Source organism: Chryseobacterium sp. KMC2, assembly GCF_016756935.1.
Lineage (GTDB): Bacteria > Bacteroidota > Bacteroidia > Flavobacteriales > Weeksellaceae > Chryseobacterium > Chryseobacterium rhizosphaerae.
Genome location: NZ_JAESIT010000024.1, coordinates 1 through 57,671 on the forward strand (window position 1 = coordinate 1; position 57,671 = coordinate 57,671).

Genomic DNA, 57,671 nt, shown 5'->3' on the forward strand with positions numbered 1-57,671 from the left:
AAGTTGAATCAGATAATCTGGCCTATGTTATTTATACCAGTGGAACCACGGGACTGCCTAAAGGAGTTATGGTGGAACACAGGAATGTAGTCAACGTTGTTTCTCAGGTAAGAGAGGCTTATGGTTTTAGTGAAGGAGAGAAAATAACGGCTTATACGTCCTATGTTTTTGACGTATCCGTATCCGAGTTTTTCAACAGTTTACTGTATGGAAACGAACTTCATCTGTTGGATGAAGAAACGAAGAAGGATGCCGATGCCATCAGCAGATACTTAGTTTCTAATGAAATTGCTTATACCTATTTACCACCGGTGATGCTTTCTGTTCTTCCACGTGTAGCTTACCCATTCCTTAAAGGTTTGTTGTATGCAGGAGAGCCTTGTGATTATGAAACAGGAAAATACTGGTCAGAAGAGAAAGTGTTGTACAACCTTTATGGACCTACCGAAGCTACGATCTATGCCACTTACAAACAGGTAGAACATGGAGATGTTCATCTGATCGGCCGTCCGGTAGGGAACAGTTCAGCTTATGTGCTGGATGAATCCCATCGTTTAGTCCCTGTAGGTGCTGTAGGTGAGCTTTATCTTGGAGGAATGGGAATAGCAAGAGGCTATTTAAACCGTGCTGATCTGACAGGGGAACGCTTCATTGCTAACCCTTTCCAAACGAAAGAGCAGAAAGAGAATGGAGAAAATGGAAGACTGTACAGTACGGGAGACCTTGTGCGTTGGCTTCCTGATGGGAATATAGAATACATTGGGAGAAATGACTTCCAGGTAAAGATCCGGGGGTATAGAATAGAGCTTGGAGAGATCGAAAACCGATTGTCTCAGCATCCTGAAGTAAAACAGTCTGTGGTATTGGCCAAAGAGAACAATGCGGGGATGAAATACCTTGCCGGATATTATGTATCAGCAGGAGAGCTGGATCATGAACTCCTTACTGAGTATTTATCCTCCTCTTTACCGGAATATATGGTACCGAGTGTCTTTGTTCATCTCACCTCTTTACCATTGACCATCAATGGTAAGCTAGACAGAAAACAGCTTCCTGAACCTGATTTCAGTGGAGACAGAGAATATGTAGCCGTAGAAAATGAGTTACAGAGAACACTATCCCGAATTTACGGTGAAGTGCTGGGACTTACCCCTGAAAACATCAGTATCCATGATGACTTCTTCCGATTAGGAGGAAACAGTATCATGGCGATTAAGTTAGCCGGTAAGATCAAGCAGGAACTTGGTATACAGGTGAAAGTGGCTAAGGTACTTACTCATAAGACCATCGTTTCTCTGGCCAATGTATTAAGTGGAGAAGATCATAGTGATGAACAGGTAACCATAACCCCGATAGCAATATCATCGCCTGAAGAGCAGCGTTTGTCTTTTGCACAGGAAAGACTTTGGTTTATAGAAGCATATGAAGGAGGAAGCAGTGCGTACAATATTCCAATGACTGTTATTCTGAATAAGAAAACGGATGTTTCCGTTCTGTGTAGAGCTCTTGAAGCGGTAGTAATGCGTCATGAAGTGCTCCGCACATTGATCAAAACGAATGAAGATGGAGTAGGGTATCAGATAGTTACAGATTTTATTCCTGAATTTAAAATAACAGAAGTAGAGACGAGAGAAGAATTGGATCAGCACATAAACAAATGTGCCAATAAAGTCTTCCGTCTGGATTCAGAAATTCCTGTAGAGATCAATATCTTCAGCTTCAAAGGGCAACAGTATCTGTCTGTTGTGATTCATCATATTGCTTTTGACGGATGGTCTACAGAGGTCTTTTTAAAGGAACTGAGCAGTCTCTATCATACATTATCATTAGGAATGGCCTCTACACTTCCTGAATTGAAGATTCAATATAAAGATTTTGCGTTATGGCAGCGTAATTATCTTTCAGGTAAACGCCTGGATAGCCAGATTGAGTATTGGAAGGTTAAATTCGATGATTATCAAAGTCTGGATTTACCAACGGATTTCCATAGACCTGCAGACATCTCTTATGAAGGAGAAACAATTAATGTTGATATATCAGGAGAAATATCCGAAGGGATCAGAGGGATCTCCAGAAATCTTGGAGTAAGTGTATACAGTGTCATGCTGAGTGGATATTATCTGATGCTTTCAGCCTATTCCGGTCAGGAAGATATTGTAGTGGGAAGCCCTATTGCCAACCGTCATTATGCCGGTCTTGAAGATATCATCGGTTTCTTTGTAAACACCCTGGCTTTAAGAGAGAAAATTGACTCAGAGCAAAAGGTAAAAGACTTTATCCTTCAGGTGGCAGGTTCGGTGACAGAAGCACAATCCCATCAGGATCTTCCATTCGAGAAGCTTGTGGAAGAATTAGGAGTAGAACAGGACACATCCAGACACCCTGTCTTCCAGGTAATGTTTGGACTGCAGAATTTTGGTGGCGGAGGTTCAACTGCTAAGGAAGATGAAGCCTTGTTCTATTCTTTTGATGGTGAAGTTGACTATCAGGCTGCAAAGTTTGATCTGACGACAATGGTAAATGATGGTCCGGAAGCGATACAGATGACCTTCAACTATGCAACCTCTCTGTTTAGAAAAGAAACAATTGTCCGTATGGCAGATTCTTATCAATTCCTTCTGAACCAGATGGTAAAATCAGGAACAGGGAATACAAGAATTAATGAGCTTTCTCTGATCGCGGAGAAGGAAAGCAAACAGATCGTAGACGTTTGGAATAATACCCAGAAAGGATATCAGGATAAGTTTACGATTCATCAGCTTTTTGAAAATCAGGTTGAAATGACTCCTGACACTACGGCTTTAGTCTATCAGAATATAAGATTATCCTATCGTGAACTGAATGAAAGAGCCAATCGTTTGGCCAATCACCTTATCAATGAATATCATCTTCAGCCGGATGATCTGGTACCTCTATGTCTTGAGCGTTCTGAAGATACAATTATTGCAATCCTTGCTGTGATGAAAGCCGGAGCGGCATATGTTCCTATGGATCCATCATATCCGGCAGAGCGATTTAATCATATTGTAAAAGATACTGAGGCCAGAGTGGTTCTTACCCAGAAAAATGGAGTCAATACGTTAATAGAATCTTCTTTAGGAAAAGCAGAGTTAATTGTATTGGATAGCGAAAAGGTTATAGAAAAGCTTGATCAGTCAAACTCTGGCAATCCTGCTGCCAAGGTAAGCCCGGACAATCTGGCTTATGTGATTTACACCAGTGGAACGACGGGACTTCCTAAAGGGGTAATGATTGAACATTCTGGAGTGATCAACCTTATAGAATCAATGATAAAAGTTCACCGACTTGAAGAATACCAGGAAGTGGGATGTTTTTCAAATTATGTATTCGATGCCTTTGTCTATGAAGCATTTCCGGCATTATGTAACGGGAATACCTTGTGGATGTATAGCAATGACCTTAGAACATCAGTGAACGAACTTAATGACTATATCAAAGAAAATAATATAGAAGTTTCCTTTATACCGCCAGCTTTATTGAGGGAGGTTATAGATCATGGAACCCACTTGAAGCTGATTTTTGCCGGAGGAGAAAGTTTCCCTGCCCTGGATAAAAATATTGAGGATATCATCTTGGTGAATGAGTACGGGCCAACCGAAGGAACAGTTTGTACAACACTTCATTATTATAAAGAAGATCACAATCCATTAAATATCGGGGATCCTATCAACAATATGACGGCTTATGTATTGGATGCCCATTTCCGTCCTGTTCCTGTAGGGGCAGTAGGAGAGCTTTATATAGGGGGAGCAGGTGTTGCCAGAGGTTATTTAAACCAACCTGAGCTGACAGAAGAACGCTTCCTGAACAATCCATTCCAGACGTTAGAACAAAAAGAAAAAGGAAAGAATGGACGGCTATATAAGACCGGTGACTTAGTACGCTGGCTGGCTAATGGTGAATTGGAATATATGGGCAGAAATGACTTCCAGGTGAAGATCCGCGGATATAGAATTGAGCTTGGAGAAATTGAAAACAGGTTACTTCAGTACCCTGGAGTGAAGCAGGCTGTTGTTCTGGCCAAAGAAAACAGAGGAGGAATGAAATATCTTGCCGGATACTATGTTTCTGATCCGGTAATAGACCCCCATATGATTTCTGAATTCTTATCAGAAACACTTCCGGATTACATGATTCCGAATGTGTATATACATCTGGAACGTCTTCCTCTCACGATCAACGGAAAAACAGACAGAAAACGCCTTCCTGAGCCTGAGTTTATCGGAATATCAGAATATGCCGCTCCTGAAAATGATCTGCAACAAAAACTTGCCGGTATCTATGGAGAAGTATTGGATCTGGATCCGGAAGGAATTAGTATTCATGATGATTTCTTCAAATTAGGAGGAAATAGTATCATGGCTATTAAGCTGATCAACAGGATACAGCAGCAGCTGGATGTTCAGCTCAAAATTGTAGAGTTGTTTAAAGAGAAAACGATAAGTAAGCTTTCTAAAACGATAATGAGCTACGGGAAAGAGTATAAGCCTATCGTTGCCTTTAATCAGGAGAATAGCAATCCGAAAATGTTCCTGATACATCCTGGAAACGGAGGTTGTGAAGTCTATCAGTCATTGGCAGAACAGTTAAAAGCAGAATATAACTGTTATGGAGTAGATTCCTATAACTTATACAATGAAGAGAAGATTAGTAACCTGAAAGGGCTTGCTCATTATTATCTGGATCATATTGATGACATTCGGAAAGATAATCATCAGGAAGAATATATCCTGTTAGGATGGTCTCTGGGTGGAAATATTGCACTGGAGATTGCCTCAGAGCTTGAGAACAGAGGACATCAGAAAATTACAGTTTATCTGCTGGATACTATTTTCTACGCCTCTGATCAGAAACTGGTAGAATTCCTTTCGTTTCCTACAGATGAAGAGTTGAGTGAGAAACTCAATATTCATGTTGATGACCGTCAGTTTACAGCCACTAAAAACTTTATGTCAGCTGAGTATACGATTATTAAAGAAAATATTTCAAATAATCTTACTTCGACAAAAGTGGTTTTATTCAAGGCAATGCTTGAGGGAGAAACCTTCAATGAGTCATTTAACAGCCATGTACAGGGATCAGCCTATAATAATGTAGATTCCATCATGGAAAACCGTGATTTATTATCTGTTTATCCTATTAATGCATCCCATCAAACGATGCTGGAACAGAAAGAACAGATCATTGACCTAATCCTTAAAACAGCTGCCAGTAATTAAAAAACATGGGAGATGGTAAGAGATCTCCCATGTTCTAAACTATACACACTAAAGAAAACCTATGAACAGAACAACATCATATAAACCGCAGGTATTTTTATTGCATTACGCAGGCGGAGACAAAAATTCTTTCCGTCCGCTGATTGAAAATTTAGAACCCTTTTTTCAGGTAGTAACCCCTGAACTTCCGGGTAGAGGAGATCGTATGACAGCATCCTTTTTAAAAAATAAACAGGATGCTGTAGCAGATCTGTTGAGCCAGGTAAAAAAAGAGCGGAAAAAAGAAGTTCCATACCTCATATACGGCCATAGTATGGGAGCTATTTTAGGACATGAGATTTGTCTTGCAATGGAAGAATCTATGGATGCTCCCGCTTATTTTGTTCCCACAGGATATCCTGGCCCCAAAATAAAAAATAACCCACCTATTGCCGGATTGCCAAGAACAGAATTCTTTATGGAGGTAAGAAAATTGGGTGGGCTTTCGGATGAAATCATGGAGTTTGAAGAATTACTGGACTTTTTTGAACCCGTGCTCAGAGCAGACTTCGGATTGCTGGAGAACAAGGAAAATATTCCGTTTTATGAAAAAATACAGACTCCCGTTTTTGCTGTAATGGGAAAAAATGAACGATATGCCCTGAACATAAGAAACTGGGCTCATTATACGGAATCCGAATGTGAATGTCAGATCGTAAACGGGAACCATTTCTTTATCAATCAAAACTTCAATTACCTGGCGCAAGTCATTAAAAATCTAATGAATGCAGCGATAGCTTAATTGTAAAATATTCATACTTACTTTAAAAAAACAACCCCTACTTATGCAAAGAAAAAAAGATTACGCATTGGTTTTTATTTTTATCACCATCCTGATTGATATCATTGGAATAGGGATCGTTGCTCCCGTGCTGCCTACCCTTATTTTGAAGCTGTCAAATGGAGATTTAAGTACGACAACACAGTATATAGGGTGGTTTATATCGATATATGCCTTAATGCAGTTTATATTTGCCCCAATCCTGGGGAATCTTAGTGACCGCTTCGGACGAAGACCTGTACTTTTATGGTCTCTATTGGGACTCGGAATAGATTATCTGATTCTTGCATTTGCGCCAAACCTTATGTGGTTGTTTGTGGGGCGGATAATAACAGGAATTATGGGATCCAGCATGACTACTGCTACTGCATATGTTTCAGATATCAGTACACCTGAAAAGAAAAGTCAGAATTTCGGAATGATAAGTGCCGTTGCCGGGCTTGGATTAATCATAGGACCTGTGATTGGAGGATTGCTGGGGCAGTATGGTGAACGAATCCCTTTTTATGCCGCTGCCGGGCTGAGTCTTCTTAATTTTATGTACGGCGTTTTTGTATTACCCGAATCTCTTAAAGAAAGCAACAGAAGACCTTTTTCCTGGAAAACTGCCAATCCTATAGGAGCCATCAAAAGCATTAAAAAAGAGATATTGGCCCCTTCACTGATTGTTGCTTTTGTATTCATCGCTTTGGCGGGTCATGCTATGCAGAGCACCTGGAATGTATATGGGATGGAAAAGTTTAACTGGAAGGCGGATATGATAGGATATTCATTAGGGTTTTTTGGCGTTTTAATGGTGATATCCCAGGGGCTGTTTATTGGATTATTTATCAATAAGCTGGGTCAGAAGAAATCAATCATGATTTGCATGTTTATTTACTGCGTCAGTCTGCTGTTATTTGGGTTAATAAATAAGTCATGGATGGCTTTTGCCGTCATGGTTCCTTATGCATTAGGGGGGATGGCTACCCCAATACTCCAAAGCGTAATTTCTTCCAAAGTTCCTGATAACAAGCAAGGGCTCCTTCAGGGAGGATTGTCGAGTATTGGCAGCATTACTGCTGTTTTTGGACCTTTGCTAATGACCAATGTATTCGCTTATTTTACATCTAGCCATAGCCCCTTGATTTTCAGTGGAGCTCCTTTTGTCTTAGCTTCTGTTTTGGCCTCAATTGGGAGTTTCTGTGTGTACGCTGCAATAAAAAACGAAAAATCTTAAAAACAGCAATAAAAGACAACTCCAGATTGTACCACATCAATATCTTTGCAGATCAGTACTTTTGATTTGGAAGAATATAAAAAACGGATCATAAAAGTGATCCACTATATTGACAATCATCTTGACACGGACCTCTCTTTGGAAAAAATAGCAGAGGTCAGTGCCTATTCCCCTTTCCATTTTCACAGAATATTTAAACTTATTACAGGAGAAACACTTCAGAACTATATTATCAGAAAGAAAATAGAAAAGAGTGCTTTCTACCTGGCGGTGCATAAAGACGCTGAAATTAAAGAAATTTATTTCGATCTTGGATTCTCAAGCCATTCGGTTTTTAGTAAAACATTCAAAAAATATTATGGAGTTCCTCCATCTGAATTCCGTAAGTCAGCACCTGAAACATTTCACAAGATTTTACAAACACAAAGCAAGAACGGACAAGTTGATACGGTTTTCAGCCAATACATTTGCAGTATTGAAAACCTATTAAATTGGACTACAATGAACTTAAAAATCGAAGTAAAAGAAATGCCGGGAATGAATCTGGCAGCAGTGATGAGTCTTGGGTTGGCCCAGGTGGAGCCCTCTTACAATATTCTGATAGACTGGGCAAAAAAGAAAAACCTGTTTCCGGGAGAAAATGTTAAAATGATTTCTGTGTATCATGATAGCTTTAAAATTACCCCTGCGGATAAAGTCAGAATTCATGCCTGTATGTTATTGGATGAAAAACTGGATAAGGCTCAGGGAGAGATATTTTCTGAAAGTATCGATGCCGGAAAATTTGTTGTTGGAAGAGGAGAAGTAACGCTTCATGACTTTGAACAATGTTGGGTATCCTTGTTTTTATGGATGAATAAACATGGGTATTCCATGAGGAAAGCATTCCCTTTTGAAATCTATCATTCCAACTTTAAAGAACATCCCGAAGGAAAAATGATTGTAGATTTCTGTATCCCTATTCACTAATTTTCCATTCAGTAATCAAACTATGCCTTTCAGTAAATTTTTTTTACAAAAAGGCATTTCTTGTAATATTTTTGACCAAGAAATTAGAACCATGAAAATACAAGGACAAAAATTACTATTCCTATTTTTCTTTTTAGCTTTTATAATGGGATATGCCCAGGTAAAAGTTTCAGGAAGGGTAGCTTTTAAAAATAAGGGAATAAGTGAGGTAAACGTTACACTTAAAGATACTTATGATGGAGCTACAACGGATGGGCAGGGAAATTTTTCTTTTGAAACCTCCGAAAAAGGAAGCCATATCCTCACCTTTACACATCCAAAATACGAAACCGTTGAAAAATCAATTGTTATTGAAAATCAATCTGTTGCTGTAAATACAGATCTGAAGGAGCAGATCAGTGAGATTGATGCAGTAGTAGTTTCTGCAGGATCTATAGAAGCAAGTGATAAGAAAAGGGCTACCGCACTGCTTACTCCTATTGATATTTATACTACAGCAGGGGCAGATGGGCAGATATCTTCAGCATTAAACTATCTTCCGGGAGTTCAGAAAGTAGGTGAATCCGGAGGTCTTTTTATCAGGGGAGGAACAGGAACAGAATCCAGGATTTTTATGGATGGAAGCCTGATCAATAATTATTTCTCTAATTCTATCCCCGGAATTGCAGGAAGAGACCAGTTCAACACCTCTCTTTTTAAAGGGAATATATTTTCAAGTGGCGGATATTCTGCTCTTTATGGCCAGGCCCTTTCCGGTGTGCTGATGTTGGAAAGTGTTGACCTTCCGGATCAGAGCTCTTATGATATTGGGATTTCTCCCATTTTTTTGAGTGCCGGATTTCAAAAATTAGGCGCTAAAAAAGACTATTCCTTTGGCGCTTCTGTAGGGTATTCAATTTTAAGCCTGATGCAGAAAGCCCTTAATTTCAATACAGATTTTATTGATGCTCCACATGGACTTAACGGTGACCTGAATTTTAGAGTTAAAACAAAATCAGGAGGCTTTTTTAAGTATTACGGAATGTACAACTCCAATACAATGGGAGTGAGGTCAGAAAGTCTTGAGCCGGAATACGACTTTGGACTGGTAAGACTCAAAGGGAAAAATACCTACCATAACCTATCGTTCAGACAGAAATTTGGAAAATACCTGCTAAATATAGGAGGCTCGTACTCCTATAATGAATCAGATCTTAATTTTTCTACAGAAACTCAGGAAAGAGAATCAGATAGAACAAAACTGCTGACAGATGGAAATTATATCAATTTTAAAGCGGTACTCGAGAGAAAGATTAATAAGATCAGTGCGGTAAGAGGAGGTTTTGAACTGAATAACACCAATGAAAAACTCAATTTTGAAGAGGTGCAGAAGAATTATAAAGACTTAATTTCTTCAGCTTTTGTAGAAACAGACCTTGGATTCAGTAATGCATTATCTGCAAAAATAGGGGTGAGGGCTGAGCATTCTTCTTTTCTGGGAAAAAGTAATATTGCACCCCGTTTTGCATTAGCCTATCGTCTTGCAAGAGACTGGACAACCTCTTTGGCTTACGGACTTTTTTATCAGAATCCTGAAAGCAAATATATCAATGGCCCGGCAGAACTAGGTTTTCAGAACTCACAACATTTTGTTTTCCAGGTGCAAAGAAGTTCAGAAGGAAGAAGTTTACGCCTTGAAGCTTTCTATAAAAAATATGATCAGCTGATTAAAACATTTAATGTTATCCCGGGAAAAGAACAAAATCAACAGATTCAGACGGCTCTAAATAACGATGGTTACGGATATGCAAAAGGACTGGAACTGTTTTGGAGAGATAACAAAAAGACATTCAAGAATATTGATTACTGGGTTACCTATTCATTCCTGGATTCAAAAAGAGATTTCCTTAATTATCCGGTGAGTTTAAAACCAAATTTTGCAGCAGAACATACCCTTTCAGCCGTTGTTAAAAGATTTATTCCGGAGTGGAAAATGGGAGTGAACCTTTCTTATACCTATGCTAAAGGCCGTCCCTACTATGATATTGCCTCTACGTTTGATAACGGAAAAGCCATTAATTATACCAGAAATGAAGGAAGACTGAAAGATTATAATGCCCTTAATTTCAGCATCAATTACCTTCCGAATCTTGGAAAAAAAGACGCAAAAGCATTTACGGTGCTGGTATTAAGTGTTTCCAATGTTTTAGGATCAAAAAATGTATATGGGTACAATTTTTCTGTGGACGGCTCACGAAGCTCAGCAGTTGTTCCCCCTGTCAATACCTTTGTATTTGTAGGAGCATTTATCAGCTTTGGAGTCGATAAAACAGAAGATGCTATTAATAATAACCTATAAAAGTATACCTTAGACCAACCATTTAACTAACTTTTAAAAAATAATATAATGAAAAAATACCTTTTAAGCTTTGCTTTAGCTTGTATGAGTTTAACTGCTTTTGCACAGACAGATTATGAAAAAATCATGACTGAAAAAATAGCTAAAATAGAAACCTGTAAAACACCGGAGGATTTTCAGACCCTGGCCAACGATTTTGAGAGAATAGGAAGTAAAGAAAGCTCACAGTGGCTGCCTCCTTATTATGCCGCTTTTTCCCAGATTCAAAAAGGAAGGGTGATGATGAGAAACGGGAATATGCAGGAGCTTGATGGCGTGGCATCACAGGCAGAAAAATTTCTTGGGCTGGCTCAGAGTCTTGCAGGAGCTGATAATGCTGAAATTCATCTGTTGAAGAAAATGGCTTATTCACTAAGAATGATGGTCAACCCTGCGCAACGTTTTATGACCGATGGGGCAAGAGCTTCAGAAGAACTTAATATTGCCGAAAAACTGGATGCTGCTAATCCCAGAATTGCCCTGATTAAAGCCGAAGACATTTATTTTACGCCTGAACAGTATGGCGGAAGCAAAACAAAAGGGCTGGAATTGTTTAAAGAAGCATTGGTCAAGTATAATAACTACAAGCTTAAGACCGCACTGGATCCCAATTGGGGAAGATCCGAAGCAGAATACTTTATCAGTCTTCCTGTTGAGAAAACCAAATAAAAACACCAGCAGAAGAACCGGAAAAGGATGTCTCCTAAGGCTCAAAATCGATTAACTCAAAAAACCTTCATCCCATGAAGGTTTTTTTATACCATTCAGGATTAAAAACCAGCCTTTCGGTAAGAAATAATTTTTGATACCTTTAATAAAAACTAATTTTGAGCTAAGAAAACGATCATGAAGCGTAATAATTTTATAACCTTGTTTTGGGTCTCTCTGGCCGTATCCATGTTTTTCTTTTTTGCCTTTACATCAGAAAAGACCATCGAGAATTTCCTGTATACAATCCTTATTTCCATGCTGTATTCTTTCGTATTGGGAGGGGGAAATGGAATGCTTAACAGCTTTCTGAATAAAAGAATTCCCTGGGCAGAAGCAACAACGAAAAGAGCAATTTTAAGTATTGCCTCTATTCTTATCCTGAATTTTGTGCTGGTTTATTTTTGTAATTATGTCAATTTTGTACTGATCCAGAAAGCGGTGACTACAGAAACATTTTTTTCGGAAAAATATAATTTTATCAATTGGTTTACCATAAATGTAGCATTGCTTATCTCTGCCTTTCTTCATGCAAAAGGATTCATGGAGGAACTGAAGAAAACATCCCGGAAAGAAGTGGTGGAGCAGAAGCTTATTGCAAAGTCTGCCAATGCACAGTTTGAAAGTTTAAAGAACCAGCTTGACCCTCATTTTCTTTTTAATTCATTGAATGTTCTCAGCTCTCTGATTGATGAAAACCCACAGCAGGCCCAGAAGTTTACTGCCTCAATGTCAAAGATTTACCGCTATGTACTTGAGCAGAAAGACAAAGAACTGGTAACGGTAGAAGATGAAATTGAATTTGCAAAAACCTATTGTAACCTTTTAAAGACAAGATTTGAAGACAGTGTAGATTTTGTCTTCGATGTTGCCAAAGAAGACTATCAGAAATATGTGGTTCCACTCTCGCTCCAGCTATTATTGGAAAACTGTATCAAACATAATTTTGCTACTTCCTCAAAACCTTTGGTCATCAGAATATTTTCAGATGGAGAAACCCTCTGTATAGAAAATAACCTTCAGGTCAGGGAGCAGATCAAAGAAAGCTCAGGCATAGGACTTTCCAATATCGTACAGCGCTATGCTCTCCTTACCAAAAGGAATGTTTTTATTGAAAAATCAGAAGATTATTTTAAAGTAAAACTTCCGATGCTTTCGGCTAAACCCAATATTGTCAGTGTAAAACCTGATGATGAAATAAAAGCATACAAAAGAGCACAAAAAAGAGTAAAAGAAATCAAAGGATTTTATACCAACCTGATTTCTTATTGCATTATTATTCCCTTTTTAATTTTTATCAATCTCTTTACGGGAAGCCGCAGTCACTGGTTTTGGTTTCCGGCACTGGGATGGGGAATTGGCCTGGCTTCCCATGCGTTTCAGGTCTTTGGCATTGGGGAGTCCTGGCAGGAAAAGAAGATTAGAGAAATTATGAATCAACAAAAAAACAGAAATAATGGAAACATTTGACGAAAATGATATTCAATACCAGCTCGCTAAAAAACAGGTAGACAGATTGAGGGGCTTTTATGGGCATCTATTTGCTTATATTGCTGTGAATGTGATGATTGTTGTGTACAATTGTGCCAATCTGAAACCCGGAGAAAGTTACTTTCAGTTTAAAAACTTCTTTACAGCGACATTTTGGGGAATTGGTCTCTTGGCCCATGCGGTAACGGTTTTTATACCCAAGACCAATTTTATGAAAAAATGGGAAGATAAAAAGATCAGAGAACTGATGGAAAAACAAAACTCTAAAGAAGACTGATAAAGGAAATTGTATAAAAAATCTTCATCTTTAAAAACAAACAAATGGACGCATTACAAATCGTATTTACCGTTTCTATGGTGATTTGGTTTCTGAGTGAGTTTTTGTATAAGAACATACTGAAATCCAATAAAGAAGATAAAAAGAATAAGGATAAATCTACCTTGAACATTTTGTGGCTGGCCATTCCTTTCTCGATAGCTTCTTCCATCATGATTTCCCATAGTATCCACCTTTCGATAGCCAAAGGAAACTGGATTCTGTATGCAGGAGAACTGCTTATCCTTACCGGAATACTTTTCAGGTTCATCATCATCAGGTCCCTAGGGAAATACTTTACCGTAGATGTAACCATAAGACAGGATCATCAGATCAAAAAAGAAGGATTTTACCAATACCTGAGACATCCGTCTTATGCCTTTTCCCTGCTGACCTCTTTGGGATTAGGGTTGTATTTAAATAACTGGATTTCACTGATTTTTGCTTTTATTCCTCCTTTTTTAGCCTTTGCTTACAGAATTAAAATTGAAGAACAGGCTCTTGTAGAACAATTCGGAGAAGAATACATCGAATACAGAAAGAAAACAAAGAAACTCATCCCTTTTATCTATTAATAAAGATTCCTATCACTTCCCCACGGTTTTTATTTAATCCAAATTTCAATCCTGGATCTTTCTAAAGTATAGCCATTTACAAATCAGTTTTTACACATCAGGGCTTTAGCGGTATGTCATTTTATGGCAGATAAGATCTTTGTGTCTTTACAACAGCAGAATAGGCGAAAACTCTTTACTGGCTTGCGATTTCTGAAAACAATATCTCTGTTAATTCCCGGACTTTTACCATTCGGATAGCATATTCTACCATTCAGTAATATAAAGTTGATCCAGGGCTGTTTTCCTTCATACATTTGAATCAGCAAAAACAAATTACTAACCTTAAAAACAACGTATTATGGAAATTTTATCATCAAGTAAAGAAACACTAGCCTACCAAAAAGCTTCCAAAAGAGTAAAAGAATTAAAAGAATTCTACGGGAACCTTACCTCGTTCTGCCTGGTTATTCCTTTTTTAGCAGCACTGAATCTTTTGACGGCTCCCGGATATTTATGGTTTTTATGGCCAATGCTTGGCTGGGGGATTGGAATTGCCTTCCATGCGGTTAATGTCTTCGGAATCGGAAAAAATTGGGAAGAGAAAAAGATCAGAGAATTAATGGCTGAGGAGAAAGGAAAAACAAAAACACTATAATCATTTAAAAACAGGTAACAATCATGGATTACAATACAGCATACGAAAGAGTGAACAAGATCAAAAAGTTCTATAAAAGCCTTTTATGGTTTGGTATCATAGCAGGAATCATTCTTCTTAATGACTTTTTGAAAGATCATTTTGCAGGAATTAACATATTCAGCGGACATCTTTTTCTGATAATCTGGGCGATAATTCTTACGGTAAAAGCAGTAAAACTATTTGTTTTTGATGCTGAATGGGAGAAAGAGCTGATCGAGAAAGAGCTTGGAAAAAACAAAAAGCCAATAGATTTTTAAAACTGTCTGCTTTTATTTAACTTTATTTCCTAAAAACTGAAATTAAAACGAATAACCTGATGATCAGAACTGTCATTATCGAAGACGAAAAACCAGCTTCCAGAAAACTGGAAAGAATGTTAAGCAATTTTCCTGAAATTGAGGTCGTTGCCAAAATAGAATCTGTGGATGAAGGAGTAGAATGGTTCACGGAAAATGAACACCCCCAGCTGATATTTTCAGACATTGTTTTAGGTGACGGATTGTCTTTCGATATATTTGAAAAAATACCGACCAAAGGTTTTATCATTTATACCACAGCTTTTGATCAGTATACCCTGAAAGCATTTAAATTAAACAGTATAGACTATCTTTTAAAACCTATATTGGAAGAAGACCTTTCGGGAGCTGTGGAGAAATTTAAATCATTTATTCCGGCAGACAATACAACAGGCTCTCAGGATATCAAGCAGCTGATCAAAAAGGAAAAATCTACTCTTTCCAGGGTGCTGGTAAAGATTGGATATAACCTGAAGATTGTGCAGACAGAGGAAATCAGCTGTTTTTTCAGTGAAAACAAAATCGTCTACCTTCAGACACAGGAACGCACTTATCCTTCAGATTTTACATTGGATGAACTGGAAGATATTCTGGAAGAGAAAAAGTTTTTCAGAGTAAACAGGCAGTTTATTATCAATTCTGATTTTATTAAAAACATTCATACCTCACCTTATTACAAAGTGGACCTTGCATTTCAGCCGGACGAAGAAATTACAGTAAGCAGAGATCGCGTCAAAGACTTTAAAGATTGGCTGGTAAGTTAGGATTGGGAAGCCAATACTTTTAATGTGAGGAAAGCTTAGATTTTTAAAGTGTAATGGAAATAATTTCAAGTGCTTACGTGAGTTATTTTCATGTAAATATTTAACCCACTAAAACATAACCATGGACCTTATTATTTTATTTTTTAAGTTTTTTCTTGAGATCTTTTATCCTCAAAGCTGAACTCTTTTATAGGCTCCAAACTATGGATTAAGAGGAGCTTATTGCCCGTAAAAATCACTGGCAGATTTGATAAACTCATGAAAACCAGTGGTAACTTCTTTCTTATTTTTATGAGTGAGCGGGAAGGGCACCATATGAGAATACTCAAAAGGAAAATCCTTGATCTCAACCTCCACATCAATATCTCTATAACCTCCCTGCAACGTGTTCAAAGCTTCAATAGGAGGGGCAACATGATCCTGTTCCAGTACATATACCTTTATCTGTGACTGAAGCTCCCGGATTCTGTCTTCCCTTTCTTTTTGGAAATAATTATATCTGAGCATCTTTTTAAACCAGCTTTCCTGTGGATGTAACTCCTCATTTTGGTAATGCTTTAACCGTTTGTCTGTTTTAAAATCTGAAATTAATAACTCAGTAAAGGCAGACTGGACTTTAATAGAAGACTGAGCATCCATAATATATTTTGAGATCGGAAACATCCTGTCAATCGTCATTCCTCCACAAAAACAAAAAAGCCTGGACTGTGAAAAATAGCCTCCCGGATCAGCCATTTTGATAATCATGGAAAGGAAAGAACCAATAGAATACCCAAATAGGTCTAAGCTGGCATCTGCAGAAATACTATTTATTTTATTGTTTTTAATGTCTTTGATCACTTCGATCATGTCAGAATAAGTCTGTAATCCTGACCAGAAAATTCTTTGCGGATGGGCTTCCAGTCTGGAACTTATTGCCGCATTGACAAAAGAATAATTAGTGTTTTCAGGATATTTTTCTCTCCTGAAGTTGACAATATCTGTCATATGCTGACGGTCACTCCAGATGGGATCAGCACGATTCATGTGGAAGGCGATGGGAAACAGGATAATGGCCTTATGCGTTCGTTGAGCAAGCTCGTAGGCCCAGGGCAGATATTTATCCCACTTCTTTTCATTCAGCCCATGGAAAAAAATAATACTTCCTTTCGCTTTTTTCACATCAGCTCTTTTAAGAATATAATACTCAAAATTTTTGTTGCAGTCTATGTCAAAGTCCTTTGTATCTATCGAAGGCTGATCATACACCAAATATGCTTTCTCATTGATTTCCGGTTGGTGATGGTGTCTTATGCATTCAGAATTGGAAGATCCATACAATAATCCTGAGGCTTTTGATAAGAAAGGAATAGATTCTATGGTCACATTTAAATCCCTTATTTCTGTATACCTTTTTTGGGAATCAAAATGACTTTTCAAAACTTCATATAATTCATAATATTCCATAATAAGATAATTAAGGGTTTATAATTAGAACTATTAATGTATGTAATTATTACTGTAATGCACAGATTTTAAGCATTTAAATGTATTCTTGGCATAGGAGAGACACCTTGTATCAACTTGAATTTCCGAAGGTAGGAAGGTGGTAATTTTTAAACCTGCAATGTTTTATTCAATTATCTGTAATCTATTCTGTTAGCTTCAGTATCTTCAAGCTGTTTTAATATGGTCTCGGGGATCTCATCACTGTCTATCGGAAAACTGATGGAATCCGAAATAAAATTTTTCCGGTCTGCTTTCCTGAAGATTTCAAATAAGGCTATAGGCTCCTGATTAAAACTGATACAGGTGCTGATGAAATGAAGTTCGTGCAGCTTATAGTCCGGATTTTTAAGCTTTTCTTTGATATCTTTTATCCTGGAAACAAAATGCCTCTGACGGATAAAAGTATTGCTGTTCATGATAATAAAAACATAATCCGAATAAGCGGTCACTTTCCCGAAATATTTATGATGGTCACCTCCGCTTCTTTCAATAAAGTATTCTCCCGTGGTTTCGGATTTGTAGATCTCCATGGCGGAGCGCCAGATCCTGTCTTCTTTGGCCAGTAAGGGGTTTTCCGGAAGGTTTCTGTTATAAGAATACCAACAGCCCACCAATCGGTCTAAAAGAGCGGTATTCGGGGCTGCATTATTCATATCAATTTTAAGATCATTAAAATTAAAAGCTTCCGTATTGGAATTAATAAAATCTATATAATTTGAGTAGCCTAAAACCCTGACAATCAAACTTATCTTTGCCAGATTGGGGCGGCTTAGAACAGCGTTTTCGTTGTGGTAATATTTCTTTAATTTATTGATAATCAAGTGTTCATAAAGGTAATTCAACCCTAAGATATCCGGATCTTTTTTTATCTCTTTTTCAGAATAATCACTGATAATGAGGTCATTAATTTCTGCACTAATGTAAGACCATTCCGTTTTGGTAACGTCTTGCCAATGGTTTTTCTTTAAAAATTGCCGGCTTAAGAAGTTCATGAGCTTCTCAAGGTGTAAAATATCTTCTTTTTTCATCTGTTTATTTTCTTTTTAGGTTTCAGATGGAGTTTGGAATTCTGTAAGACTAATTTAAGATTTTTATCGATCCAAATGAGACTATTGGAAGACTTTTATATTTTAAAATCAATAGATATTTGAGTAGAAAAATTAAAATCAAAACAATGGAAACAAAAATGGTATTACAAGACGAGTCTCTTTGGAGCAGGATCCAGGGATTTTGCTTAGACGCCCCTGATGCCGATTTTCCTTTTTCCAAAAAACTGGCAAAAGAAGAAAACTGGACGGTAGATTTTGCCCGGAAAGCAATTGAAGAATATAAAAAATTTGTATATCTCTGCTGTATACTTCCGAATGGGGCTTCCCCAAGCAAAATAGTAGATAAAGTATGGCATATGCATTTGATTTACACTCAAAATTACTGGGAAGAATTTTGTCCTGATATTTTAAAAAGAAATCTTCATCATCACCCTTCAAAAGGAGGAACAAAGGAGATTACAAAACATCGGGATTGGTTTTCAGAAACCCTGAAAAGCTACAAAGAGATTTTCCAGCTGGACGCCCCCTCCGATATCTGGCTTCAGCAAGGAGAAAAGCAAAATTGGAGGAGTTGGTGGAAAAAGCTTCGCTTCATACCGTTACTGGTTATGCTTTCAACATTGTCATCCTGTCTCGGTGAGATTGTCATAACCCTGGGATCCGTGATACTTTCAATCGCTGTCATTTTTATCATCAGCCTCATTGCTACCACATTTCAGGAAAATAAAGCTAAAAACGGCAATGATTCCGGAACCGGTTGTGGAGGAAGCAGCTGTAGCGGGGGAAGCAGTTGTGGAGGAGGAGGTTGCGGAGGCGGTTGTGGTGGCTGCGGAGGATGTGGTGGGTAAGAAATACCAATTAAAACAAGAATTATGAAAAAATACATCATCCATTTAGCTCCGTTTATCATCAGTTTGATATGGCTTGTGGCAGAATGTCAGACTTTTAATCCCATTTTTCTAAAAGGTCCTGAATTTCTAACATTCTACTTAATTCTTTTACTGGGCTTTTATGCTTCCGTTTTTGGACTGAGAGTATTTCAGGAAACAGTTTCAAAAACCACTTTTTATGGCCTGGCTTTCATTTTTGGTTTAGGGATTTTAAAACTGATCAGGGGAATAATGCTGGATAAGCCGATTGGTTTTTTAGTGATGATCCTGGTTCTTGAATGCATTGCAGGAGCAGTATTTATTCCATCTTATTTCAAGAATACACGCAAGTAATTGGCTTTATCCAAAAATAAACCCGAAACAAAATAGCTTCGGGCTTATCTATATTTAGATATTATATATCTTTCTGTTTTTCCTTTGTAGGTTTGTTGCCGTATTTTCGGACCATAATAGAAGTAAGAACCACTAAAATGAGACTTAATGCAATATTTGAATGATCAGGATGTACAATAGCCTGGTATAGATTATAACCAAAAACGGCAGATACTAAAGCGATCAGAATATTGTTTGCATAAGCATACTGGTTTTTTGTAGTCGTTTTCATAGGAATATTTTTTATTGTTATGTACTCAGTAAGTACAACAACTTGATAAACGTTACAGAAAACTTTCAAAAAAAAATCTTTTTCAAAGAATATGACAATATAGTATACATACAGCCACTCATCTCCCTGAAATTTAGATTCCCGATCTCTGCTATGCAATTACGCCACTTCCGATAAGTTCGTCATCAATATACCAGGAGGCAAACTGTCCTTCAGCAATAGCAGACTGAGCTTCCTCAAATTCAATATAAAAAGCATCTTCAAACTGATATAAAGTAGCTTTCTGCAAAGACTGTCTGTATCTGAATCTCGACATAACTTCCATGGATTCCCCATTTTTCAGCTTCATATCTTCACGTACCCAATGCAGTTCAGCATTATCAACTTTTAAAGCCTTTTTGTATAGTCCCGGAAAATGACTTCCTTCGCCTACAAAAATGATATTGTTTTCCATATCTCTCGATACAATAAAACAGCTTTCTTTATGACCACCTATTCCTAGACCTTTACTTTGTCCGATGGTGAAAAACTGTGCTCCCTGATGCTTCCCGATTACTTTTCCGTCAGCTTTTTTATAATCAATCTTTCTCGATAAAAATATAAGCTCTTCCTCTTTGGAAAAAAATTCCGGTATTTCTTCAGAAAACAGAGGTGAATCTTTGAAGATCTCTACGATTTCCCCCTCTTTAGGTTTCAATTGTTGCTGTAAAAACTGAGGAAGACTTACTTTTCCAATAAAACATAATCCCTGAGAATCTTTTTTATCAGCTGTTACCAACCCTATTTCTTTTGCAATCTCTCTTACCTGAGGCTTTGTAAGCTCTCCAATAGGGAACAATGCTTTTGACAGCTGATCCTGGCTCAGCTGACAAAGAAAATAAGACTGATCCTTATTATTGTCTTTTCCTGCTAAAAGATGGAAAATTTCTTTACCGTTTTCGTCAAAAGTGGAATTTACTCTTGCATAATGTCCTGTAGCTACTTTATCAGCACCTAAAGACATCGCTGTTTTCATAAAAACATCGAACTTTACTTCTCTGTTACACAAAACATCAGGATTCGGAGTTCTTCCTTTCTCATATTCCGCAAACATATAATCCACAATACGTTCCTTATACAGCTCGCTCATATCAATCACCTGGAAAGGAATCCCAAGCTTCTGAGCGACCATTAAGGCATCGTTGCTGTCCTCAATCCAGGGACATTCATCTTCTAACGTTACGGAAGCATCATTCCAGTTTCTCATAAATAAAGCCACTACCTCGTGACCTTGTTGTTGTAGCAAATATGCTGTAACACTAGAATCTACACCTCCGGAGAGGCCTACTACTATTTTCATTTTATTTCAATTTTACGAAACTCTTAACGGGAGTTCTTAGTTTGATGCGGCAAAAATACAACTAAAAAAATTCGTAAAAAAACCATAATTTTAAACATTGATAAAAACGATGTTAATATAGAAAACAGTATTAACGAAGTTTCGAACAGCTATATGAAGATGAAAGTGATGAAGTTGTTATATATGACCTTAGACAAAATAAATAGATACATATGAAAAAGTTTATTATTCCATTGATGCTGATATGCTCAGGATCAGTTTTTTCCCAGATTTCAGTCGGGACACCCACTCAGGAAACCAACAGATGGACTTTCGGAGGAGGAATTGGGGTGGGTTTTGGAAGCAACAGTTCTTTTTACCTACAGGCATCGCCAAGAGTAGGGTACAGGCTTACTGAAGATCTTGAAGGGGGAGTTGTAGGGAGTGTTTCATGGCAGACTTCAGATTATTATAAGTCTACGATGTTTGGAGTAGGCCCGTTTGTCAATTACTACTTTGCAAGATCATTTTATCTGGGAGCCAATTTTCAGCATTATTTTATTAATTATAAAGACAAGTACTATGATTATAAATACAATGAAGAAGAAAATGCGCTCTATCTTGGAGGAGGATATATGCAGAGAATAGGCAATAATTCTTTTATGCAGATCGGGCTGATGTATAACGTGCTTTATAAAGAAAACTCGAGTGTATTTTCAAGCGGACTGATTCCTAATATAGGATTTGTGGTGGGGTTATAATACGGTTTGTCCGTCCATATAAGATCCATGGGATATTGGTTATTAAAATAATTTATCAATCGTACCGAAAATAATCACATCAAAAAAGGGGTAATGGACCCTCATAAAAAAATAAAAGCATCGGGAAATTCCCGATGCTTTTTATTGGTATTAAATTATTTATTTAAGATTGAGGAGAAGACTTTTCAGCCGCTGATTTCTTAGGCTTTGGAGTTTTTCCTACTAATCCGTCTTTCGCTTCGTTAAGTTCAAGAACCACGGTTTCTCCTTCGTTCAATTGCTTATTCACAAGCATTTCTGCCAGTAAATCTTCAATATACTTCTGAATAGCACGCTTCAATGGTCTTGCACCGAAATCTTTATCCCATCCTTTTTCAGAAATAAAGTCTTTAGCCTCTTCAGTTAATTCTACTTTATAACCTAATTTTTCAAGTCTGCCATAAAGCTTGTTAAGCTCAATATCAATAATTTTCTTGATATCGTCCTGTACAAGAGAGTTGAAGATAACAATATCATCAATTCTGTTTAAGAATTCCGGAGCAAATGCTTTTTTAAGGGCATTTTCAATGGTACTTCTTGCTCTTGAGTCTGTATTGGTCTTTTTCGCTGAAGTTCCGAATCCCACACCGTCTCCGAAATCTTTAAGATCTCTGGTTCCGATATTGGAAGTAAGGATGATGATCGTATTTCTAAAGTCGATTTTTCGGCCCAAACTATCGGTCACGTGACCCTCATCAAGGATCTGTAACAGAATATTGAATACATCAGGGTGAGCTTTTTCAATCTCATCCAGAAGAACCACAGCATAAGGTTTTCTTCTTACCGCTTCCGTTAATTGACCACCTTCTTCGTATCCCACGTATCCCGGAGGAGCTCCAACCAATCTTGAAACGGCAAATTTTTCCATGTATTCACTCATGTCGATTCGGATCAGAGATTCATCAGATTCGAAAAGCTCTCTTGCCATTACCTTCGCAAGCTCTGTCTTACCAACCCCGGTGGTTCCAAGGAAGATAAAGGTACCGATTGGACGGTTAGGGTCTTTAAGCCCAGCTCTGTTTCTTTGAATAGCCTTCACTACTTTCTTCACAGCATCTTCCTGACCGATCACTTTTCCGTTCAGTTTCTCATCCATCTGAGCTAATTTATCCAGCTCATTTTTGCCCACTTTCGTTACAGGAACACCACTCATCATAGAAACTACTTCCGCTACATTTTCTTCTGTTACGGTTTCCTTCTTCTCTTTTACATCTTTGTCCCATTTTTCCTGTGCTGCATTCAGTTCCATCTGAAGACGTTCCTCCTCATCCTTAAGCTTTCTTGCCTCAAGATAATCCTGAGCTTTTACAGCTTTCTGTTTCATTTCTTTGATATCCTCAATTTTCTTTTCAAAATCAATGATCTCAGTAGGAACTTTCATGTTCTTAATATAAACACGGGAACCGGCTTCGTCCATAGCATCAATTGCTTTGTCCGGTAAAAAACGGTCTGTAATATATCTTGATGTCAAATTGACACACGCCAAAATCGCCTCAGGAGTATAAATGACATTGTGGTGCTCTTCATACTTATCTTTGATTTGGTTTAGAATCTGAATAGTTTCATCAATAGAAGTAGGTTCCACCATTACTTTCTGGAATCTTCTCTCTAATGCTCCGTCTTTTTCAATATACTGACGGTATTCATCCAGAGTAGTCGCTCCTATGCATTGAATCTCTCCTCGTGCCAAAGCCGGTTTAAACATATTGGAGGCATCTAAACTTCCTGTAGAACTCCCTGCACCTACAATGGTGTGAAGCTCATCAATGAATAAGATGACATCTCTGTTTTTCTCCAGCTCAGTCATAATTGCCTTCATTCTTTCTTCAAACTGACCACGGTATTTTGTTCCGGCCACTAAACTTGCCAGATCCAAAGTGATCACACGTTTTCCGTAAAGAACCCTAGACACTTTTTTCTGCTGAATTCTTAAAGCCAGTCCTTCCGCAATAGCAGATTTACCAACTCCCGGCTCCCCAATAAGAAGCGGGTTGTTCTTCTTTCTTCGTGATAAGATTTGAGAAACCCTCTCAATTTCTTTTTCACGACCTATTACAGGATCTAATTTTCCATCTCTAGCCAAAGAAGTTAAGTCTCTACCAAAGTTATCCAATGTAGGCGTTTTACTTTTTGCAGAACCTAAGTTTCCTGTAGGCTTTCTCATCTGCTCAAATTCCTCTCTTTCATCATCGTCATCATAAGCACTCATCTGTGGTGACTGCCCGGAATTTTTAAGCATAGTCTGGTACTCTCTTGAAACACCCTCATAGTCGATGTCATAAGCCCCTAGAATATTTGAAGTAGGATCCTCATATTTATAAAGAATGCCTAAAAGCAGGTGAACGGTATTAATTTCATTGCTTTTATACTGTCTGCATTCTAACTCTGCACGTTTAATGGCATGATCTGCCATCTTGGTGAAAGAAATATTGGTAACCTCCTCAGAAATAGGATTTAGACTTGCTGTATTTAGAGTTTCAATTTTTCTTCTGATTTGTGTTAAATCCGCATTAAGGTTTTGAAGGATTTCTTTTGCAGAGTTTTCCGTTTTTATAATACCTAAAAGTAGATGTTCTGTATTGAGAAATTCACTTTTCAGCCTTTTAGCTTCGCTTTTGCTTTGTTTGAACACTTGGCTCAAACCTTGTGAAAACTTATAATCCATAATATATCTCATTAGAATAAAAGCAACGTTGCTTTTTATTCATTATCTAAATTACAAATATTTTACCAAAAATCAATTAATGACTTTATGGCAGAAAAAATTTTATTATCTTATTGAAAATGATTAAGTTTGTTATTCGTAAAAAATCCCCATGAATCCTGAGATTACTACTTATATTGGCTATTCTGCTTCCGTTTTTATCGTATTGAGTTTCATACTGAAAGATGTAAGAAAAATCAGAGTCGTTAATATGATTGGCTGTATTTGCTTTGTCATTTATGGTATCTACAACGGAATGCTTTGGCCGGTAATCATTCCAAACGGACTTATTTGCTTTATTCAGGTCTATCATTTATTGCTAGGGAAGAAAAGCTGATGAGAAAAAATATCATTATATCTGCTTTCAGTAATTTATATACAGATCAGCGCATTGAAAAAGTATGCAGAACCTTGTATGAAAATGAATATCAGATAGACTTGATAGGGAATGACTGGAATGGAGCAGGGAAAATGGAACGTCCATATCCTTTCTCCAGAATTCATCTGGCTTCAAAAAGCTTAAAAACGGCTTACTTTGAATTCAACTGGAAATTGTACCATCAGCTAAAGAAAAAAGCAGATCAGAATACAATTCTTTATGCTAATGATGTTGACGCTTTACTCCCCAACTACCTTGTTTCTCAGAAATTAAATATTCCATTGATTTTTGACAGTCATGAAATTTTTTCGGAAATGCCTGCCGTTCAAGGTAAAATGTCACAAAAACTATGGCGGTATTTGGAAAATACAATTATTCCAAAGCTGGAATTCATGATGACGGCAAGCGGAAGCTACGCCCAATGGTTCCAAAAGAAATATGGGATACATCCTGTAGTGCTCCAAAATGCCCCCAGGAGAATAATGTTTGATGTTGAAATTCCTGAAAATAATCCCAAAATGCTTTTGTATCAGGGAGCACTCAATCCTTTTCGGGGAATAGATAAAGTGATTCTTGCCATGCACCATCTTGACGATGTGGTATTGAGCATTGCAGGAGACGGACCAAAGAAGATGGAATATGAAAACCTTGTCGCTACAGAAAACCTTCAGCATAAAGTACAGTTTCTTGGAAAATTAATCCCTGAGGAGCTGAGAAATATTACGGTAAAGGCAGACTGCGGAATGAGTATCGAAGAAAATGGGGGAGACAGCTACCTCTATTCACTGCCCAATAAAATTCTGGATTGCATTCAGTCTCGGGTTCCTTTAATTATGTCAGATTTTCCGGAAATGCAAAATATTAAAAATCAATTTGATATAGGGGAGATGATAAAAAGCCATCATCCTGAACATATTGCCGATGCCATAAAAAAGGTTTTAAATAAAGGCAGAATCAATTACCAGCAGGAACTTGAAAGGGCTTCAGAAGCATTGTGTTGGGAAAATGAAGAAATAAAACTACTTAACGTCATCCAAAAAGCTGCTCAATAATTTTTTTAAATCATTGAATTTATCCTATTTAATTTTATATTTTTATCATATACAGCAATGATTTATTGATCAGATGCAATGAAAATTGAATTAGAAAATTAAAAGTCTAAAATTAATTATCTTTGCACAAAGAAATTGGATTAAAAATGACCATTAAAGAAAAACAGCAGGAAATTATCGACGAATTTGCGTTTCTTGAAGATTGGGAGCAGAAATATGAGTATATCATCGACCTTGGTAAAGAATTAAAAGGGCTTTCAGAAGATAAGAAAACAGATGACAACCTTATTAAAGGCTGTCAGAGTAAAGTGTGGATTGATGCTGAGTTTAAAGAAGGAAAACTTTTCTTTAATGCAGACTCTGACGGGATATTACCCAAAGGAATTGTTTCTCTCTTAGTCAGTATTTACAGTGGCCATTCTACCCAGGAAATTTTAGATTCAGATTTTGAATTTATTTCAGAAATAGGATTACAGGAATTCCTTTCCCCGTCAAGAGCCAACGGATTGATGGCAATGACCAAACAAATCAAATTTTACGCTGTTGCTTATCAATTGAAATCATAACCGTGACCAGAATTTTAGCATATCGTTTTTCTGCATTTGGAGATGTTGCCATGACGGCACCTGTTTTCAGAGAGTTTCTGGAGCAAAATCCTGATGTGGAAATTATTATGGTTTCCAGGAAGAATTTTGAAGCTTTATTTGCGGGGATTCCGAATGTGATATTTAAAGGAATTGATCTGGATGATTATAAAGGTTTTTTTGGATTAAGAAGATTAAGCAATGAGCTGATCAAGGAATTTCATCCGGATTTTATTGCCAATCTTCATGATGTGATCAGGACTAAAGTCTTAGATAAATTTTATGCAAGGAGAGGACTGAAAGTCTTTAAAATAGATAAAGGAAAAGAGGAAAAAGAACACCTTACTGATGTTTGGAATCTCAATAAAGTACAGCTGAAAAAAACAGTGGAGCGGTATGCTGATGTATTCCGGGCAATGGGCTTTCAGGTGACACTTTCTCAAAAACTGAGACCTCTTTCCGAAAATAAATCGGGGATAGGCTTTGCTCCTTTCGCTCAGCATAAAGGGAAAATGCTTCCTTTGGAGAAATCATTTGAACTGGCTAGAATACTCGCAAAGAAAAATACTGTCTATTTTTTCGGGGGAGGGAAGAAGGAAACAGAGACCCTTGAAAACTGGGAAAGCCAGATCCCCAATACAAAAAGCCTTTCCGGGAAGCTGAGCCTTACGGAAGAACTTCATAAAATAGCAGAGCTGGAAGTGATGATTTCCATGGATTCCGCCAATATGCACCTGGCAAGTCTTGTGGGGACAAGGTGTGTTTCCATATGGGGGGCAACGCATCCTTACGCCGGATTTTTAGGATTTGGACAGCGTGAAGAAGATGTGGTTCAGGTAAAAGATCTTACCTGCAGACCTTGTTCTGTTTTTGGCGACAAAGAATGCTACAGGGGAGACTGGGCATGTCTTGAAGAATTCAATATTCAAAAAGTGATAGAGAAAATCTGATGCCATGGAGCTTTCAATCTGTATTCCTATATTTAATTTTGATGTCCGTGAACTGATCGCTGGTTTAAAAAAAGAAATTGAGATCAATGGTATTGATGCGGAGATCATCTTGATTGATGATGCTTCAGATCTTTCATTTAACCAGATGAATGCTTCTCTTCAGGATAATGTTCAACATTTGATTTTTCTGGAAGAAAATATTGGGAGATCCAAAATCCGAAATCTTTTTCTGCAATATGCCCGTGGAAAGTACCTGTTGTTTTTAGACTGTGATGTAAAGATCGATAGCGAAAAATTTCTTCAGAACTATTTGTCCAATATAAAACAGCGGCCAGATATAGAATTAATATATGGCAATTTTAAAATTGCAACTCAGTATGCTGCTACTCTCAGAAACAGATACTCTGTAGAAAGAGAGATCTTTTCGGGAGCTCAGTCCACTGATTTTTCATTGTTTAAAACCGTAAACTTTATCATCAAAAAAAATGTTTTCGAGAAATTTCCTTTTAATGAAGAGCTGACGGATTATGGCTATGAAGATTTTATTTTTGCCAAACTTCTTGAGCTGAATAAAGTAAAGTTTCTGGCAATTAACAACCCTGTCATTCATTTTGATGATACCACTAATGGAGTTTTTCTGAGAAAAGCAGAAATAGGCATGAATTCTTTATTCAAGCTTTCAGAAAGTGGCCAAAATAATGTTTTTATAAAAGATATCAAGGTATATAAGGTCGCAATGAAATTAAGGCAATTAAAGCTGTCTTCTCTGTTTCTCTTTGCCTATGGAATTTTTGAAGATAGTATAAAAAAGAATCTTCTTTCGGAACACCCACATATGAAGTGTTTTGATTTTTATAAGCTGGGTGTTCTGATCAGGAAAATGAAATAATTTTTTTACGCTATAAAACAAAAAAAAACTCTCAATTTCTTGAGAGTTTTTGTGGGCCCTGAGGGATTCGAACCCCCGACCCTCTGGGTGTAAACCAGATGCTCTGAACCAACTGAGCTAAGAGCCCTGAAATTTTTTGAAAGGCTTCAGTATCCTTTTTGTGGGCCCTGAGGGATTCGAACCCCCGACCCTCTGGGTGTAAACCAGATGCTCTGAACCAACTGAGCTAAGAGCCCCTATAACTTGTTTCCTCGTTTAGAGTGGTGCAAATATACGACTTATTTAGAAATCTCCAAATTTTTTTCTAAAAATTCTCCCACAACAAAGTTACTTCCGCCGATAAAAATCATATCTTCATTTGTATATCGCTCTTTTGCAGAAAGATAGGCTTCCTGTACAGAATTAAAAATTTTATAAAAAATTTTTGCCTCACGAAGTAGATTTTCATAATCTTCGGGATGTCTTCCCCTACTGATAGATGGTTTTGCAAAATAAAACTCAGAATTTTCAGGAAGTAAATCCATCACTTCATCTATTTTTTTATCGTTCACAAACCCCAAAATAACATGCTTATGCCTGTCTATAGAATTCAATTGTGAAAAAACATACTCCAAACCTGCCTGATTATGTCCCGTATCACAAATAGTAAGCGGATTTTTTGAAAATTCAAACCAACGGCCAATGAACCCCGTATTTTGATGGACATTCAGTAGCCCTTTTTCAATGGCTTTGTCAGAAATCTCAATACTTAATTTTCTTAATTCTTCAATCATCGCTAATACCACCCGGATATTCTTCTGTTGGTAGTTTCCTTTTAAGTCTGAGGTAAGGGTAGTGTGAAATAATGTTGAATCTATAAAAGGAGCGTTTTCTTGGGCTGCTTTTTTGCTGATGATATTTTTTACCACTTCATTTTCGTCACCGGAAATAATGGGGGTATTAGGCTTAATAATCCCTGCTTTTTCTCCTGCTATATCTTCAATAGTATCTCCCAATATATTTTGATGGTCCAGTTGAACATTCGTTATAGCTGAAATCAATGGACGGATAATATTGGTTGAATCCAGTCTTCCTCCTAATCCTACTTCAATAATGGCAAAATCCACCTGTTGCTGGGCAAAATATTCAAATGCCATAATGGTCGTAAACTCAAAAAATGAGGGGCGGATATCTTCAGGTAAATTTTTAAGCTTTTGTATAAAATCAAAAACAAATTCCTTATCGCAGTTTTTACCATTGATCTTGATACGTTCTGTGAAGTCGATAAGGTGAGGAGAATTGTATAATCCGATGGTATATCCTGCCTCCTGCAGTACAGAAGCCAGCATATTGCTTGAAGAGCCCTTGCCGTTTGTCCCTCCGATATGGATGCATTTTATCTTCTCCTGAGGGTTTTCAAAAAAAGCACAAAGTTTAATAATATTATCCAGTCCCGGTTTATAAGCTTTCTGCCCATCTGTCTGATAGTTGGGCATCTGTACGAAAAGCCAGTCTATAGCTTCCTGGTATTGTTCATGTGTCATGGTACAAAATTCTCAAAAGTTTTATTAAAATGAAACAATAATTTTTTCAATCTGTAACTTTTTTATATTTAGTTCGTCTAATAGGGAAAAATCTTAATATGAAATCGTTGTGATTTACAAATTACAGTTCTGATGAAGATGACACGATTCCATATGACCATTAAGAACAAATAAACATATACATATGAAAAAAGTTTGGATTATCGTTTTTGGATTAGGCTGTTTGGGATTGAACGCTCAAAAGAAATGGTCCTTAAAAGAATGTGTAAGCTATGCAGTGGAGCATAATCTTCAGGTTATCCAAAATCAATATAACAAACAATCACAGGATGCCAATCTTAAAATTGCCAAAAATGGATATCTACCATCCGTTTCAGGAAGTTTTGGAAATACCGTCAGTTTTGGACAGACATCTTTTGGTACCGGGAGTTTAAGGAATGACAGATTCAGTAATAATGCTAGTATTGGAGCTGATATTTTGGTATACAATAATGGGAGACTGGAAAAGACTGTCAGAAAAAGCCAGTTTGATGTAGAGGCAAGTCTTTATGATGTAGAGGCTATAAAAAATGATATTTCTTTACAGATAGCACAGCAATATTTAACGACATTGCTGAATAAGGAAATTGTAAAAATTTCTGAAAGTGCTGTAATTAATGCTCAAAAACAATTCGACAGAGCAAAAATAACGACGACTGTAGGAACAACAGCACAAACCGTTCTGGCAGAAGCTGAAGCTGCGTTGGCCAGAGAAAAACAAAATTTAAAAACAGCACAGGTAAATGTAGGGCGAAGCTTATTCGCTTTAGTTCAGCTTTTACAGCTGTCTGAGTATAAAGACTTTGATGTTGAAGATGTCACTGTTCCGGATCAGTTGGCCCCTGAGCTGAAATCTGTAGATGAAGTTTTATCTATAGCTTATGAGTCTCAGCCTCTTATAAAAGCAGCGGAAAGCAGGGTAAATTCTGCAGAGGCTCAAACAGAGGTTTCCAAGACTGCTTTTTGGCCTACTGTAACAGCAAACGTTGGAATAGGAACTTTCTATAATAATCTTTTGAATACGGATAATGTAGGAAACGAATTTGTTTACATTAAGGAAAAAGGATTTTTTGAACAGTATAAAGATAACTTTGGACAACAGGGAGGAGTTTCTGTAAATATTCCTATTTTTAATAAAGGAATAACAAAACTACAGGTACAGCAATCTAAAATAAATGAAAGTATTGCTAAAAATACACTGGAGCAACAAAAACAAACGATAAGACAGAATATACAGAAAGCACAGTTTGATGCCGATGCCAATTACGAAAACTATCTGGCAGCGGTAGAGGCAGAGAAAAGTTCAAAGCTGGCTCTGGATTTTGCCGATAAGAGCTATGCTGCAGGTAGATCAACCATTTATGACGTAAATGTTGCAAGAAATAATTATGCAAATGCACAGGGATCAGTAGCGCAGGCGAAATATAATTATCTTTTCAGCCTTAAACTGTTGAATTTCTATGCAGGAATTCCATTAAGTTTGTAAAATGCCAATTAAATCATTAGAAAAATATTTACCACCAAACACACTTCAGTATTTAAAAATCTGGTTTTCAGATTATTTTATTCATATAAAAGTTACTAGGAACAGGAATTCCAAACTGGGAGATTATAGAAAGCTTCCGGACGATTCCCATGAAATTACAGTAAATTCTACTCTTACTCCGCAGCTTTTTTTCTTTGTTCTGACCCATGAGCTGGCTCACTTAATTGCCTTCGAGAAATATGGAAGAAGAATTTCCCCTCACGGCAACGAATGGAAGGAAACATTTAGAAAAATGCTTATTGAAAGTCTTGAAATTTACGATGAAGATCTAAAGCCCATCATCGTTAAGTTTTCCAAGGCACCTAAAGCAAATTTTATGGCCAGTCCTGATCTTGTAAGATATTTTCATACTGAAAAACAGGATGATAGCCTACAATTTATTGAGGAGCTCCAAAAGGGAGAATTTTTTATATATCGCAACGAAAAGTATTTATTAGAAGGTCTGGTTAAAAAAAACTATCTTTGTAAGAACCTGGCTACTGGAAGGAAGTATTCTTTCAAACCTTTAGCAAGGGTAGAAAAATGTAGCTAAGAATGTTAAAATCAGATAGATACTGTGTGATAATGGCAGGTGGAATCGGTAGCCGGTTCTGGCCGATGAGTACACAGAAATTTCCAAAACAGTTTCAGGATATTTTAGGAGTTGGGCGTACTATGATTCAACAGACTTATGACAGAATCAGTAAGCTTATTCCTAAAGAACACATATTCGTGATTACGAATAAAGAATATGTTGCGCTTTCTCAGCAGCAGCTACCTGAGATTCCTGAAGAGAACATTGTAGGTGAGCCTCTGATGAAGAATACAGCGGCTTGTAACCTGTATATGGCTAATAAGATCGCTGAAATTAACCCTGATGCTACTATGATTGTCCTTCCGGCGGATCATTTGATTCTTAAAGAGGATGTATTTTTGGAAAAAGTGGAGCTTGCTTTTGACCTTGCTTCAAAACATGATTACCTGGTAACCCTGGGTATTACTCCTACAAGACCCGATACAGGGTATGGATATATTCAGTTTGTAGAGAAAAAAGGCTCAGAATACTTCAAAGTAAAAACATTTACGGAAAAACCTATTCTTGAAATTGCCCAAAATTTTCTGGAAAGCGGGGACTTCCTTTGGAATGCGGGAATATTCATCTGGAATATAAAAAGTATCCATCATGCTTTTGAAATGTACCTTCCTGAGATGATGCAGCACTTTATGGCTTGTGAGTATAATTCAGAAAATGAAAACAGCTGTATTGAAACCATTTACCCTAAAGTACAGAAAATTTCTATAGACAACGGTATTCTGGAAAAAGCAAAAAACGTATATGTAATTCCTGCTATTTTAGGCTGGAGTGATCTGGGTACATGGACATCAGTATACGAAAATACGGATAAGGATGAAAACGGTAATGCTGTAAAACTAAAGCATTTGCTAACCTACAACTCCAGTGGGAATATTATCCGTCTTAAAAACAATAATAAAGCGGTCATCATTGATGGCCTTGAAAATTATATTGTTGTGGATACCGATAAGGCTCTTCTTATCTGCCCACGCGATAATGATCAGCTGATCAAGGATTATGTTCTCGATTTAAAAAGCTTCAAGAAAGGAGATAAGTTTATGTAAAAAATTGGTATATTTCTGCTGATTTTTAAATTATGATAAAAATTACCACCCAATTCACAATTCTTGTATTTGTACTTTTAGGATTCCTGGGATATGCTCAGGAAAAGAAGAAGTTTTCAAACATTCCAAATATTCTCCAACGTATAGAACCCGATGATAAAATAGATTCATGGGTGCTGGTATACAATAGCTATGGCAAAGGTCAGGAGCTAAAAACGTCCGGAGGAAAGATAAGCTATACCCCTCAGTTTTCAGGTTTTAACCTGTTCCCAAGTGAAGACAGCTTTTATTATATAGCTTATTCTTCAGGAGGTAAGATCAGCTATATTATGGACGTGGAAGGGCTGAAAAAATTTGTAGGTAAGATAGATAATGCTGAAGAGGCAGCTATTGTTTTAGCTGCTGACGGATATCTGGTTGACGAAGAATTTAAAGATCTTGCAGGCAATTATCATGAAGACCGGACTCATTATTATTTGGATCTTGGTAAACTGACTTCAAAAGAATGTCCGTATCAAAAAACTCATTATACATTGACTGTAAGTAAATCTACAGGTGAAATAATCCAGGTGAAAGATAATGGAACCTATATTGAGCTTTATAATAAAAAATGTGCTAATAACCCCCGTCTTTTAAAGATCGAGAAAAAACAAGAACCAAAAGATGAGCCTAAAAAAACAACCCAGCGAAAATAAATTTTACGAAACGGAACGATTGATTCTCCGTCCAATGTCTTTGGAAGATAAGGAACTTATTTTTGAACTTTACAACAGACCCAAGTTTATCCAGTATATTGGTGACCGTAATATTAAAACACTTGAGGATGCTGAAGACTATATCAGAAACAGATTTATTCCGCAGATTGAAAGATTAGGGTATGGAAATTATCTTGTCATGACCAAAGAAGGCAATAACAAAATTGGTGGAGTAGGGATCTTTGAGAGAGAAGGCCTTGATGTAGTAGATATAGGATATTCTCTCTTGGAAGAGTTTGAAGGTAAGGGATATGCTTATGAAGCAGCTCAAAAGGTTAAATCCATTGGGATGGAAGAATTTGGACTGTCAAAAATATCTGCTATCATTTCAAAAGATAACGTGTCTTCTCAAAAACTGATAGAGAAACTGGGACTGAAATTTCAAAAACATGTTACCCTACCCGGTGAGGATGAAGAATTAAACTATTACGAAACAGAGTAATAATTATAAATAAAAATACAAATAGATTCACAAACATCTGTTGCGAATCTATTTGTATTACAAGACTATCCCTCCAAAATTTGCTCGGCAGCTGTTTTTGAAGTTACTTTTTCAATCACTCTTGTACAGATTCCGTTTTCATCAAAAATAAAGGTCGTTCTTACTATTCCCATATAGGTTTTTCCAAACGTTTTTTTCTCTTGCCAAACTCCGAATTTATCAATGATATTACGGGTTTCATCCGCAATAAGGTCATAAGGGAATGCAAATTTGCTGTGAAAATTTTTCTGTTTCTTTACAGAATCTCCACTTACTCCCAATAATTGGAACCCGTCTTTTTCAAGTTTGGAATAATTGTCACTCAGATTACAGGCTTCTACAGTACATGTTGGGGTACTGGCTTGCGGATAAAAGAAAACAACCAGTTTTTTTCCAATCAACTTTGAAGAGGATACTGTTTCTCCATCCTGATTTATTCCTTCAAATTCAGGTAATTTGTCTCCAACTTTCAGCATAATGATTTAATTTTGTTCAAATTTAAGGGTTACATGACAAAAAAGCAAAGAGCCGAGCTCGTTCAGATAGAACTGGATAAATTATATCCCACTACACCTATTCCATTGGATCATACCGATCCGTATACGCTAATGGTTGCTGTTGCACTTTCTGCGCAAACTACTGATAAAAAAGTAAATCAGGTTACTCCTGATCTTTTTGCCGTAGCAGGAACGCCACAAAGAATGGCGAAACTGGAAGAATATCAGATCAAAGAATTGATTAAAGAAATAGGACTGTCCAATACCAAGGCCAAAAATCTAAAAAGAATGGCAGAGCTTTTATTAGAAAGACATCAAGGAATAGTTCCTCAAACATATGAAGAACTGGAAGCACTTCCCGGAGTGGGGCATAAAACGGCTTCCGTAGTAATGAGCCAGGGATTCGGGTTCGCGGCATTTCCGGTAGATACTCATATTCATCGTTTAATGACACAGTGGAAGCTGACATCAGGAAAAAATGTGGTGGAAACTGAACGCGATGCAAAGAATTTATTTCCGGAAGAGGTGTGGAATAAGCTTCATCTTCAGATTATTTTCTATGGCAGAGAATATTCACCGGCCCGAGGAAAAGGGGAGAAAGATTTTATCACCAAAATGTTGTTTGAAAAGTAATGATTGCATTTTTAACGCAATGCTCACAAAGATTTTATAACAAATCGCATTGAAATGGCTCGCAAGGGCACTTCGTTGAGCAGTACAACCGTCTCTTTGCTGAATCAAATGCCTTTGAAAACCTAAAAATACGGATACAGAGACCCTGTGATGCTATATGGAAGCCTAAATGTCTAATAGTCTTCTATGGTAATTAATCTGCCCCAAATGATAATCCAGATGAGCGACCAGGTGGATCAGGAAATAATCTGTGGTCATTTTATCTTCAAAAACCACAAGAGGGTATTCTTTACCGAGATCCTCTTCAGATAGCTGGCTGAGAACAGTGTCTACCATAGATAGGGTTGCCTGAACTTTTTCAATTAGCTCAGCTTTGGGAATGTCTTTCAAGGAAAACTCAAGGTCACGATGTCTTACATACCCGGTTTTTCCCAGTTCTGTTCCGATAAAAAGGTTAAGGTTTCCTACCAGATGGAGACAGAGATTGCCTCCGGAATTGGCGATGTTTTTATCGGTCTTCCATAGATTTTCCTCATTTTGATAGGCTTCAATTTCTGTTTTTAATTTATTTAAATCTCTACTGTAAAGAGATCTCAGACTCTCTATGATCATATCTTAATTTTAATTTTAAAATTATTGAAATTTCTTGAACGAAAAAAGGTGCTGTTTAATTCAGCACCTTTTAATTTATCTAGATCAAGAACCTATTTTTGTTTTTTAGCCCAAAGCTCCATTTTTCTGTTCAGAACCTCCAGAGGAAGGCATCCTTGGCTTAATACTTCATCGTGGAAGCTGGCCAGATTAAACTTGTTTCCAAGTTCTTTTTGATACTTCTCTCTTAATTCCCGGATTCTTAGTGATCCTATTTTATAGCCTAGAGCCTGGCCAGGCATAGCCATATATCTTTCCACTTCTGCGGTAGCAGACCCTTCATCATAAGAAATATTACTTAAGAAATATTTAATGGCTTCTTCTCTGGTCATTTTTCCGGTGTGTATACCTGTGTCCACGACCAGTCTTACTGCTCTCAGCATCTGGTCACTCAGGTATCCCATTTTCTGATATGGATCTGTATATAATCCGAATTCAGGGCCGAGGGTTTCGCAATAATGTGCCCATCCTTCTCCGTAGGCTCCAAACCATCCGAATCTCATGAATTTTGGAAGGTTTGTATTCTCCTGTTGAAGAGAAACCTGATAGTGATGTCCAGGGATGGCTTCATGAAGGAAAAGGGACTCCATTCCTGAAGTAACATTGAATTTTGAAGGATCGGGAAGGGGAACATAAAAAATACCTGCTCTTTTCCCGTCCGGAGTTCCGGGAATGTATTCAGCACTGGCGCTGGCCTCTCTGAATTTTTCCGTTTGTCTGATCTCAAATTTGGTTTTTGGCGTGACATTAAACATTGTTTTCAGCTTCGGGGTAATCTTGGCTAAAATACTGTTAAAGCCATTTAAAACTTCTTTAGAGGTTTTATAAGGCATTGCTTTGGGATCAGTTTTAACAAAAGTGATGAATTCTTCCAGTGTTCCTGTAAAACCTACCTGTTTTTTCACCTTTTCCATCTCTGCACGAAGCATAGCTACCTGCTGCTGTCCGATTTTGTTGATCTCTTCCGGTGATTTTTTAGTAGTAGTCCAGCTTTTTACATAATAGCCGTAAATTTCATTTCCATTGGGAAGGCTGTTGTAGCCGTCATTATCTCTTGCTTTTGGAAGGTATTCCTTTTCCAGGAAATTACCCATTTTAGTATAAGCAGGAATGATTTTTTTGGTAATGGCGTCTTTATAAAGTTCTGAAAATTTATCTTTCTGAGCCTGGGTGAAACTTTTCGGGAAGTTTTTAATAGGACCGTAGAAAATATTTTTTTCCATATCAGGGGTGATAATTTCCTGAGAGGTCATTTGGGGAATCATTTTGACAACCAGTTTTTTGGGAAGAACAACTTTATTGTTGATCCCTTCACGGAAGTTTTCTGCTGCTGAATCCATCCATGCCGGAAATTTTTCCATTCTTTTCAGCCAGTCGCTGTAATCTTTTTCCGTTTTAAAAGGCTGGCTTCCTTCTCCACTTCCGTACAGCGGGAAATTTAAAGGAAGACCTCCAAACTGAGTAAAAGGAATATATTCCGGATGATAGGCATAGGCCTCAATTTTATCTTTTAAAGTATAATCCAGCACATCATAAACGACTTTGTTTTCGTCGGAAAGGCTCTTGTAATCTACATTATCCAATTGTTTTTGTACCGAATTGTAGAAAGCCACTTCTCCTGAAATAAAATCTTTATCAATATTAATAGGAAGCTGGTCATTGTATCTTGTATCTCCCTGGGCTGTAGCATCCAAAGGATATAGTTTAAGATACTGTTCATAATAATTGGAGGCAATGGAATCCAGATTGGTAGGAGTAACTTTGGTAAGGGGAGAATCGGTCTTTTTGCAGGATGCAAGACTTATCATCAATCCCAATCCCAAAATACTTTTCGATAAAACATTTTTCATTTTCAGAATCTTTATGAAACAAAAGTAAGTATTATTGGGTGATTCAGACCCATCATTAAACTTGAATTAAAAAATTATTTTCAAAATCCTTTTAACTTTGAATCAATTTTTTATCTTTGTCTAAAGCATTTAACAATCATATTATTACAGTTCTTTTTTAAGAAAAAATGAAAGGGATTTTAAAAATTTACCATCCGGACGAAACATTAAAGTACAATATCAGAAATACTTATTGTAAAGCAGTCTACAGCAACCAGCAACATTTTTTAGAGGTTGAAATTATAACGGATGACAGTTTGGATCACGTAGATGATGATTCATTACAGTACAACTTTCCACAGCTTTCACTCGAAGTTTTCGATTTTCCGATTGAAACATCAGAACTGGAAGGCAAAACGATAACAATCAGTGACTCTGATGAGGAAACTTATACAGAAGTAGACCTATTCGATGACGAAGATGCCTACATCTATGATAATGAGCTTCTTTTTGAGAAAAACGAAGAAGGCGAGCTTCAGGTCATCTGGAAAGGAACCATTGATGATTTCTACACGGGATCTGATACACCGATTCCTTTTAGGTTAAAGTGCGAATTCAGCCAGGATGATATTGAGGTAGACGAAGACTAAACGTCGCTACTCCTAATTTTTTATATCAAATATCTTTTCAAAATTTCTTTTGGAAAGATATTTGCTGTTTGTCATTTGATAACAAACTTTAAGTTGTTTTTAAGCAATTTTTAAGATATCAATTCATAATATTCCACTACATTTGTCGTTAAAACTTTTATAAAATTCACATTAATGCTGTTAACGGAACTTACTCAGATTTTATTTGCGCAAATTGCTACACCCGTAGTTGCTACAGACAATTTAGAATTTTCATTTTGGAAGATCATGTTCCACGGAGGAGCTTTCGCTAAAATAGTGATGGCTATTGTACTGTTGTTGGGAGTGTTTTCTTTATATCTGTTTTTTGAAAGATTCTTCTTTATTAAAAGATTAACGTCAAAAACGGATTCCAACTTCATGAATAATATTGAAGACTTCGTGAAAGCAGGAAAGATTGAAGCGGCTGCAGATTATTGCAAAACGCAAAACTCTCCGGAGGGAAGAATTTTAGAAAAGGGAATTTCAAGATTAGGACGTCCTGTTTCTGATATTGTGAGTGCAATGGAGGCTCAGGCTCAGGTAGAAGTGGCCAATATGGAGAAAAACCTTAATCTTTTGGCGGTGGTTCCTAGTATTGCTCCGATGTTAGGACTTTTAGGAACGGTGATCGGGATGATTATTGCATTCTTTAATCTATCACATGCAACAGGATCTTTCTCTCCAAAAACACTTTCAGAAGGTATTTATACCGCTTTAGGGCAAACAGCTGTAGGTTTGGCAGTTGCTATTCCTGCCAATTTTTGCTACAATATTCTTTTAACAAGAATTGACAAGTTTGTATTGAAAGCTCAGAATATGTCTGGAGAATTTTTAGATCTTATCAACAAACCTTTATAAATCTTTCTTATGAAATCGCTACCCCAAAAATCTTTTCAGGAAATTATTAAGTGAGCGATTCCATCTGACCATTAACCTATTAGAAGAAACAGATGAAAATTCAAAGAAGAAATAAAGCGAATCCGGAATTCAGTTTAGCAGCGATGACAGATGTTATCCTGTTGATGCTGATCTTCTTTATGATCACCTCCTCTGCAGCTAACCAAAGTGCAATAGAGGTGAATCTTCCAAAGGCCGGAGCGACTGAGGATAATATTCCTAATCCTTTAACGGTAAGCATTAAGCCTGATGGTTCATTTTTTGTAGATGATAATCCGGTGAATAAAGGCGAGCTGGAGCAGATTATTGTTAATAAGCTAGCCAATCAGACCAATAAGTCTTTTACCATCAGAGCAGATGAAAATACACTGCATAAGGATGTGGTTTTTGTGATGGAAATCGCTGAGAAAAACAAGCTTAATATTGCTATTGCAACTGTTAAAGATAAATAAGTAAGAATCATTGAAGATGAGAAGCTATACTGCAAACAAAAACGAAGAAAATAAAGATAGGGTAAAGAGTGCTTTGCTTACTGTCCTTATTTGGTCCGCCGTTTTGCTTTTTGTTTTTTTATATAAATTAAAACCCGAACTGGATAAAGATCCGGAGGTCATCACAACGATGCTTGTTAATTTCGGTGACAATAGAAATGGAAAGGGAATTGAAGAACCGGCCGAGCAACCGGGCAGTTTAGCGGCTGCTACGGAGGAGGTTACTCCCGAGCCGGCGGAAACACCCGTTCCTGAAACAAAGACGGTTGTAAAGCCCGAGCCTGCACCTGAACCCAAGAAAGCTGAAGTGAAGGAAAAAGTGATCACAGGAAATAATTCGAAAACAACGGTTCCCAAAAAAGAGGAGGCAAAAAAAGCTGAGAAAAAAGAAGCTACCAGTACCAGTGCTTCTAAAAATACTAAAAAAGCAGGGGCTGCCACTGCTAATTCCAAAACCGGAAATGGGGATGGAAAAGGGAATGCAGCTATCGGAAACCTGATCAAAGGAAGAGGAACAAAAGCGGGAAGCCAGGGGACCGGAGATGGTATTGGAAATGCCGGAGATCCTTTAGGAGGAGATGGAAATGGAGACAGTAAGGTAGGGATAGACAGAAAACTTGTTGGCTATATTCCGGGAACAATGGGCCGAGGAGGAGCTCAGCCTGCTCATAGCTGTACCGCAAGCGGATCTATTACCATTGCTTATACCGTAGATAAAGCAGGAAATGTGGTTTCTGCAAGAAGATCAGGAGGTGTTTCAGACCCTTGTGTATCTTCTACATCCGTTTCATGGGTCAAGAAGTATGTAAAGGCAGAAAGAGCCAATACATCCTCCACAGGAAGTTACAAAATAACATTTTAAACATACAAAAGCACTTTATTCAAGTGCTTTTTTTATTTCATTAATTCTGTTGATGACAGGAAGGGCAAAAATTCCGCTGGTCTGAAGATACAGCTCATAAAATGTTTTTGCTTTATCCAGAAAATCATTGTTTTGACCTTGTTTCCCCGTGAAATAGAAAAGATTACCCAGCATTTCGTAATAATCTTTATGATCCCTTTCCTGTCTTTCGTTGACCATGTCTATCAGTTCTTGGTTAGGCTTTGAAGAGATTTCGGTAAAACTCATCTTAAAAATATCCCTCATCAATGTATCAAAATCCAGTTCTTTCTGCATTAAGCTTTCTTCCGGTTTATCTAAAATAAGCTTTTCCAATGCCTGGGTCAATTGACGGATGAGTCGTAGCGTAAATTCTTTATCTGTAATCATATTTATTTTTTTTAATATTATCTATATTTTGCTAATAATTGGTCAGTTTACAACGAAAATAGAAAGGAAACCACCGATAATAAAAACTAGTATACTAAAACCAATGTCGTTTTTGTCAGATTCTCTGTTCTCTATTTTACTATATCGATGAGTTATAAATTTGCTAATCAATAAAGGAATAGGCTCCCTTTTATAAACCCATTTAAAAATTAAACGGATAATTTGTATAAATGTAAATACTAAAAGTGGCAAAATAGACATTTTAAAATCCCCTGGTATTGTTAACCATAATGTACAAATTACCAACCAAAATAAAGAAAAATAGATATTCCTAAATTTTTCTGATAATGGAGTTGAAATTGGAACCCACCAAAGAAACATAAAAGTTATTGAACCGATCACCTTTTCAATTTCTAAATGGATTTGATTAAGTTTTAAATAGTAAATAAGAATTTCTACAAGTAGAATTAAGCTAGGTAAAACTATTTCATATAAACTCAAGGATTTTAGAAAAAATCCATATTTTATATTTTTCAACTTAGAGGATTTGTTTTATTAACATACTATTATTTATGCGAAAAATAAGTACGCCAGAGCGATAGACGTAATAATACCCACCAGATCGGCGAGAAGCATGGCAATTACCGTGTATCTCGTGTTCTTTACAGCTACGGCGCCAAAATAAACGGCGATCACGTAGAACGTGGTATCTGAGCTTCCCTGCAGAACAGCAGCGAGTTGTCCCTGGAAGCTGTCCGGACCAAAAGTACTCATGGTATCTACCATCATTCCTCTTGCTCCCGAACCAGATAGAGGTTTGATCAGTGCTGTGGGAAGCCCGTCAACAAATCGGGGGTCCAGGCTGGCAACATGGGCAACCCATTTCATTCCGTCAATGATTACATCAAAAACACCGGAAGTTCTTAATAACGAGATGGCAATTAACATTCCCACTAAATAAGGGATGATCTTTACACAGGTGGTAAAACCTTCCTTTGCTCCTTCGATAAAAGCATCAAAAACATTGATCTTTTTATAGACGGCACCTAATACGATTGCTAGAAATATAAAGAGAATCAGTCCGTTACTTAATACTTTACTGAAATCATCCAGCTCATCCTTGCTTAGCTGTACCAGATAAACGACCAGTAAAGCGATCACTGCAGAAATTCCTCCTACATAAGCAATAACTACCGGGCGAAGCAGATTGATCTTCTGATATAAAGAAACGATAATCATTGCAGCTAATGTGGCTGCAAAAGTGGCAATCATACAGGGAAGGAAGATATCAGTAGGCGTTTTTGAGCCCATTGATGCCCTGATAGCAATAATGGATACGGGAATCAGGGTCATTCCTCCGGCGTGAAGGCAGAGAAACATGATCTGAGAATTGCTGGCGGTATCTTTATTGGGGTTTAAGCTCTGTAAACTTTCCATGGCTTTTAATCCAAAAGGTGTTGCCGCATTATCAAGTCCCAGAAGGTTGGCGCTGAAATTCATCAGCATATGCCCGAAAGCGGGATGGTTTTTAGGGATATCGGGGAAAAGCTTTGAGAAAAAAGGCTGAATAAAACGGCTCAGAAGATTGATTCCTCCAGCTTTCTCAGCAATACTCATAAATCCCATGAAAAGGGTCATGATCCCGATAAGGCCTATACATATTTTTACAGCTGTTTCCGAAGTTCCAATGACACCATCGGCCTCCTGAACACGGTAAACTTTTACATTCTGCTTTAAAGAGTCTGTTTTATAGTGAATTCTGCTGTCTGCAAAATCATTTTTCTTCATCAGGCTGTCTCTGACGATGGGAGTGAGGGTGCTCATCTGCTGTGATGCTATCTGAACCGTATCTCCACCTTTCCCTACCACCATATCATTGAAAATGGTTTTGTAGTGACCTGATGAAATGTATTTTATACTTGCAATGGCAATGGCAATGATAATAAAAGCCGACCAAATTCTGCTGAGAACCATCCGATGTAATTAATTGTTTAAACTTATCAAAAATACTTTAAACCACAAAGGGGACAAAATAATTAAACACTTAAGTTTCTGTAAAGTAAATATCATACAGCTGAGAAGAGCCCTTAAAGTTTTGAAAATCTTTGATTTCTGTCCTGTAAATGTTTTATACAGGTTTATTATAACGCAGAGCCTGCAAAGTTTCCTAATGAGGAATTTTACACTCGCAGAGGGCGGCGGACCTTCAACTGAAAGATATAGCTGAATGAAATGCCTTTGCGAACAAAAATATCCGGAAGGTTATATCCTCTGTGGGTTCTTTGTAGGTAGAATAGAAGAATTTACTCTTTCAGATAGACCAGGTGACCTGAAAAATCATCATCCAGATTTTTCAGGACTTTAGCATCGTCCATTTTCTTTACCAACCCATCAATGAAGAAGCTCTTTTCAAAAAACTGACGGTGAATACCCGGCAGAAGTTCCATAAAATAATCCATCCCTATTTTGTTATTATGAAGGTCCATTTTTGTTTCCAGGGGTTTATTGGGAAACAGTTCTTCATGCATATCCGTTATTCTTTTGCAAAAATCCAGTGCCTTTTTAGGGGAGGAAACCTTACAGCAGTATGAGGTGATAAAACAACACCATAATGCATGTCTGAAAGCATTTCCTATACCATTGTTGGAAGCTGTTGCCGGGAATTTCTTCTGTGCAATGGTGAAAGCCTGAACCGTGGCATGGAAGCTTAATATGGCAAAAAGAGGATGGGGGAGAACGAGCGATAAAAGACGTATAATCTTTTTAAAACTCATACTCCGGATGGTATCAAAAATTATTTTAAAAGTCCTCATAAATAAAAATCTCTCCCCAATTAGAGAGAGATTGTATTGTTTAGGTTAAAGATACTATGCTTTTACCGCTAAAAAATTAACCGTTTTAGCTACAGTATCCTGAATTTCAGTTCTTTTTACAATAAAGTCTACAAATCCTTTCTCCTGTAAGAATTCTGATGTCTGGAATCCTTCCGGTAAGTCTCTTCCGATCGTTTCACGGATAACTCTTGGTCCCGCGAATCCGATAAGAGCTCCCGGTTCAGCCATGATGATATCAGCAGTCATAGCGAAAGAAGCTGTAATTCCTCCAAAAGTAGGGTCACAAAGGTAGGCGATGTATAAAAGCCCTGCTTCTGAAAGCTGAGCAAGCTTAGCCTGAACTTTAGCCAGCTGCATCAAAGAATAAGTAGCCTCCTGCATTCTTGCTCCTCCAGACTGACAGATGATCATATAAGGAAGTTTGTGCTGAATACAGTAATCTACTGCTCTTCTGATCTTTTCACCCATTACAGAACCTAAAGATCCTCCGATAAAAGCAAAATCCATACAAGAAACCACCATTTCAGTTCCTTTTACAGTACCTACAGCATTTCTGATAGAATCTGTAAGTTTTGTTTTCGCTCTTACTTCTTTTAAACGGTCTTTATAAGGCTTTGTATCTTTGAAGTTTAAGATATCAATACTTTCAACATTAGCATCCAGTTCGGTAAATTTACCTTCGTCAAAAAGGATGTCAAAAAATTCTGCACTTCCTATTCTCACATGAAATCCGTCTTCAGGAGAAACATAGTTATTTCTCTTTAGTTCATCGTGTTCCACAACTTTTCCAGATGGAGTCTGATGCCAAAGGCCTTTTGGAACATCCTTTTTTTCATCAGTAGAAGTGGTAATGTTTTTTGCTTTTCTTTTAAACCAGTCGAATGCCATTTTTTATTTGTATTAATGTACGATGTATAATGTAAAATGTATAAAAACAGAGTGTTAGAATTGCCCTGTATTTTATACATTTTACTTTTTACAAATTTATTTTAAAGTATTTACGTTATTTAAATCTTCAAATGCTTTCACCAATCTTGTAGAGAATGTATCCTCACCTTTTCTTACCCAAACTCTTGGGTCATAGAATTTCTTGTTAGGTTTTTCCTCTCCTTCAGGGTTTCCGATTTGAGCTCTTAAATAATCGATATTGTTTACCATATAATCTCTTACTCCTTCTGTATAAGCAAACTGAAGGTCAGTATCGATATTCATTTTGATTACTCCATAGTCGATTGCTTCTCTGATCTCTTCTAAAGTAGATCCTGAACCTCCGTGGAATACAAAGTTGATCGGCTTGGCAGCAGTTCCGAATTTTTCCTGAACATATTTCTGAGAATTGTCAAGGATTTTTGGTGTAAGAACTACGTTTCCAGGCTTGTAAACTCCGTGTACGTTACCAAATGCCGCAGCAATTGTAAAGTTGTCAGAAATAGCTTTTAGTTTTTCATACGTATAGGCTACATCTTCCGGTTGAGTATATAATTTAGAGTTATCAACGTCTGAATTGTCAACACCGTCTTCTTCTCCTCCCGTCACTCCGATTTCTACCTCAAGAGTCATCTGAAGTTTAGCCATTCTTTCGAAATATTCAGCTGAGATGTGAAGGTTTTCTTCTAAAGATTCTTCAGAAAGATCCAGCATGTGAGAAGAGTAAAGAGATTTTCCTGTCTGCTTGAAGAATTCTTCGTTAGCATCCATTAATCCGTCGATCCAAGGAAGTAATTTCTTTGCACAGTGGTCTGTGTGTAAAATTACTGTTGCTCCGTAAGCTTCTGCAAGAGTATGAATATGTTTTGCTCCTGCGATAGCTCCTAAGACTGCAGACTTTTGTCCGTCATTGTTTAATCCTTTTCCTGCATTGAAAGCAGCTCCGCCATTTGAAAACTGGATAATTACAGGAGCATTTAATTTTGCTGCTGTTTCCATAGTAGCGTTTACGTTGCTTGATCCAATTACATTGACTGCAGGTAATGCAAATTTGTTTTCTTTAGCATACTGAAAAATATCAGTAACTAACTGACCTGTGGCAACTCCTGCCGGAAAAATTCTGCTCATGTTTTACTTTTTATTATAAATTTATTAGGTGTTTTTTTATTCCTGTAAAGGTAATCATTTTTAGGAAATGACTAATTTCTTTTGTCTCTTCCCCAAAGTAGCTTCTGGCGAATGGTTTCGTAGAAACTTAAATTATTCGGCTGTACCAGAAGAAGCTGAAAACTTGCCTTCCTGATGATGATTTCCTTATCTGTTTCAATATGTATTAACCTGGAATCTAAGGAAAGAGAATATTGGGGTACGCGGCTTTCTACTTTGAATTTTATTTCTACTTTATCATTAACCACTAACGGCCTCACATTCAGGTTGTGAGGAGCGATAGGAGTGATGACGAAGTTTTCGTTGTTGGGAGAAATAATAGGTCCGCCACAGCTTAGTGAATAGGCCGTAGAGCCGGTGGGTGTTGAAATAATCACACCATCTCCCCAAAATACATTCAGAAATTCATTGTTGATGAATGAATCTACAGTAATCATTGATGTTGTTTCTTTCCTGGAAACGGTAACATCATTGAGTGCATAAGGAAAAGAGCCTTCCAGCTTTGGAGAAACCACTTCTATCACAGAACGGCGGCTTGTTTTTACATCTCCTTTTAAGATAGAATCTAATTCTTTGAATGCTTCTTCTTTGGTGAAAAAAGCTAAAAATCCTAGTCTTCCGGTATTGACACCTACGACAGGGATCTCAAGATCTTCAATAAAGGTTAAAGAATTAACAATGGTCCCATCTCCACCAAAAGTGAAGAAAAGATCCACTTCTTTATCCACAAGATCCTGCTTATTGTTAAAAGTCTCGAAAATTTTCGAAAATTGAAGCGCTTCAGCCATTTCATCATACAGAACGGATTTTACACCCCTGCTTTCAAGCTCAGAGATAAACTTGCTTAAGTATAAAAAAGTATCAAGATCTTTTTTCTGAGAATATATAGCTGCCTTCATGTTATATTTCTATGAATTTTTGAAAAAAACCAAATCGGTCTTTAAACAGATCGGATTTCTCATCAGAATAATATTTTTCAACAATTCTGTAATCATACCGGTCAAAAGTTGAATCTATCGAGGCCAGGTTTTCATTACTGATCTTTATGGTGATGTGAATAACTTCATCAGACATAAAACTTATAAATCCCCCATAAAATTTTGAATTATTGCTTTCAATAATATTGGCAATCTCGGTCATCGAATATTTTCTGGCAGGAGTTTCTATGGTAAGAATAGCCCCTGTTTCTGAAAATAAAGGATATCGGGAAAGATCCTGAAAAACATCTTCACAGGTAATATACCCTAAATATTTTTCATTCTTATTGATTACCGGGATCACGTTAGAACTGAAAGTATAAAACAGACGGATACTGTCCATGACATTGCTGTCTTCCAGAATGGCAAACCGCTCAAGCTGGTGTTCAAGATCCTTCAGTGTACCTCCATCTTCCTCATAAAGGAAGTCTTTGGCAATGGCCCCATAAAAATGGTGGGATTTTTTAATGAAAATGTGGGAATATCCAAAATCTTCTAACATATTCCTTGCTGACTCTATTGAATCAGATAAGCTAAAACATGGGAAGTCTTTTGAGATATAGTCCTTGATAAACATTGTGCTAATTTATAAAAAATTAAATGAAACTTTTTCTGAAAACGCGACTTTTTTTGAGATCAAACAAAAAAAATGACCTCAAAATTTGTTCGTACCGAAAAAAAAAGTACCTTTGTCGCCTTTCATTTTTACTTTTTATTAGATTTATTTCAAACTGCACTGTCTATTAATGACATATGCAGTTTTTTTATTTTAGGGCTTTCGCAAATTCCCACATGACAATTCCGCCACATACACTTACATTCAGAGAATGTTTTGTTCCAAGCTGTGGAATTTCCAGGAATACATCAATATTGGGTAATGCTTCATCACTGATTCCCTCTACTTCATTTCCTAAAATCAGGGCGTATTTTTTTGATCTGTCAATCGTGAAATCTGTAATAATCTGACTGTTGGTGGTCTGTTCAATCCCTATAATTTCGTAATCTTTGCTTTTCAAATCAGCAATAGCTGTATTGATATCTTTTTCATGTGCCCAGTCTACACTTTCCGTAGCACCTAACGCTGCTTTATGAATCTCACGATGAGGCGGTTGCGGAGTGATTCCACAAAGAATAATTTTTTCAATTAAAAAAGCATCTGCCGTTCTGAATGTTGCCCCTACATTGTGCATGCTTCTAAGATTATCTAGAATGATGACTAATGGAATCTTCTCTACTCTTTTAAATGTTTCAACATCTATTCTGTTAAGTTCTTCCAGCTTTAATTTCTGTACCAATTGTATTATTTTGTTGAGATTAATTTTCCGTCTTTGTAGACCTCTGTTTTTTCAATACTTCCGTCTTCACGGTAAGAAATTCTGTTGCCATTACGTTTATCGTTGGCTAATTCTGTTTCCCGCTCTAATTTTCCGGACGGATAGAATGTTTTCCATTTTCCGGTAGCAAGACCATTGTCATAATATCCGATTTGCTTTATGGATTTTCCATCTTCATGAAACACCCTGGTTTCTCCATGCAACTTTGCAAATTTATAATGGGAGATTTCTTCTACTTTTCCTGAGGGATAGTAAAAAGTACCTGTAAAGCTGTTGTCATATATATTTTTGTCTCCGTTGGTAAAAACTTCCTGAGAGGTCAGAATACCATCTTTACCATAATAAGACCATTCTTTTACCTTGAAGCCTTTTTTATATTGTCCTTTGGTTTGTATTTTTCCATTGTCATAGTAAAAAACAGCATCCCCTTCCATTTTTCCTTTTTTCCATTCCACCACATTTTTTACCTGTCCGTTCTCATAGAATTCCTTACAGCTTCCTTCCTGTAATCCGTCTTTATATCCGCAGGGTTTCTGAGCAAAAACAGCAACGGACGTGGAGAAAAATAATATAAAAAAGTATTTCATAGCTATTTTTATTTCAAAAATAGTAAAATAGTTATATTTGATTCAAAAATTAACAATGAAAAAATTACTCACTTTATTCACACTGATGCTTGCCTTCATGTATTCAAAAGCTCAGAACACATATTATCCACAGGCTTTTTTTGACAAAAAGATGGCCAGGGAGATGCTTTCTTTTGGGAATTCTACTATTGAAGGAGTCGCTTCTACGAAACAAAAAAACAACTGGGGAATCAAGCCGCTGCTTGGCCAGAAGCATTATGCCCCCAAAGGAACTGTTGTAATGCTTTTTCCGGTAACTCCTTATTTTGAAGAGTTTTATAATATGAGAAAAAAGTATGAGAATAAAAAAACTACCGTTTATATGTCCGAAGATGCCTTTAAATATAAGCTCGAAGCTTTAACTGATGACTACGGACGTTTTAAATTCGAAAAATTAAAGCCCGGGAAATATTATCTGGAAACGATTGTTAATTTTACCGCAACAGCAAGTTACCAGCAGCAGACCGGAACTTCGGATGCTTATAACGGATATGGAGGCTATTTATATTCTACACCTATTTATCAGACTTTCTTTTATGGCTATTCAGCCGGGAACAGGGAAAGTAAATTTGTAGAAATCAAACAAGACGGAGAACTTAAAGAAATCAGCCTTTAAAAGGTTGATTTCTTATTTTTTACTCATAATCTGATGAACATTTTTTTCAATATTCTGGGCTAGCATTTCCATAGGAATGTCATTTTCATCATTATTAAAAGGATCTTCAATTTCTTCTGCGATAAGCTCTAAACTCATCAGTACATAATATACAAAGACCGTAAGCGGAATCATAAACAACCCGATAGTAATGACGTAAGCAATAGGCAGAGCAAAGACATACAGAATAATAAACTTCTTAATAAAAGAGGAATAAGAATAGGGGATAGGGGTATTTTTAATTCTTTCGCAACCTCCGCATACATCCAGAAAACCAGATAGCTGAGTGTCCAGATAAAGCATTTCAACCTCTGAAACTTTACCTTCTTTTTTTAATTGATTCAGCTTATGGCTTAAAAGAATAACAATTTCGCTTGGCCCATGGTTTTTTAATGATTGTTCAATCTCAGAATAATCCTCATCCAAAGCCAGTCTTGTAGATTCTTTGGAAAGGTGTTTGGCCAAAAAGTGAGGGAAGTATTTTAAATACCTCGCAATTTGCTCGGCATCCTGACGGTTATCAGCAAGAATTGTATTTATTTTTATGGCAAAATTTCTGGAATCATTGACGAGCTTTCCCCATAATTTTCTTCCTTCCCACCATCTGTCATAGGCTGTATTTGTCCTGAATACCAATAAGAGCGATAATACAAACCCCAGTAAAGAATGGATCATCCCTACATTACTGATCCCTGATTTTGAAGTCAGGTGAAAATATTCCACCTCTAAATATTGAATCCCCCAGGAATATAATCCTATAAGAATCATACTTGGGAAAAGTATTTTTAAAGTATCACTTTTGTGTAAACTGAAAAGGATTTTAAGGAAATGTTTGGTATTATAGGCTCTCATAAATTCGCTTGTACTACAAATATAATTTTTTTTCATTTAGTGTTCATATACGGGGACCTGTAAAGTATAAGTTAGCGTTTTTGATCTTTCCGCTCTTTTGTCCTTTGCCTTCTTTTCTTTGCTGTAATATTTCCGCAGTTTTCAAAAAATCACTATTTTTATTTCGCACAAAATACCAAAATAATGATCCTCGAAAACGTAGATGTAGTGAACGATATCAGCAAAGAAGATTTTCAAAAGAATTATTTTAAAAAACAAAAGCCTCTTTTGATTAAAAATTTTGCCAGCCGATGGGACGCTTTTGATCTGTGGAATCTGAGCTATATCCGTGAAAAGGCGGGTGAGCAGGAAGTTCCGTTATATGATAATAAGCCGGCTGATGCAGCAAAGAATTCAGATGCTCCGGTGGCGAGGATGAAAATGAAGGATTATATTGACACCATAAAAAGTAAACCCTCAGATCTGCGCATCTTTTTTTATATTATTACAGACAGGCTTCCGGAGCTGCTTAAGAATTTCACTTATCCGGATTTAGGGATAAAGTTTTTTAAAAGACTGCCTACATTGTTCTTTGGAGGGAGTGAGGCACATGTTTTAATGCACTATGATGTGGATTTGGGAGACTTTATGCACATTCATTTTGAAGGGAAAAAGAGAATTTTATTATTTGATCAGAAGCAGTCTGCCTTTTTGTATAAAGTACCATTGTCTGTTCATACCATCTATGATCTGGACTATGAGAATCCGGATTATGAAAAATTTCCGGCACTAAAATATGCCAAAGGCTATGAAATTTTCATGGAACATGGTGATGCCCTTTTTATTCCGGGAGCATTCTGGCACTTCAACAGATACCTGGAGCCGGGCTTCTCATTGTCCCTAAGAGCCCTTCCCAATAAACCGAAAGTTTTTGCCAATATGCTGTATCACGTTTTCATTATGAGATATACGGATAAACTTATGCGTAAATTTTTTAAAGGTAAATGGGTAAATTACAAACAGGAATGGGCCTATAAGAAGAGTTCTGAAGCCTTGGAAAGACATCTGAAAACTGAAAAATAACGCGTTACATTTTAAATTCACGCTATTTATTAATCAATCCAAAAAGTTTCGCATCCACGAATTTTCCTTTTTCAAAGAAATAATCTTTTAAAGTCCCTTCCTCATTAAAGTTTAAAGAAGATAACAGCTTTTCGGAAGAAATATTAGCCGGATCAATAAAGGCATCTACACGGTGTAACTGCATAGTTTCCAACCCGAATGTTAAAATGGGAAGAATAGCTTCTTTCATATAAGATTGTCTCCAGAACAAAGGATTCAGTTCATAACCAATCTCTGCCCTGTAATGTTCAGGATACCAGTTATGATAGCCACAGGTCCCGATTACTTTATTTTCAGATTTTAATTCCAGTGCCCATCGGAATCCTTTTCCTTTTTCAAACTCAGTGTTGAAGTGTTGGATGATGTTTTCAGCATCTTCTTCTGTTTTGAATGCTTCCAGATCATAATATTTCATTACTTCCTCCAAAGAAAAATACTCAAAAAGGTCTTTTGAGTCTTCGGAGGTAAGCTGGCGTAGCAGAAGTCTTTCAGTTTCTAAAACAGGAAATTCCATAGACCGTATTTTATGGTGAAAATACAATTAATTCCTGATAGGGAAAAGTGTATCAAAGATTAACCGATAAACAATTCTGTAACCATGGATTTATTTTTTTAAATTTGGGGCTCATTTTTTACTATGGCAAAATTGAAGAAGGAAACTCCGTTAATGACTCAATATAATACCATCAAGGCTAAATACCCTGATGCGCTTTTACTTTTCAGAGTAGGGGATTTTTATGAAACTTTTGGGCAGGATGCCGTGAGAACGTCTCAGATTCTGGGAATTGTCCTTACCAAAAGAGCTAACGGGGACGGAAGTATAGAATTGGCGGGATTTCCTCATCATTCAGTAGACTCTTATTTGCCAAAACTGGTAAGGGCAGGGATGAGAGTGGCCATATGTGACCAGCTGGAGGACCCTAAAATGGTAAAAGGAATTGTAAAAAGAGGAGTGACGGAATTGGTGACTCCCGGAGTTACATTCAATGATCAGGTATTAAATTCAAAAAAGAACAATTTTCTGCTTTCTTTACACAAAGAGAAAGAGAAATACGGAATAGCACTGGTAGATATTTCTACAGGAGAATTTTTAGTGAGCGAAGGAAACCTGGAGAAGCTTTTACATATTGTCAGTACCTTTGATCCCAGTGAAATCATATACCAGAGAAGTGTTCAGATTCCTGAACAGTTTAAAAACAAAAATGCTTTTAAACTTGAAGACTGGGCTTTCCAGTATAATTTTGCCTATGAGAAATTAACCAATCATTTTAAAACATCTTCTTTAAAGGGGTTTGGAGTAGAAAGCCTACCCTTAGCCATTACCGCAGCAGGGGCTATTTTTGCCTATCTGGTAGAAGATACCCATCATAATCTGCTTGCTCATATTACCAAACTTCAGGTTATTCCACAGGAAGATTACCTGATGATGGATAATTTTACTTTAAGGAATCTGGAGATTGTATATCCCAGCAACCCACAGGGAAAATCACTTTTAGATATTATAGATAAAACGTCTACTCCAATGGGAGGAAGGCTGTTAAGAAGGAGAATTATCCTTCCTTTAAAATCTGTGGATGAGATTATGAGAAGGCTTTCCCTGATCGACTTCTTGAATGAAAATGATAGCCTGAAATATGAGATCTGCCAGCTGTTAAAATCGATTTCTGACCTCGACAGATTAATGGGAAAACTGGCAGCGGAGAAAATCTCTCCGAAAGAGCTTGGATACCTTCGTCAAAGTTTAATCAATATTCATACAATAAAAGGACTCCTTCATCCGCATGCCGATGTATTGGCATGGCTGGAACCTCTGTATGACCTGGAAGAACTGATTAAGTTTTTACAGAATAATCTTAATGAAGAACTTCCGGTAAGCATTGCCAAAGGAAATGTCATTAAAAATGATGTTTCTGAAGAACTTGACAGATTGAGAGGGCTTCAAAACAAAGGCCGGGGATTCCTTGATGAAATGTGCCAGCGTGAAATAGAAAGAACAGGAATTACAAGCCTTAAAATTGATTTTAACAATGTTTTCGGATATTATATTGAAGTCAGAAATACCCATAAAGATAAAGTTCCCAATGACTGGTTAAGAAAACAGACCCTTGTGAATGCGGAGCGGTATATTACGGAAGAATTAAAAGAATATGAAAGCCAGATTCTGGGTGCTGAAGAGAAAATAAGTGTCCTGGAGAATGAGCTTTACAGAAATGTTTGTGCTGAAACAATGGTTTATATTGACCAGATTCAGGAGAATTCCAATATCATTGCTCAGCTTGATGTAGCTTCCGGATTATCGGAACTGGCTGTTTCTGAAAGTTATACAAAACCTGTTTTGAATGACGGATATGCTATTGACCTGCAGGAAGCTAGGCATCCGATTATTGAAAATGCACTTCCTTTAGGGGAAAAATATATTCCGAATGATATTTTCTTAGATAAAGATTCACAGCAGATCATCATGGTTACAGGGCCTAACATGGCCGGTAAATCGGCAATACTGCGTCAGACAGCCATTGTCTGTCTTTTGGCACAGATCGGAAGCTTTGTTCCTGCGAAACATGCTGAAATCGGACTATTGGATAAAATTTTCACCAGGGTAGGAGCTACAGATAATATTTCTGCCGGAGAGTCTACTTTCATGGTAGAGATGAATGAAGCGGCAAATATCCTGAACAATATTTCCGAACGAAGCCTGATTCTTTTGGATGAAATAGGACGCGGAACATCTACTTATGATGGGGTTTCTATTGCCTGGGCTATAGCAGAGTATCTTCATCAGCATCCTACACAGGCTAAAACCTTGTTTGCAACCCATTATCATGAGCTGAATGAAATGACCGTGAATTTTGAAAGGGTGAAAAACTTCCACGTTTCTATTCAGGAAAATAAAGGAAATATTATTTTCTTAAGAAAACTGATTCCGGGTGGAAGTGAACATAGTTTTGGTATCCATGTCGCAAAACTGGCCGGAATGCCTGCAAAAGTGGTCAACAGAGCCAATGAAATACTAAAAACCCTTGAAGCCAGCAGAACGCAGGGTGGAGGAACATCTGAGAATATTAAAAGAGTAACAGAAGAAAACATGCAGCTTTCTTTCTTCCAGCTGGATGATCCTGTTTTGGAGAATATCCGTGAAGAACTGACAAAAATAGATATCAATACACTGACGCCTATTGAAGCTTTAATGAAACTGAATTCTATAAAAAAAATGATTGGAGGGTAATCCAATCATTTTTTTATAATTTTTTATTGTTGTTAGCAGCAGTATCCATCGTTGCCTCTAGGGCCAATAATCAAAAAATGGCTTACTCCTCTCAGTTTACATAAACCTTCTGCACAGGCAGCGGCACCGCCATTGATGTCTTTCAACTCATTCTTCGTGAGCTTTCTCTTTTGAATGTCTGAATTTTTCATAATGATTGAGATTAGATTTACAGATTTGAATATCTTATTTTTTTTGATGCTGAGACAATTAGCAGCAAGGTCCGTCCTGAATACCATAGACTCCGGACATTTCCTGTCCTGTATTCGGGTCAAAACAGCTCAATACCAATGGGCAATGTGGTCTTGCTCCACTGATTTCTTTCATTTCTTTTTTTGTAAGTTTTCTTTTTTGAAGGGTTGACTTTTTCATAATAATTTTAATTTGGTTGTATGCTAATATACAATTTTATTAATTAATTCAACTGATAGTGAGTGAAATAGCCGCTATTTTTGTAATAAAAAAGAGAGCTTAAAGCTCTCCTGTATTATAAATGATTGTATTCGTAGGTGGTGATTTCTGTACTGGTAACAGAGCTGCCTGTCTTATCATAATATTTTCGGGTATCTTTTATAGGATAGCCACTTGCATTGTATACATAAATGGAGTTGAATATAGTCCATTCGGTTCCTCCGGAAATAGAATACTGAACCACATTTTTATAGTCTGTGACATTATGCGTGGATCCGTTTTCATTTTCCTGATCCATCAGTTTCAGATATCCTGTTACATTTTTGAACGGAGCATTTTTGGTATCATAAACGATAGGCTGTAAGGTGCCGTTTCCTGTATCAAATCCTCCTGATGGGTTAGGACTTGCCACCGTTTCAGTCCAGTTTTTTAGTGAGCCATCTGCATTTAATACTGCGTTTCGGGTATACGTTTTTATCATACTGGAACCTCCTGTAGATAAAGTAACCACCATTTTTACATTATTGGGTGCCGGATAGGTATATGTGATTTCTGTAGTGGATGAGGGGTTAGAAGACGTATGTACAGTTGTGCTTTTACTTAATCTGCTGCTGCTGTCATAAGTATAGGTCGTGGTGGAGGTAGAATTGGATCCGGTAGTAACCGACTTGGTGATCAGGTCTCCTGTATAGGTAAAGGAGGTAACAGTTCCGTCTGTAAGGTTTTTAGATTCAGATAATTTGGTCCCGTTATAGGTATAGGTAGATACATCTCCATCTGCTACCATCTTGGTTACAAGAACAGGCGTGTTATTATTGTTGTTGTTATTATTATTCCCGTTATTGATTGCAGCTTCAATATCATCATCACTGCTTGAGCAGGAAGCCAAAAAGAAAATTGGCAGAAGTAAATAAGTTTTTTTCATGATCTTTATTTAATGGGTGTAAAAATATCAAAAAAATCGGGTGTGAATAAAAATAATTAATGAAAAATAGAGTTTCTTATTGATTTATGGCTTTTTTTACTGCAAATAACCATTAAGACTATTATAAAAAGAGGAGAAGGTATTACCCATAATGATAATAATCAGGAGCTGGTAAAGGCCTTATTATTGTAATAGCCTTCATTGAATTTAAATATAAATTGTAGATTGTGAGCTGAAAAAAACATAGCTATGAATAAAATATTTTTAGGAGTCTCATTAATTGCTTTATTCTCATGTAACAAAGAAGCAAAAGAACGGGCTGAACAAAGAATTCATGATTCTGTAGCAGTGGTATATAAAGCGTATGTGGACTCAGCGACCATTGCCCGTAGACGTTCTGATTCCATTATAAAAGCTGAGAAAAAATCTTTTCAGCAACACCCGGGAATAATGTCTTGCGAAAATGGAACAATGAGTTATACGGGTACCAGGCCTAGATCTAAAAATAAGAGTAAGCAATAATTAGCTGCTTTTTAGTAAATTTCTTTATCTGATAGGGATTGAAATACAAAACTCTAATATTCCCTGTTAATGAAAACAATCTATTCCTGAAGTGAATGATTTGAACAGGTTTCTGGTTTACAATTATTTATTAAATTTGAATATGAAGAATTTATTAACAATCCTGATCATCTTTCTATTCGGTACCTTTTGTAAAGCTCAGCAGACGGAAGTTTCTGTTTTGAAATATGAAGATCTGGAAAAGAAAATTCAACTGGAAAAAGATAAGCTTCTGATAGTGAATTTTTGGGCAACTACCTGTGCTCCATGCGTAAAAGAGCTGCCTCATTTTATGGAAGTGAATCATCAGTATGCAGGCAATCCGAAATTTAAGATGATTCTTGTTTCATTAGACAGACTGGTAGATAAAGAGCGGGTTTTAAAATTTATTAAAACCAAAAATCTTAGTGCTGAGGTTGTTTTGCTTGATGATATTAAAAGAATGAATACGTGGATTCCGAAATTTGAAAAAAACTGGGATGGAAATATTCCGGTTACCCTTTTTTATAAAAACGGTGAGAAAGTATATTTCAATGATGGAGAAATGAGCAAAGAAGAACTTGAAAAAATAATTACAGAAAATTTACAATAAATAATTGAGTATGAAGAATTTGAAGATTTTATTAGCAACATTCGTTATAGGTCTGGGACTTTTAAGTTTTACCACAATGAATGATGAGAAGCACGCATCTCGGCATGAAAAGATCGACTCAAAAGGGTATGAGGTAGGAGACGAAGCCGCAGATTTTAAGCTGAAAAATATTGATGGGAAAATGGTCTCGTTAAGTGATTTTAAAACCGCTAAAGGTTTTATTGTAGTTTTTACCTGCAACCATTGTCCTTATGCAAAGAAGTATGAAGACCGGATTGTAGAACTGGATAAAAAGTTTAAAAACCAAGGATATCCGGTAGTTGCCATTAATCCCAATGATCCTAACGTACAGCCTGAGGATGGTTATCAGCAGATGATTGAAA

60 protein-coding genes and 2 tRNA genes (1 of these 62 running past the window's edge) are annotated in these 57,671 nt (G+C 37.0%); 36 read left to right on the plus strand and 26 right to left on the minus strand.

Going from position 1 to position 57,671, the window contains the following annotated elements:
- The 12 genes from JML65_RS20645 to JML65_RS20700 form a co-directional block, all read left to right on the plus strand.
- On the plus strand, positions 1–5,240 hold a 5,240-nt coding region (locus tag JML65_RS20645; protein WP_202271947.1), incomplete at its 5' end, for a non-ribosomal peptide synthetase.
- Between the two features lie 61 nt (positions 5,241–5,301).
- On the plus strand, positions 5,302–6,021 hold the full coding sequence (locus JML65_RS20650; protein WP_202271949.1) for a thioesterase II family protein: 720 nt from the start codon (positions 5,302–5,304) through the stop codon (positions 6,019–6,021).
- Between the two features lie 43 nt (positions 6,022–6,064).
- Positions 6,065–7,279 (plus strand): TCR/Tet family MFS transporter, encoded by a 1,215-nt coding sequence (locus JML65_RS20655; protein WP_202271951.1) that lies wholly within the window; start codon positions 6,065–6,067, stop codon positions 7,277–7,279.
- A 45-nt stretch (positions 7,280–7,324) separates the two neighbouring features.
- Positions 7,325–8,248: a GyrI-like domain-containing protein gene (locus JML65_RS20660; RefSeq protein WP_202271953.1), complete on the plus strand. Its 924-nt coding sequence runs from the start codon at positions 7,325–7,327 to the stop codon at positions 8,246–8,248.
- A gap of 91 nt (positions 8,249–8,339) precedes the next feature.
- Entirely contained in the window at positions 8,340–10,586 is a 2,247-nt protein-coding gene (locus JML65_RS20665; RefSeq protein ID WP_202271955.1) for a TonB-dependent receptor, read from the plus strand.
- Positions 10,587–10,634: 48 nt separating this feature from the next.
- On the plus strand, positions 10,635–11,294 hold the full coding sequence (locus tag JML65_RS20670) for a hypothetical protein (protein WP_202271957.1): 660 nt from the start codon (positions 10,635–10,637) through the stop codon (positions 11,292–11,294).
- Positions 11,295–11,471: 177 nt separating this feature from the next.
- Positions 11,472–12,803 (plus strand): 2TM domain-containing protein, encoded by a 1,332-nt coding sequence (locus tag JML65_RS20675; protein ID WP_047484398.1) that lies wholly within the window; start codon positions 11,472–11,474, stop codon positions 12,801–12,803.
- On the plus strand, positions 12,790–13,101 hold the full coding sequence (locus JML65_RS20680) for a 2TM domain-containing protein (RefSeq protein WP_047484400.1): 312 nt from the start codon (positions 12,790–12,792) through the stop codon (positions 13,099–13,101). Before JML65_RS20675 ends, JML65_RS20680 begins: the two co-directional genes overlap by 14 nt.
- A 44-nt stretch (positions 13,102–13,145) precedes the next feature.
- Entirely contained in the window at positions 13,146–13,715 is a 570-nt protein-coding gene (locus JML65_RS20685; protein WP_202271959.1) for a methyltransferase family protein, read from the plus strand.
- A 340-nt stretch (positions 13,716–14,055) separates the two neighbouring features.
- Complete coding sequence (locus tag JML65_RS20690) at positions 14,056–14,352, plus strand: 2TM domain-containing protein (protein ID WP_047484404.1); 297 nt, start codon at positions 14,056–14,058, stop codon at positions 14,350–14,352.
- Between the two features lie 23 nt (positions 14,353–14,375).
- On the plus strand, positions 14,376–14,651 hold the full coding sequence (locus tag JML65_RS20695; RefSeq protein ID WP_047484406.1) for a 2TM domain-containing protein: 276 nt from the start codon (positions 14,376–14,378) through the stop codon (positions 14,649–14,651).
- Between the two features lie 59 nt (positions 14,652–14,710).
- Complete coding sequence (locus JML65_RS20700) at positions 14,711–15,454, plus strand: LytR/AlgR family response regulator transcription factor (protein WP_081988886.1); 744 nt, start codon at positions 14,711–14,713, stop codon at positions 15,452–15,454.
- 219 nt (positions 15,455–15,673) lie between these two features.
- Here the strand turns inward: JML65_RS20700 and JML65_RS20705 are convergent, their stop codons facing one another.
- Both JML65_RS20705 and JML65_RS20710 read right to left on the minus strand, forming a co-directional pair.
- A complete protein-coding gene (locus JML65_RS20705) occupies positions 15,674–16,900 on the minus strand; it encodes a DUF6051 family protein (protein ID WP_202271961.1) in 1,227 nt (408 codons plus the stop codon).
- 173 nt (positions 16,901–17,073) lie between these two features.
- A complete protein-coding gene (locus JML65_RS20710) occupies positions 17,074–17,970 on the minus strand; it encodes a hypothetical protein (RefSeq protein ID WP_202271963.1) in 897 nt (298 codons plus the stop codon).
- A 146-nt stretch (positions 17,971–18,116) separates the two neighbouring features.
- On the opposite strand from JML65_RS20710, the gene JML65_RS20715 reads away from it, so the two are divergent.
- Together JML65_RS20715 and JML65_RS20720 are read left to right on the plus strand one after the other, a co-directional pair.
- Positions 18,117–18,839 (plus strand): glycine-rich domain-containing protein, encoded by a 723-nt coding sequence (locus JML65_RS20715; RefSeq protein ID WP_202271965.1) that lies wholly within the window; start codon positions 18,117–18,119, stop codon positions 18,837–18,839.
- A gap of 24 nt (positions 18,840–18,863) precedes the next feature.
- Positions 18,864–19,214, plus strand: coding sequence for a hypothetical protein (locus JML65_RS20720; protein ID WP_115919412.1), 351 nt, complete (start codon positions 18,864–18,866; stop codon positions 19,212–19,214).
- Between the two features lie 61 nt (positions 19,215–19,275).
- On the opposite strand, the gene JML65_RS20725 is transcribed toward JML65_RS20720, so the two are convergent.
- Positions 19,276–19,485 carry a hypothetical protein gene (locus tag JML65_RS20725; RefSeq protein WP_084086617.1) on the minus strand — a complete coding sequence of 70 codons (210 nt, stop codon included), beginning with the start codon at positions 19,483–19,485 and terminating at the stop codon, positions 19,276–19,278.
- A 151-nt stretch (positions 19,486–19,636) separates the two neighbouring features.
- Entirely contained in the window at positions 19,637–20,824 is a 1,188-nt protein-coding gene (mnmA, locus tag JML65_RS20730) for a tRNA 2-thiouridine(34) synthase MnmA (RefSeq protein ID WP_202271967.1), read from the minus strand.
- Between the two features lie 212 nt (positions 20,825–21,036).
- On the opposite strand from mnmA, the gene JML65_RS20735 reads away from it, so the two are divergent.
- A complete protein-coding gene (locus tag JML65_RS20735) occupies positions 21,037–21,564 on the plus strand; it encodes a hypothetical protein (RefSeq protein ID WP_052188446.1) in 528 nt (175 codons plus the stop codon).
- A 163-nt stretch (positions 21,565–21,727) separates the two neighbouring features.
- Here JML65_RS20735 and JML65_RS20740 read toward each other — a convergent pair whose 3' ends face one another.
- On the minus strand, positions 21,728–24,268 hold the full coding sequence (locus JML65_RS20740; protein ID WP_047485035.1) for an ATP-dependent Clp protease ATP-binding subunit: 2,541 nt from the start codon (positions 24,266–24,268) through the stop codon (positions 21,728–21,730).
- Between the two features lie 151 nt (positions 24,269–24,419).
- Between JML65_RS20740 and JML65_RS20745 the strand changes: the two genes are divergently transcribed.
- The 5 genes from JML65_RS20745 (at position 24,420) to JML65_RS20765 (ending at position 28,161) form a co-directional block, all read left to right on the plus strand.
- Complete coding sequence (locus tag JML65_RS20745) at positions 24,420–24,644, plus strand: hypothetical protein (RefSeq protein ID WP_047484419.1); 225 nt, start codon at positions 24,420–24,422, stop codon at positions 24,642–24,644.
- The gene (locus tag JML65_RS20750; RefSeq protein WP_202271969.1) at positions 24,644–25,738 is read left to right on the plus strand and encodes a glycosyltransferase; all 1,095 of its coding nucleotides are present in this window, start codon (positions 24,644–24,646) and stop codon (positions 25,736–25,738) included. The genes JML65_RS20745 and JML65_RS20750 overlap by 1 nt, the downstream gene beginning before the upstream one ends.
- Positions 25,739–25,884: 146 nt before the next feature.
- Positions 25,885–26,304, plus strand: coding sequence for a SufE family protein (locus JML65_RS20755; RefSeq protein WP_047484421.1), 420 nt, complete (start codon positions 25,885–25,887; stop codon positions 26,302–26,304).
- A 2-nt stretch (positions 26,305–26,306) separates the two neighbouring features.
- Positions 26,307–27,272, plus strand: coding sequence for a glycosyltransferase family 9 protein (locus JML65_RS20760; RefSeq protein WP_309946156.1), 966 nt, complete (start codon positions 26,307–26,309; stop codon positions 27,270–27,272).
- A gap of 4 nt (positions 27,273–27,276) precedes the next feature.
- Positions 27,277–28,161: a glycosyltransferase family 2 protein gene (locus JML65_RS20765; protein ID WP_202271971.1), complete on the plus strand. Its 885-nt coding sequence runs from the start codon at positions 27,277–27,279 to the stop codon at positions 28,159–28,161.
- Positions 28,162–28,213: 52 nt separating this feature from the next.
- Here JML65_RS20765 and JML65_RS20770 read toward each other — a convergent pair.
- From JML65_RS20770 to JML65_RS20780, 3 genes are all read right to left on the minus strand, one after another.
- Positions 28,214–28,288, minus strand: a tRNA-Val gene (locus JML65_RS20770).
- 34 nt (positions 28,289–28,322) lie between these two features.
- Positions 28,323–28,397 (minus strand) — tRNA-Val (locus JML65_RS20775).
- Positions 28,398–28,439: 42 nt separating this feature from the next.
- Complete coding sequence (locus JML65_RS20780; RefSeq protein ID WP_202271973.1) at positions 28,440–29,684, minus strand: bifunctional folylpolyglutamate synthase/dihydrofolate synthase; 1,245 nt, start codon at positions 29,682–29,684, stop codon at positions 28,440–28,442.
- Between the two features lie 184 nt (positions 29,685–29,868).
- Here JML65_RS20780 and JML65_RS20785 point away from each other — a divergent pair, with 184 nt between their 5' ends.
- Genes JML65_RS20785 through JML65_RS20805 form a run of 5 tightly spaced genes read left to right on the plus strand, consistent with a single transcriptional unit; the run spans position 29,869 to position 34,083 of the window.
- Positions 29,869–31,209, plus strand: coding sequence for a TolC family protein (locus tag JML65_RS20785; RefSeq protein WP_115919400.1), 1,341 nt, complete (start codon positions 29,869–29,871; stop codon positions 31,207–31,209).
- A gap of 1 nt (position 31,210) precedes the next feature.
- Positions 31,211–31,801, plus strand: coding sequence for a SprT-like domain-containing protein (locus JML65_RS20790; protein WP_047484430.1), 591 nt, complete (start codon positions 31,211–31,213; stop codon positions 31,799–31,801).
- A 2-nt stretch (positions 31,802–31,803) separates the two neighbouring features.
- Complete coding sequence (locus tag JML65_RS20795; RefSeq protein WP_237390957.1) at positions 31,804–32,886, plus strand: mannose-1-phosphate guanylyltransferase; 1,083 nt, start codon at positions 31,804–31,806, stop codon at positions 32,884–32,886.
- 32 nt (positions 32,887–32,918) lie between these two features.
- Positions 32,919–33,581 carry a hypothetical protein gene (locus JML65_RS20800; RefSeq protein WP_202271974.1) on the plus strand — a complete coding sequence of 221 codons (663 nt, stop codon included), beginning with the start codon at positions 32,919–32,921 and terminating at the stop codon, positions 33,579–33,581.
- The gene (locus JML65_RS20805; RefSeq protein WP_202271975.1) at positions 33,550–34,083 is read left to right on the plus strand and encodes a GNAT family N-acetyltransferase; all 534 of its coding nucleotides are present in this window, start codon (positions 33,550–33,552) and stop codon (positions 34,081–34,083) included. The genes JML65_RS20800 and JML65_RS20805 overlap by 32 nt, the downstream gene beginning before the upstream one ends.
- 65 nt (positions 34,084–34,148) lie before the next feature.
- Here the strand turns inward: JML65_RS20805 and bcp are convergent, their stop codons facing one another.
- Positions 34,149–34,598: a thioredoxin-dependent thiol peroxidase gene (bcp, locus tag JML65_RS20810; RefSeq protein WP_202271976.1), complete on the minus strand. Its 450-nt coding sequence runs from the start codon at positions 34,596–34,598 to the stop codon at positions 34,149–34,151.
- A gap of 33 nt (positions 34,599–34,631) precedes the next feature.
- On the opposite strand from bcp, the gene JML65_RS20815 reads away from it, so the two are divergent.
- A complete protein-coding gene (locus tag JML65_RS20815; RefSeq protein WP_047484439.1) occupies positions 34,632–35,252 on the plus strand; it encodes an endonuclease III domain-containing protein in 621 nt (206 codons plus the stop codon).
- A 165-nt stretch (positions 35,253–35,417) separates the two neighbouring features.
- Here JML65_RS20815 and JML65_RS20820 read toward each other — a convergent pair whose 3' ends face one another.
- Together JML65_RS20820 and JML65_RS20825 are read right to left on the minus strand one after the other, a co-directional pair.
- Positions 35,418–35,864: a DinB family protein gene (locus JML65_RS20820; RefSeq protein ID WP_115919394.1), complete on the minus strand. Its 447-nt coding sequence runs from the start codon at positions 35,862–35,864 to the stop codon at positions 35,418–35,420.
- A 92-nt stretch (positions 35,865–35,956) separates the two neighbouring features.
- Positions 35,957–37,753, minus strand: a complete 1,797-nt coding sequence (locus tag JML65_RS20825) for a DUF885 domain-containing protein (protein WP_202271977.1) — start codon at positions 37,751–37,753, stop codon at positions 35,957–35,959.
- A gap of 167 nt (positions 37,754–37,920) precedes the next feature.
- On the opposite strand from JML65_RS20825, the gene JML65_RS20830 reads away from it, so the two are divergent.
- From JML65_RS20830 to JML65_RS20845, 4 genes are all read left to right on the plus strand, one after another.
- On the plus strand, positions 37,921–38,382 hold the full coding sequence (locus JML65_RS20830) for a hypothetical protein (RefSeq protein WP_047484445.1): 462 nt from the start codon (positions 37,921–37,923) through the stop codon (positions 38,380–38,382).
- A gap of 174 nt (positions 38,383–38,556) precedes the next feature.
- Positions 38,557–39,261 carry a MotA/TolQ/ExbB proton channel family protein gene (locus tag JML65_RS20835; RefSeq protein WP_047484447.1) on the plus strand — a complete coding sequence of 235 codons (705 nt, stop codon included), beginning with the start codon at positions 38,557–38,559 and terminating at the stop codon, positions 39,259–39,261.
- 92 nt (positions 39,262–39,353) lie between these two features.
- Positions 39,354–39,752: an ExbD/TolR family protein gene (locus JML65_RS20840; RefSeq protein WP_047484449.1), complete on the plus strand. Its 399-nt coding sequence runs from the start codon at positions 39,354–39,356 to the stop codon at positions 39,750–39,752.
- A gap of 16 nt (positions 39,753–39,768) precedes the next feature.
- Positions 39,769–40,653, plus strand: coding sequence for a ferric siderophore ABC transporter substrate-binding protein (locus JML65_RS20845; RefSeq protein ID WP_202271978.1), 885 nt, complete (start codon positions 39,769–39,771; stop codon positions 40,651–40,653).
- A 15-nt stretch (positions 40,654–40,668) separates the two neighbouring features.
- Here the strand turns inward: JML65_RS20845 and JML65_RS20850 are convergent, their stop codons facing one another.
- The 10 genes from JML65_RS20850 to JML65_RS20895 form a co-directional block, all read right to left on the minus strand.
- Positions 40,669–41,061 (minus strand): hypothetical protein, encoded by a 393-nt coding sequence (locus tag JML65_RS20850; RefSeq protein ID WP_202271979.1) that lies wholly within the window; start codon positions 41,059–41,061, stop codon positions 40,669–40,671.
- A 42-nt stretch (positions 41,062–41,103) separates the two neighbouring features.
- Positions 41,104–41,598 (minus strand): hypothetical protein, encoded by a 495-nt coding sequence (locus tag JML65_RS20855; protein WP_202271980.1) that lies wholly within the window; start codon positions 41,596–41,598, stop codon positions 41,104–41,106.
- Between the two features lie 33 nt (positions 41,599–41,631).
- Entirely contained in the window at positions 41,632–43,035 is a 1,404-nt protein-coding gene (locus JML65_RS20860; protein WP_115919386.1) for a nucleoside recognition domain-containing protein, read from the minus strand.
- Between the two features lie 329 nt (positions 43,036–43,364).
- Entirely contained in the window at positions 43,365–43,874 is a 510-nt protein-coding gene (locus tag JML65_RS20865; RefSeq protein ID WP_115919384.1) for a DUF6973 domain-containing protein, read from the minus strand.
- 54 nt (positions 43,875–43,928) lie between these two features.
- Positions 43,929–44,783, minus strand: coding sequence for an acetyl-CoA carboxylase, carboxyltransferase subunit beta (gene accD / locus JML65_RS20870; protein ID WP_047484461.1), 855 nt, complete (start codon positions 44,781–44,783; stop codon positions 43,929–43,931).
- 96 nt (positions 44,784–44,879) lie between these two features.
- Complete coding sequence (fbaA, locus tag JML65_RS20875) at positions 44,880–45,950, minus strand: class II fructose-bisphosphate aldolase (protein ID WP_047484463.1); 1,071 nt, start codon at positions 45,948–45,950, stop codon at positions 44,880–44,882.
- Positions 45,951–46,021: 71 nt separating this feature from the next.
- Positions 46,022–46,888 carry an NAD kinase gene (locus tag JML65_RS20880; protein ID WP_047484464.1) on the minus strand — a complete coding sequence of 289 codons (867 nt, stop codon included), beginning with the start codon at positions 46,886–46,888 and terminating at the stop codon, positions 46,022–46,024.
- Position 46,889: 1 nt separating this feature from the next.
- Positions 46,890–47,543, minus strand: coding sequence for a CBS domain-containing protein (locus JML65_RS20885; protein ID WP_115919380.1), 654 nt, complete (start codon positions 47,541–47,543; stop codon positions 46,890–46,892).
- 187 nt (positions 47,544–47,730) lie between these two features.
- Complete coding sequence (locus tag JML65_RS20890; protein WP_047484468.1) at positions 47,731–48,261, minus strand: RNA methyltransferase; 531 nt, start codon at positions 48,259–48,261, stop codon at positions 47,731–47,733.
- A 5-nt stretch (positions 48,262–48,266) separates the two neighbouring features.
- Positions 48,267–48,887: a toxin-antitoxin system YwqK family antitoxin gene (locus tag JML65_RS20895; protein WP_202271981.1), complete on the minus strand. Its 621-nt coding sequence runs from the start codon at positions 48,885–48,887 to the stop codon at positions 48,267–48,269.
- Between the two features lie 55 nt (positions 48,888–48,942).
- On the opposite strand from JML65_RS20895, the gene JML65_RS20900 reads away from it, so the two are divergent.
- Complete coding sequence (locus JML65_RS20900; RefSeq protein WP_115919376.1) at positions 48,943–49,542, plus strand: hypothetical protein; 600 nt, start codon at positions 48,943–48,945, stop codon at positions 49,540–49,542.
- Between the two features lie 12 nt (positions 49,543–49,554).
- On the opposite strand, the gene JML65_RS20905 is transcribed toward JML65_RS20900, so the two are convergent.
- Positions 49,555–50,469, minus strand: a complete 915-nt coding sequence (locus JML65_RS20905; RefSeq protein ID WP_317194098.1) for a bestrophin family protein — start codon at positions 50,467–50,469, stop codon at positions 49,555–49,557.
- 147 nt (positions 50,470–50,616) lie between these two features.
- Between JML65_RS20905 and JML65_RS20910 the strand changes: the two genes are divergently transcribed.
- Entirely contained in the window at positions 50,617–51,495 is an 879-nt protein-coding gene (locus JML65_RS20910; RefSeq protein ID WP_047484473.1) for a cupin-like domain-containing protein, read from the plus strand.
- Between the two features lie 22 nt (positions 51,496–51,517).
- On the opposite strand, the gene JML65_RS20915 is transcribed toward JML65_RS20910, so the two are convergent.
- Entirely contained in the window at positions 51,518–52,048 is a 531-nt protein-coding gene (locus JML65_RS20915; protein ID WP_202271985.1) for a GNAT family N-acetyltransferase, read from the minus strand.
- 123 nt (positions 52,049–52,171) lie between these two features.
- Here JML65_RS20915 and mutS point away from each other — a divergent pair, with 123 nt between their 5' ends.
- Entirely contained in the window at positions 52,172–54,760 is a 2,589-nt protein-coding gene (gene mutS, locus JML65_RS20920; protein WP_202271987.1) for a DNA mismatch repair protein MutS, read from the plus strand.
- A gap of 32 nt (positions 54,761–54,792) precedes the next feature.
- On the opposite strand, the gene JML65_RS20925 is transcribed toward mutS, so the two are convergent.
- The 3 genes from JML65_RS20925 to JML65_RS20935 all read right to left on the minus strand — a co-directional run bounded on the left by JML65_RS20925 (position 54,793) and on the right by JML65_RS20935 (position 56,135).
- Positions 54,793–54,951: a hypothetical protein gene (locus tag JML65_RS20925; RefSeq protein ID WP_156125990.1), complete on the minus strand. Its 159-nt coding sequence runs from the start codon at positions 54,949–54,951 to the stop codon at positions 54,793–54,795.
- A gap of 58 nt (positions 54,952–55,009) precedes the next feature.
- Entirely contained in the window at positions 55,010–55,171 is a 162-nt protein-coding gene (locus JML65_RS20930; RefSeq protein WP_156125992.1) for a hypothetical protein, read from the minus strand.
- Positions 55,172–55,286: 115 nt separating this feature from the next.
- The gene (locus JML65_RS20935; RefSeq protein ID WP_202271989.1) at positions 55,287–56,135 is read right to left on the minus strand and encodes a hypothetical protein; all 849 of its coding nucleotides are present in this window, start codon (positions 56,133–56,135) and stop codon (positions 55,287–55,289) included.
- Positions 56,136–56,384: 249 nt separating this feature from the next.
- On the opposite strand from JML65_RS20935, the gene JML65_RS20940 reads away from it, so the two are divergent.
- The 3 genes from JML65_RS20940 to JML65_RS20950 form a co-directional block, all read left to right on the plus strand.
- On the plus strand, positions 56,385–56,657 hold the full coding sequence (locus tag JML65_RS20940; RefSeq protein ID WP_047484481.1) for a hypothetical protein: 273 nt from the start codon (positions 56,385–56,387) through the stop codon (positions 56,655–56,657).
- A gap of 142 nt (positions 56,658–56,799) precedes the next feature.
- Positions 56,800–57,288, plus strand: coding sequence for a TlpA family protein disulfide reductase (locus JML65_RS20945; RefSeq protein ID WP_202271991.1), 489 nt, complete (start codon positions 56,800–56,802; stop codon positions 57,286–57,288).
- A gap of 10 nt (positions 57,289–57,298) precedes the next feature.
- Positions 57,299–57,671 carry the 5' portion of a thioredoxin family protein gene (locus JML65_RS20950; RefSeq protein WP_202271993.1) on the plus strand. The gene runs 281 nt beyond the window's last position, so 373 of the gene's 654 nt are visible here — the first part of the coding sequence; its start codon is at positions 57,299–57,301; its stop codon lies off the right edge, out of view.

Bases quoted from the DNA above. Each gene is read 5' to 3' on its own strand.
- JML65_RS20650 (WP_202271949.1), top strand. From the start codon at position 5,302: ATGAACAGAACAACATCATATAAACCGCAGGTATTTTTATTGCATTAC.
- JML65_RS20655 (WP_202271951.1), top strand. From the start codon at position 6,065: ATGCAAAGAAAAAAAGATTACGCATTGGTTTTTATTTTTATCACCATC.
- JML65_RS20665 (WP_202271955.1), top strand. From the start codon at position 8,340: ATGAAAATACAAGGACAAAAATTACTATTCCTATTTTTCTTTTTAGCT.
- JML65_RS20670 (WP_202271957.1), top strand. From the start codon at position 10,635: ATGAAAAAATACCTTTTAAGCTTTGCTTTAGCTTGTATGAGTTTAACT.
- JML65_RS20675 (WP_047484398.1), top strand. From the start codon at position 11,472: ATGAAGCGTAATAATTTTATAACCTTGTTTTGGGTCTCTCTGGCCGTA.
- JML65_RS20680 (WP_047484400.1), top strand. From the start codon at position 12,790: ATGGAAACATTTGACGAAAATGATATTCAATACCAGCTCGCTAAAAAA.
- JML65_RS20685 (WP_202271959.1), top strand. From the start codon at position 13,146: ATGGACGCATTACAAATCGTATTTACCGTTTCTATGGTGATTTGGTTT.
- JML65_RS20690 (WP_047484404.1), top strand. From the start codon at position 14,056: ATGGAAATTTTATCATCAAGTAAAGAAACACTAGCCTACCAAAAAGCT.
- JML65_RS20695 (WP_047484406.1), top strand. From the start codon at position 14,376: ATGGATTACAATACAGCATACGAAAGAGTGAACAAGATCAAAAAGTTC.
- JML65_RS20700 (WP_081988886.1), top strand. From the start codon at position 14,711: ATGATCAGAACTGTCATTATCGAAGACGAAAAACCAGCTTCCAGAAAA.
- JML65_RS20705 (WP_202271961.1), bottom strand. From the start codon at position 16,900: ATGGAATATTATGAATTATATGAAGTTTTGAAAAGTCATTTTGATTCC.
- JML65_RS20710 (WP_202271963.1), bottom strand. From the start codon at position 17,970: ATGAAAAAAGAAGATATTTTACACCTTGAGAAGCTCATGAACTTCTTA.
- JML65_RS20715 (WP_202271965.1), top strand. From the start codon at position 18,117: ATGGAAACAAAAATGGTATTACAAGACGAGTCTCTTTGGAGCAGGATC.
- JML65_RS20720 (WP_115919412.1), top strand. From the start codon at position 18,864: ATGAAAAAATACATCATCCATTTAGCTCCGTTTATCATCAGTTTGATA.
- JML65_RS20725 (WP_084086617.1), bottom strand. From the start codon at position 19,485: ATGAAAACGACTACAAAAAACCAGTATGCTTATGCAAACAATATTCTG.
- mnmA (WP_202271967.1), bottom strand. From the start codon at position 20,824: ATGAAAATAGTAGTAGGCCTCTCCGGAGGTGTAGATTCTAGTGTTACA.
- JML65_RS20735 (WP_052188446.1), top strand. From the start codon at position 21,037: ATGAAAAAGTTTATTATTCCATTGATGCTGATATGCTCAGGATCAGTT.
- JML65_RS20740 (WP_047485035.1), bottom strand. From the start codon at position 24,268: ATGGATTATAAGTTTTCACAAGGTTTGAGCCAAGTGTTCAAACAAAGC.
- JML65_RS20745 (WP_047484419.1), top strand. From the start codon at position 24,420: ATGAATCCTGAGATTACTACTTATATTGGCTATTCTGCTTCCGTTTTT.
- JML65_RS20750 (WP_202271969.1), top strand. From the start codon at position 24,644: ATGAGAAAAAATATCATTATATCTGCTTTCAGTAATTTATATACAGAT.
- JML65_RS20755 (WP_047484421.1), top strand. From the start codon at position 25,885: ATGACCATTAAAGAAAAACAGCAGGAAATTATCGACGAATTTGCGTTT.
- JML65_RS20765 (WP_202271971.1), top strand. From the start codon at position 27,277: ATGGAGCTTTCAATCTGTATTCCTATATTTAATTTTGATGTCCGTGAA.
- JML65_RS20780 (WP_202271973.1), bottom strand. From the start codon at position 29,684: ATGACACATGAACAATACCAGGAAGCTATAGACTGGCTTTTCGTACAG.
- JML65_RS20785 (WP_115919400.1), top strand. From the start codon at position 29,869: ATGAAAAAAGTTTGGATTATCGTTTTTGGATTAGGCTGTTTGGGATTG.
- JML65_RS20790 (WP_047484430.1), top strand. From the start codon at position 31,211: ATGCCAATTAAATCATTAGAAAAATATTTACCACCAAACACACTTCAG.
- JML65_RS20795 (WP_237390957.1), top strand. From the start codon at position 31,804: ATGTTAAAATCAGATAGATACTGTGTGATAATGGCAGGTGGAATCGGT.
- JML65_RS20800 (WP_202271974.1), top strand. From the start codon at position 32,919: ATGATAAAAATTACCACCCAATTCACAATTCTTGTATTTGTACTTTTA.
- JML65_RS20805 (WP_202271975.1), top strand. From the start codon at position 33,550: ATGAGCCTAAAAAAACAACCCAGCGAAAATAAATTTTACGAAACGGAA.
- bcp (WP_202271976.1), bottom strand. From the start codon at position 34,598: ATGCTGAAAGTTGGAGACAAATTACCTGAATTTGAAGGAATAAATCAG.
- JML65_RS20815 (WP_047484439.1), top strand. From the start codon at position 34,632: ATGACAAAAAAGCAAAGAGCCGAGCTCGTTCAGATAGAACTGGATAAA.
- JML65_RS20820 (WP_115919394.1), bottom strand. From the start codon at position 35,864: ATGATCATAGAGAGTCTGAGATCTCTTTACAGTAGAGATTTAAATAAA.
- JML65_RS20825 (WP_202271977.1), bottom strand. From the start codon at position 37,753: ATGAAAAATGTTTTATCGAAAAGTATTTTGGGATTGGGATTGATGATA.
- JML65_RS20830 (WP_047484445.1), top strand. From the start codon at position 37,921: ATGAAAGGGATTTTAAAAATTTACCATCCGGACGAAACATTAAAGTAC.
- JML65_RS20835 (WP_047484447.1), top strand. From the start codon at position 38,557: ATGCTGTTAACGGAACTTACTCAGATTTTATTTGCGCAAATTGCTACA.
- JML65_RS20840 (WP_047484449.1), top strand. From the start codon at position 39,354: ATGAAAATTCAAAGAAGAAATAAAGCGAATCCGGAATTCAGTTTAGCA.
- JML65_RS20845 (WP_202271978.1), top strand. From the start codon at position 39,769: ATGAGAAGCTATACTGCAAACAAAAACGAAGAAAATAAAGATAGGGTA.
- JML65_RS20850 (WP_202271979.1), bottom strand. From the start codon at position 41,061: ATGATTACAGATAAAGAATTTACGCTACGACTCATCCGTCAATTGACC.
- JML65_RS20860 (WP_115919386.1), bottom strand. From the start codon at position 43,035: ATGGTTCTCAGCAGAATTTGGTCGGCTTTTATTATCATTGCCATTGCC.
- JML65_RS20865 (WP_115919384.1), bottom strand. From the start codon at position 43,874: ATGAGGACTTTTAAAATAATTTTTGATACCATCCGGAGTATGAGTTTT.
- accD (WP_047484461.1), bottom strand. From the start codon at position 44,783: ATGGCATTCGACTGGTTTAAAAGAAAAGCAAAAAACATTACCACTTCT.
- fbaA (WP_047484463.1), bottom strand. From the start codon at position 45,950: ATGAGCAGAATTTTTCCGGCAGGAGTTGCCACAGGTCAGTTAGTTACT.
- JML65_RS20880 (WP_047484464.1), bottom strand. From the start codon at position 46,888: ATGAAGGCAGCTATATATTCTCAGAAAAAAGATCTTGATACTTTTTTA.
- JML65_RS20885 (WP_115919380.1), bottom strand. From the start codon at position 47,543: ATGTTTATCAAGGACTATATCTCAAAAGACTTCCCATGTTTTAGCTTA.
- JML65_RS20895 (WP_202271981.1), bottom strand. From the start codon at position 48,887: ATGAAATACTTTTTTATATTATTTTTCTCCACGTCCGTTGCTGTTTTT.
- JML65_RS20900 (WP_115919376.1), top strand. From the start codon at position 48,943: ATGAAAAAATTACTCACTTTATTCACACTGATGCTTGCCTTCATGTAT.
- JML65_RS20905 (WP_317194098.1), bottom strand. From the start codon at position 50,469: ATGAAAAAAAATTATATTTGTAGTACAAGCGAATTTATGAGAGCCTAT.
- JML65_RS20910 (WP_047484473.1), top strand. From the start codon at position 50,617: ATGATCCTCGAAAACGTAGATGTAGTGAACGATATCAGCAAAGAAGAT.
- JML65_RS20915 (WP_202271985.1), bottom strand. From the start codon at position 52,048: ATGGAATTTCCTGTTTTAGAAACTGAAAGACTTCTGCTACGCCAGCTT.
- mutS (WP_202271987.1), top strand. From the start codon at position 52,172: ATGGCAAAATTGAAGAAGGAAACTCCGTTAATGACTCAATATAATACC.
- JML65_RS20925 (WP_156125990.1), bottom strand. From the start codon at position 54,951: ATGAAAAATTCAGACATTCAAAAGAGAAAGCTCACGAAGAATGAGTTG.
- JML65_RS20930 (WP_156125992.1), bottom strand. From the start codon at position 55,171: ATGAAAAAGTCAACCCTTCAAAAAAGAAAACTTACAAAAAAAGAAATG.
- JML65_RS20935 (WP_202271989.1), bottom strand. From the start codon at position 56,135: ATGAAAAAAACTTATTTACTTCTGCCAATTTTCTTTTTGGCTTCCTGC.
- JML65_RS20940 (WP_047484481.1), top strand. From the start codon at position 56,385: ATGAATAAAATATTTTTAGGAGTCTCATTAATTGCTTTATTCTCATGT.
- JML65_RS20945 (WP_202271991.1), top strand. From the start codon at position 56,800: ATGAAGAATTTATTAACAATCCTGATCATCTTTCTATTCGGTACCTTT.